This window comes from Nocardiopsis kunsanensis DSM 44524 (assembly GCF_000340965.1).
GTDB lineage: Bacteria > Actinomycetota > Actinomycetes > Streptosporangiales > Streptosporangiaceae > Nocardiopsis > Nocardiopsis kunsanensis.
The window spans coordinates 1-57,671 of sequence record NZ_ANAY01000020.1; the positions used below are offsets into that span (position 1 = coordinate 1).

A 57,671-nucleotide genomic window follows, 5' to 3' on the forward strand; every position below is an offset into this window, starting at 1 on the left:
CCGTCCTACGCTCCCTGACGGCCTATGACCACTGACCCCTTGGAATTACTCATCTAGGGGTCCTCCGGATGGGAGATGTCGTAGACCACGAACCCGTCGTAGTTGCTGCCGATGGCGTAGTCAACGGTGAAAGCGAGGTCGGAGTTGAACTGCGGTTCGCTGTCCAGGTCCGGCTGTTTGGGGACGTTGGCCAGGTGCACCGATGCCATCACCGGCCCATGCACCCGGTGCGGCCCCTGCCACGGCGAACAGGACCAGCACCGACGCGACCTTCGCCCGGTGTACCACGGAGCGTTGTGCGCTCGCTCGGTCCCGGACCCACCCCTGGCAACACAAAAGACACTCTCATGGTTACTTCGTGTTCCACTCATCACGTAGGCGACAGACCAGTCGAAACGCCGAGAACAGGTATCTCATGGCGCGCGCAGACCCGTGGCACAGCCTGCTTCGCGAAGGCGCACCACCGGTTTCCAGGGCTGGACAAAACAGCCACGGACTGAGTAGAAAACCCGGCAGGGTGTCGCACACGGCCGACACCGCGGGCCGTGCGCCCGCGCCCGCCCCCACCCCTGGAGGACACCTCGTGCGTCGCCTCGCACTCGCCACCGGATCGGCCCTCGTCCTGCTCGCCGCAACCGCCTGCACCGACGACGCCGACCAGGAGTCGGCCAACGTCATCGCACCAGGCGCCCCCGGGGAGTCCTCCACACCAGCCACCCAGGAGCAGATCGCCGCCCTCGCCGAGGAGCAGGGCCACAACTCGGCCGACGTCGACTACCTCGTGATGATGATCGAGCACCACGAACAGGCCCTGGAGATGACCGACCTGGCACCGGAGCGGCACGAGCGCGAGGACATCGAGCGCATCGCCGACCGTATCGCCGCCGCTCAGGGGCCGGAGATCACCGCGATGGAGAGCTGGCTGGAGGAGCACGTCTTCGCGCCGGCCCGTGAGAACCCCGCTCACCAGAACTTCTGCGGGCTCGACGGTGGGGACGACCACCACCACGCCGAGGGCGAGGACGTCGCCGAGTGCGTGCTCGACGTCGACCACGACGACATGGAGGGCATGGCATCCGAGGAGGAGCTCGAACGCCTGGAGGGCTCCGAAGGCAACGACTTCGACCAGCTCTTCGTCGAGCTCATGAGCGAGCACCACCGCGGCGCAGTCACCATGGCCGAGGACGTCATGGCCGACGGCAGCGACCGCCAGGTCCTGAAGATGGCCAACGACCTCATTGCCGAGCAGAACACCGAGATCGTCCGCATGGAACGCATCCTCGAGAACGGCTGACCCCGGTTCCCCTCTCGATCCCGTTCAGGGGCGGGTTCCTCCTCGCTCATGGGCTCCGCACCGGGCAGGCCACCGGCGGAGGAGACCATCACACACGTGGGGCGGATCCGGACGTGGTCCGGATCCGCCCCAGTAGGTTCACGCTAGGCCGACTTCTCCTGCTGCCCGTCGTCACCGAGTTGGTTACGGGGCACGATCGTCGGGTTCACGTGCTCCTCGACGGACTCGCGGGTGATGATCACCTGGGCCACGTCCTCGCGGCTGGGCACTTCGTACATCACCGAGAGCAGGACCTCCTCGATGATCGCGCGCAGCCCGCGGGCGCCGGTACCGCGGATGATGCCCTGCTCGGCGATGGCGGAGAGGGCGCCCTCGGTGAACTCCAGCTCCACGTCGTCGAGGTCGAACAGCCGCTGGTACTGCTTGACCAGCGCGTTCTTGGGTTCGGTGAGGATGCGGATGAGCGCGGCGTTGTCGAGGTCGTGCACGCTCGTGATCACCGGCAGGCGGCCGATGAACTCCGGGATCATGCCGAACTTGAGCAGGTCCTCGGGCATCGCCTCGGAGAAGACCTGGCTGCTGTCGTCCTCGTTCTTCGGGCGCAGTTCTGCGTTGAAACCCATGCCCTGCTGGCCGGTGCGCGAGTCGATGATCTGGTCCAGACCCGCGAAAGCTCCACCGCAGATGAAGAGCACGTTGGTGGTGTCGATCTGGATGAACTCCTGGTGCGGGTGCTTGCGCCCGCCCTGAGGGGGCACGCTCGCGGAGGTGCCCTCCAGGATCTTCAACAGCGCCTGCTGCACACCCTCGCCGGAGACGTCCCTGGTGATCGAGGGGTTCTCGCTCTTACGGGCGACCTTGTCGATCTCGTCGATGTAGATGATTCCGGTCTCGGCCTTCTTGACGTCGTAGTCGGCGGCCTGGACCAGCTTCAGGAGAATGTTCTCGACGTCCTCGCCCACGTAGCCGGCCTCGGTCAGGACCGTGGCGTCGGCGATGGCGAAGGGCACGTTGAGGATCTTGGCGAGGGTCTGCGCGAGCAGCGTCTTGCCCGAACCCGTGGAGCCCAGCAGGAGGATGTTGGACTTGGCGATCTCGACGTCCTCGTCGCCGGGCCGCTCACCCTCCGAACGCACACGCTTGTAGTGGTTGTAGACGGCCACCGAGAGCGCCTTCTTCGCGCGCTCCTGGCCGATCACGTAGGAGTCGAGGAATTCGTAGATCTCGCGGGGCTTGGGCAGCGAATCCCAGGTGAGGTCGGTGGCGTCCGCGAGCTCTTCTTCGATGATCTCGTTGCACAGCTCGATGCACTCATCGCAGATGTACACACCGGGGCCAGCGATGAGCTTCTTCACCTGCTTCTGGCTCTTGCCACAGAACGAGCACTTCAGCAGGTCCCCGCCGTCACCGATGCGTGCCACCCAGCCACTCCTCAAAACTAAGGCCACCCCGCCCGGCGGGCGAGGCGATCTGTGTGTCGCTCTTCGCCAGACTAAGCGACGAACCGGACCGGCTTCACCACCCGGACTGGTCCAGGCGGGTCAGGAATCCGGCCCGGTCCGACACTCGCGTCGCGTGCAGCCTACTTCAGGGAAGCCTTGCGGTAGGGAAGCACGAAATCGATGAGACCGTAGTCGACGGCCTCCTCCGAGGTCAGGATCTTGTCCCGCTCGATGTCCTCGGAGACCTGCTCGGCCGAACGCCCGGTGTGCTCGGCCAGCGTCTGCTCCAGCTGCTGCCGGATCCGGGTGATCTCGTTGGCCTGGATCTCGATGTCACTGGCCTGGCCGTGCATGCCCTCGGTGGCGGGCTGGTGGATCATCATGCGGGCGTTGGGCAGCGCACCGCGCTTGCCCTTCGTGCCGCCGGCGAGCAGGATCGCCGCGGCCGAGGCCGCCTGGCCGATGCACACCGTCTGGATGTCGGGGCGGACGAACTGCATGGTGTCGTAGATCGCCATCAGCGACGTGAACGAGCCGCCCGGAGAGTTGATGTACATCTGGATGTCGCGCTCGGAGTCGAGCTGCTCCAGCGTGATCAGCTGGGCCATCAGGTCGTTGGCCGAGACGTCGTCGATCTGGACGCCGACGAAGATGATCCGCTCCTCGAAGAGCTTGTTGTACGGATTCATCTCCTTGACGCCGTAGGACGTCCGCTCGGTGAAGGACGGCAGGACGTAGCGGCTCTGCGGAGCCGAGGGGGCCATGCCGCCGATGAGACTGCTCGGGTTGAACTCGGTCATTTCACGCCTTCCACGCACTACGCCGTTCCTGGAACAAGGTACGACGGGCTCAACTCTGGTTCGGGTCCGCGCTCACGCCGAGGCTCCCCTCCAGGACCTCGTCGATGAAGCCGTACTCCAGGGCCTGCTGGGCCGTGAACCAACGGTCCCGGTCGGCGTCCTTCTCGATCTGCTCGAGCGGCTGACCGGTGTGGATGGAGACCCGCTCCAGGAACATCTTCTTCACGTAGAGAAGCTGGTCGGCGAGGATACGGATGTCGGAGGCCGTACCCCCGATGCCGCCGGAGGGCTGGTGCATCATGACGCGAGTGTGCGGCAGAGCGTAACGCTTGCCCTGGGCACCCGCGCACAACAGCATCTGGCCCATGGACGCGGCCAGACCGATACCGACGGTACGGACATCGTTGGGGATGTACTGCATGACGTCGTAGATCGCCATCCCGGCGGTCACCGAACCACCGGGCGAGTTGATGTACATCGTGATGTCCTGCTGGCGGTCCTCCGCGGACAGCAGCAGGAGTTCACCCACGAGGCGGTTGGCGATCTCGTCGTCGACCTGCTGCCCGAGGAAAACGATTCGCTGGCGCAGCAGGCGCTGAGGCGTCTGCTCCATAAAAGGGGAAAGCTGCGGGTCCGACATACGAGGGTCGAACGTGGACTCATCAATCGGCGGCACTCTCGTCACCTGCTCCGGAATCGAAGGCTGCGATACACCAGACACTAACGCTGCCGAGTCCCGTGGACGCACGGATCCCGAGGCTGTTCGCTTTGAGCGCAGGGATGCTCGCAGCTCTGCTCTGGGTGTTCTCCCACCGGCGAACGCGGCGGGCCCCGCCGGTGACCTCAGGGTCGATGGCGGGGCCCGATACACACGTCCGGACGGGGCGGACTACTTGGACTCGGCTTCGTCCTTGCTCTCCTCGGTGTCCTCCTGAGCGGCCTCGGCCGACTCGTCGGAGGCCTCGGCAGCGGAGACAGCAGCGGTCTTGGCGGCCTCCTCGGCCTCGGAAGCGGTCTCCTGCTCGACGACGTTGCCGTCCTCGTCGGTGATCTTGGCGTTGGCCAGGACCAGGTCCATCGCCTTGCCGCGCACGACCTCGGTGAAGGCGACGCGGATCTGGTCGGACTCGACGAGGTGCTGAGCGAGCTGGTCCGGGCTGACGCCCATGCGCTGGGCCTGCTCGAACACGTACTGGCTGAGCTCGCTCTGGTCGGCGCTCAGGTCCTCCTGCAGGGCCAGCTGGTCGAGGATGAAACCGGCCTTGACCGCGGAAGCGGCCCCGGTCTTGATCTCCTCCTCGAACTCCTCCTCGGTCTTCTCCTGCGACTCGAGGTAGGCCTCCTTGCTCAGACCGCTCTGGCCGAGCTGCTGCTCCAGGCTCTGGCGGCGGCGGTCGATCTCCTCGTCGACCACGGCGTCGGGCAGCGGCAGGTCGATCTGCTCGATGAGCTTCTCGAGGGCCTTGTCGCGGGCGGAGGAGAGCTGCTGCATGCGACGGACCTCGGACATGCGGTTGCGCACGTCGTCACGGAGCTCGTCGATGGTGTCGAACTCACTGGCGAGCTGAGCGAACTCGTCGTCCAGCTCCGGGAGCTCCTTGGCCTTCACGCTGTGCACGGTGACGGTGACGTCCGCCTCCTTGCCCTCGTGCTCACCACCGACCAGGGTCGTGCTGAAGGTCTCCTCGCCACCGGACTCCATGCCGCGCAGGGTCTCGTCGAGGCCCTCGAGCATGTTGTTGGTGCCCACCTCGTACGAGTAGCCGCTGACGGCGACGTCGTCGAGCTTCTCGCCGTCCACGGAAGCGGACAGGTCGATGGACAGGTGGTCGCCGTCCTCGATGGGACGGTCCACACCGACGAGGGTGGAGAAACGTTCGCGCAGGGCGCTGACCTGCTCGTCGACCTGCTCGTCGGTGACCTCGGTGCTGTCGACGGTCACCTCGATGCCCTTGTGGTCCTCCACCTCGAACTTGGGCCGGACGTCGACCTCAGCGGTGAAAGCGAGCTCTTCGTTGTCCTCGAGCTTGGTGACCTCGACGTCGGGCTGGCCGAGCGCGAAGATCTCCTCGTTCTGGACGGCCTCGTTGTAGAGCTCGGGAACAGCGTGGTTGACCGCTTCGCTGATCACAGCGCCACGGCCGACGTAGCGGTCGATCAGCCGCGCCGGCGCCTTGCCCGGGCGGAAGCCCTTGATCCGAACCTGCTTCGCGAGCGACTTGTAGGTCACGTCGAAAGCGTGCTCGAGCTCCTCGAAGGGCACCTCGACGGTCAGCTTGACCCGAGTGGGGCTGAGCTCCTCGACATCGGTCTTCACGGGGCGGTACTCCTAGGTTTGCCGGCTGGATGTCCGCATCGGCCCGCAGGCGCACCATTCGAACGGAGAATGCACGCGCGCACCCCGGAGCCAGTCTGACGACTGCGCGCTGAAGGGGTGCCCTGCGACGGGCTGGGACTTACAGTTTCCTGCTGATCGCACCAAGTCTAGGGCAGACAAACAGGGGGCCACGGCGCACAACTTCCAGAAAGCTGTGTCACCGAGATCGGTTCCGTCGGGGTGGCGGGATTCGAACCCGCGGCCTCATGCTCCCAAAGCATGCGCGCTAACCAAGCTGCGCTACACCCCGCTACGACGGCCCCAAGGATGGCATCCCCGGAGCGAGTGTGCGAACACTGCCCCAAGACTGTACTCTGGTCTCCGTCGGCTCAACGAGTCTAGAGGAAACTCGAAGGCTCCGACGCCACGCGGGCGTAGTTCAATGGTAGAACCCCAGCCTTCCAAGCTGGTCATGCGAGTTCGATTCTCGTCGCCCGCTCCAAAGACCGAGTGCTGCTCGGCGGATTCGGTCCGCCGAGCCACCCTCGGCCCTCCTCCCGGGGGACGATCCCCGAACCCACGGTGTGCACTCGCCAACACTCGTGCGCGCCGTGGCTGCCACCGCAGGGCCACCCCACGCGCCACAGACCGCACCCGCCGACGAGCGCCCCGAGCGAACACCCGGAAGACCGCTCGACGGCCCGGGGCCCGTGCACGCCACCGGATGGACCGGCACCTACACGGGGTGCCCGGTGCCCGGTTCGATGCCTTCGGCCACAGTGCCCCGGAAGTGGAAGTCGGTCGTGGCACCGATCACACGGACGATGTACTCACTGGGCGAGACCCGGTACGCGCTGCGGTCCCGCTCCGACCAGGGGTGTTACGGCCGGTAATCGTGCGTCAGGCGCAACGCGGTGTCGGCGGCGCCGTCGAAGTCGGCGAACGGCCCCGCCCTGAAAGGGGTCATCGCCCAACGCCACCGGTCCCGTCCCAAACCTTCGGACTCCTCGACCAACACGACCCAGGCCATGGGCACTTCCTCTCCGAAGACGCTCCGTGTTCCGGTGGTGGGACGTACCCCTCGGCCGCGCGGGTTCCGGCGGGATCGCTCCGAAGTACGGGAATTCTGTGATCCCGGACACTTCCGGGACGGTTTCGTGCGGCCCGTGCACCGGAATACCCACTTCAAAGAGGTACGTTGACCTCTCGGGTGGGCCCGTGAGCGCGAATCCGGCACGGGCACCCTCGGGCACATCGAGAACAGGTGGCGGCATGACGGAGACGGACGCGCAGCACGAGGCGGTCAGCCCCCTGCGCGCGCACTGGTTCGACCGGCCGGACCCCCTGGAGCGACCGGTTGTGGTCACCGGGGTCTTCGACGTCCTGCACGTGGGACACGTACGTTTCCTGCGGTCCATCGCCGAGCGCGGGCTCCCCCTGGTCGTGGGTATCGAGTCCGACCAGCGGGTCCGTGCCTGGAAGGGCCCGGGACGCCCGGTCAACCCGGCCGATGAGCGTGCCGAGACCATCGCCGCCCTGGCCTGCGTGAGCGGTTCGTTCGTCATCGAGGGCTCTCCCGAGGTCGCCGACTGGACGGCCTACTCCGACGTCCTGCGTCCGATCGCCCCTGCGGCTCTGGCCTTCACCGAGGGCGACCGCTACACCCACGCCAAGATCCGGGGGGCCGAGGCCCTGGGGGCGCAGGCGTGGGAGCTGCCCTTCACCCCCGGCCGGTCGACCACAGCGGCCCTGGGGCGCCTGGCCCACTCCCTCTGACGGGCCCGGTCCGCGGCCGAGTCGGGAAGAGGCACCCCTCCCCCGGTGTTGATGCTCGGCGAACCCGCGAACACGAAGAGGCTGTCCATGATGTCAGGCAGGCCCTCCTACAGGGCCTTGGTCAATGACGGGAGCGCACAAGGGCAGGCACTACCGCCCGGTCTCACACGGCGCATCCTGTCCTACGCCACCCCGCACTGGCGTTCCATCACGCTGTTCTTGTTGGTGACGGCGCTCGGTGCGGGCATCGTCGTGGCCAACCCGCTGCTGCTGCGCGCCATCATCGACGAGGGCATCATCCCCGGCCGCGCCTCGATCGTGGTGTGGTTGGCGGTCGCAGCGGGTGTACTGGCGGTCCTGGAGGGTCTGATCACCCTGACCGGCCGCTGGTTGTCCTCCCGGATCGGCGAGGGCATCATCTACCTGCTGCGCACCCAGGTCTTCACCCACGTACAGCGCATGCCGATCGCGTTCTTCACCCGTACTCAGACCGGGTCGCTGATCAGCCGCCTCAACACCGACGTGGTGGGGGCCCAGCGCGCGATCACCTCGGTACTGCAGTCGGTGGTGACCAACCTGGTGAGCCTGGTGGCGGTGCTCATCACGATGTTTGCGCTGTCGTGGCAGGTCACCCTGGCAGCACTGGCGATGGTCCCGCTGTTCATCGTTCCGGCGAAGATCCTGGGCCGCAAGCTCGCCGTGATCTCCCGCGACGCGATGGACAACAACGCCCAGATGAGCTCGCTGATGACCGAACGCTTCAACGTCGGCGGGGCGATGCTCGTCAAGCTCTACGGACGTCCTTCCGAGGAGTCGGCGGGGTTCTCGGACCGGGCTGCGCGCGTGCGCGATCTCGGGGTACGCCAGGCGGTCTACGGCGGGCTGCTGTTCACGATGTTGTCCACCATCACGGCCCTGGCCACGGCGATGGTCTACGGCGTGGGCGGTGTGCTGGCCGTGAGCGAGGTCTTCGAGGTCGGTACTCTGGTCGCGCTGACAACGCTCCTGGCCCGGCTCTACGGGCCGATCACCACGTTGTCCAACGTTCACGTGGAGATCATGACGGCGCTGGTCTCCTTCGACCGGGTCTTCGAGGTCCTGGACCTGGAGCCGGCGATCAAGGAGCACCCGGACGCACGCCCGGTGCCCGAGGGCCCGTTGTCGGTGGAGTTCGACGGGGTCTCCTTCCGTTACCCGAGCGCCGCGGAGAGTTCGGTCGCCTCCCTGGAGTTGACCCCTCAGACGCAGAACAGCGACGACACCCAGGTGCTGAGCGGGATCTCCTTCCGCGCCGAGCCCGGCCGCATGGTGGCGCTCGTGGGCCCGTCGGGGGCCGGCAAGACCACCCTCACCCACCTGGTCTCGCGCCTGTACGACCCGACGGAGGGGACGGTGCGTGTGGGCGGGCTCGACCTGCGTGAGGCCGCGGGCGACTCGGTGCGCGAATCGGTGGGTGTGGTCACCCAGGACGCCCAGCTCTTCCACGACACCGTGGGTGCCAACCTGCGTTACGCCAAGCCCGGGGCCACCGACGCGGAACTGGCGGAGGCCCTGCGGATGGCACGTCTGGGTGCGTTGTTGGACCAGCTGCCCGACGGTCTGGAGACCATGGTCGGCGATCGCGGCTACCGGCTCTCGGGTGGGGAGAAACAGCGTCTGGCCATCGCACGGCTGCTGTTGAAGGCCCCCTCGGTGGTGGTTCTGGACGAGGCGACCGCGCACCTGGACTCGGAATCGGAGGCGGCCGTGCAGGAAGCTCTGGCGGAGGCGCTCGTGGGCCGGACCTCGTTGGTGATCGCGCACAGGCTGGCGACGGTGCGCGAGGCCGATCAGATCCTGGTGCTGGAGGACGGTCGGATCCTGGAGCGGGGTACCCACGACGAGCTGCTGGACGCAGGAGGGCTGTACACGGCTCTGTACCGAACACAGTTCGCTTCGCAGGACCGCTGAGGGCCGGGGGTCGGGCCGGGAGGCTCCGGCCCCTCAGGCGGCGCTCGGGGCGGCGCCGTCTCCCCGTTCGGCCCGGCGTGCGGCCTCGGCAGCCTTCTCGCGCTTCTTCCTGGCCTTCTTCTCGGCCTTCTCGCACTTCTTCCTGTGTTTGTCGGCCTTCTCGCGCTTCTTGCGCTTCTCGGTCCGGGTGCCCTTGCCGTCCTTCTCCTGGACCGGATCGGTCCTGAGCGCACCGTCCTTCTTCACCTTCCCGCCCTTGCCGGGTTTCTCGGCGCCCTTGGAGATCACGTGGGCCCGCAAGGCCTCGGGCAACGGGGTGAGGCCGGGTCCGCCCTCGAAGATCCAGTCGTCGAGCGCCTCGACGAGGTGGTCGTCGGTGACACGCCCGAGCCACACCGGACGTCCGCCGGCCGCGCGGCCCCGGGCCGAGGGCTGCACGACCACGACGTTGGCCTCGGAACAGCGGTCCAGACAGTCGGAACGACGCACGGGCACGGTGCGTCCGGTGTGGTCCTCGATGGTGCTGAGGCGGGCGAGCTGGGCTTCGTGGTCGACGCCGGGAACCTTCTTGCGGGTACCGCAGCAGCATCCCCGGCAGACCGTGAGACGACAGGGAGCGTCACCGGAGCAGTTCACACGCACCCCCTGGGACGAGTTCCGGTCAGGTTTGCCTTACCTGGTCGGAGGATACGTCCCGTACGCGGCCGCTCCGTGTACCGCTCCTCCCTGCCGGAGCCTCACTTCCGGTCGTCCTTGCCTTCCTGACTGCCCCCGCCCTCTTCGCCGGAGCCCTCCTGCTCGTCCGATCGCTTGTTCAGGTAGTCCTCTGCGGCCTGTGCGCCCTTGTCGATCTTGTCGTCATGGGCACCGCCCGTGGCCTTCTTCGCCGCATCGGCGGCCTTGCCGACCATCCCCTGGACCTTGTCCGCGTTGTTGTCGACCGCCTTGCGCAGCTTGTTGAACGCGTTCGAAGCACCGGACATGATGCCTCCCCCTTTCGATCGGTGGCCCTGTCGGGGCGATACCCGCTCGAAGGGGTGGCCTATCGTCAACTCAGATACCGAGGATCATCCGGGCGATGGAGAAGTAGATGATCAGGCCGGTGGCGTCGACGAGCGTGGCGACCATGGGCGAGGAGACCACCGCCGGGTCCACCCCGACCTTGTTGGCCAGCAGGGGCATGGCCGAGCCGATGACGGCGGCCCAGGTACAGATCGCGATGACGGTGCACGCCACGACCGAGGCGATGGTCGTGCCCACCAGGAACGAACCGATGCCCAGGGCCAGCACGGCCAGGGTCAGCCCGAGCATGAAGCCGACCCGGCTCTCCTTCCACAGCACCCGTGGCAGGTCGCGCACCCGGACCTCGCCCACGGCCAGAGCGCGCACGATCGCCGTCGCCGACTGGGCACCGACGTTGCCGCCGGTGCCGATGAGCATGGGCACGAACAACGCCAGTGCCGTGACCTGTTCGAGTGTGGCCTCGTAGGCCTGCATGACGTTGACGGTGAGCGTTGCCGCCACCAACAGCACCATCAGCCACACCGCCCGCGCACCGACCAGGCGCAGCACGCTCACGGAGACGTAGTGGTCACTGACCGGGCTGGCACCGGACTGGCGGGCCATGTCCTCGGTATCGGCCGCTTCGATGACTTCGAGGGCGTCGTCGAAGGTCAGCATGCCGACGAAACGTTCCTCGGAGTCGACCACCGACAGGGCGACCAGGTTGGCTTCCTGCATGAGCCGGGCTGCGCTCTCGACGGACTCGTAGGCACGCACTCGGGGAGCGAACACGTCGACGACGTCCTTGAGCAGACGGTCGGCCTCGGAAATGACCAGGTCGCCGAGGGCGACGGTGCCGACCATGCGACGGCCGTCGCTGACCACGGGGAGCGTGTAGATGTTCTCGACGTCGGCGCCTTTGGCGCGCACGACCTCCAGGGCGCGGCTCACGGTGAGGTCGCGGTGGAGGATGACCGTCTCGGGGGTCATGTAGCGGCCGACGGAGTTCTCGGGGTAGCCGAGCAGCGCAGCGGTCATCCGGCGCTCGGAGGGGCTGAGCCCGGCCAGGGCGCGGGTCGCGATCTTGGCGGGTACTTCCCCGAGGAGGCGGGCCCTGTCGTCGGGGTCCATCTCCTCCAGGAGTTCCTGGAAGGCGTGGTCCCGCAGGCCCAGGAGGATGCTCTGCTGCTGGGCGGGGTCGAGTTCCTCGAAGACCTCGAGTTCCCGGTCCTTGTCCAGCAACCGGAACGGGATGGTCGCCTGGCCTTCGGCCATCCGCGAGAGTTCGTCGGCGATCTCGTAGGGCCTGTGTTCGGCCAACCAGAGCCGAATCCCCGTCAGGTCGTTGGTCTCGACCAGATCGAGCAGTTCCTCAGCGCGCTCGCCTTCTGCCATGCGAAGCACCCCCTCGCATCTTCTACGCCCACCGGGCACGGGGCGCCGGGGACGACCGATCCTCTGAATGGCCCGGGCCTGTGGTGAGGGCCCCGCTCCGTGTCCCGGTGTCGTGGTGGGGTCGTGCTGAGTTGGTGCCCGGGGGCGGAAAGGGCGGGCACGACGTGCCGGGGGCGGTGCACGGCCGATCGCCGCACGTGGGACGGGGAGCACAACGACCCTACCGCCATCGGCGGGCGGTGGAACTCCTCCACCGCGGTGTGGAAGGGGCCGGGAAGGTCAGTCGCGCCAGAGGACCACGAGGGCGCAGTCGTCGTTCTTGTCCTTGCTGAGGATGTCGACGACGTCGTCGGCCCCGTTGGAGAAACCTTGGGTCACGAGGGTCTGGGCAGCGCCCAGGAGCCGGTCGATACCGGCGTCGAGGTCCTCGCCGGGGGTCTCCACGAGCCCGTCGGTGCAGAGCATCAGCCCGTCACCGGGGCGCAGGTGCCCGTCGACAGGGGTGTAGGTCATCTCCGGAATCACCCCGAGAACGACCCCCTTGGCCTCGTTGGCGGACCACAGGCCCTTGCCGGCGTCGTACTGCACGGCGGGCGGGTGGCCTGCGGAGAAGACCTGGTACGCACCGCTGGAGAGGTCGACGCTCAGGTGCACGGCCGTGACGAAGCCCTCACCTTCGCTGTGGCGCATGAGGTAGTCGTTGCAGTGGGCGAGGAAGTCCCGGGTGGGCACCGCGCCGATGAGTCCGCTGAAGGCCCCGGAGAGCAACAGGGCACGGGTCCCGGCATCCACCCCCTTGCCGGAGACGTCGACGACCGCGATGTCGAGCTGGTCGCCCTCGCGGTGCGAGACCACGAAGTCGCCGCCGAAGGAGGAGCCCCCGGCCTGACGCAGGACGGCGGTGCGCCCCCACCCTCGGGGGACCTCGGGGAGTTTGCCCTGGTGGCGCAGGCGGTCGCGCAGGTCGAGCAGCATCATCTCGCCGCCCAGGCCCTGCACACCCAAGCGTTCACGTACCCCGGACAGCAGGTAGGAGAGCACCCCGGTGACACCGATGGTCACCAGCAGACCGGGGCCCACCTCTCCGAAGTCCAGCATGTAACCGACGAAGAGCAGGACGGCGGCGACCACGGCGAGCAGGAAGGCCAGGCTCTTGCGCTTGAGCAGGAGCCCGCCGGCGAGAACGGTCAGGATCGTGGAGCTGGGCGGGAACCACTGAGTGGGCCCCCAGACCGCGCCGACCCCGATCCCGACCGCGATCACGACCAAGGTGATCAGTACCAGCCGATAGCGGAACAGCACCTTGCGCCGGAGCACAGCGACGAGCCGTTGCGCGGTCGAGCGCAGCAGCCGGGTCACCTTGGCGGTCGGTGTGGCGTTCATGGTTCCTCAGCTCGGCCCACCCTCGGACGGGGCGGTCGGTTCGGTAGGGGCTGCCGCGGCACCGGGGGACGGACGCGGACGGGCGCTCCGGGCCGGCGTGTCAGGGGCCCTGGGAAGGCCCCGGTCGTGGTGGCTCTGCAGCCGGTGCCCGCGGTCTTCGCCGCGTCGCGGCCATGAGGGGGCCGCGGTCGTGCACGAACTGTAGCGCGGAGGATGCCGACCAAGCACGCGCGGTGGGCAGGGTCGACCCCCGATACCCAGGTTAACGGTTCGGCCTAAACCCGGGTGTTTCCGAGGAGGGGCGGGAGCAGGGACGGTCGCCCCCGGACCAGAGTCTCACAGGCGCCCGGCTCGGCCCGGAGCGGGCGGTGGTTCGGCGGGGCGAACGGGGTCCACGGCCGGTACAGGTCGCGCCCCGTACCGGCAGCACGAGGCGCGGGTCGTCCGGCGGGGTCAGGGAAGGGGCGGGAGCTCGCCGTTCTCCTCGTAGCGGGAGAGCATCGCGATCCGGCGGGTGTGGCGCTCCTCGTCGCTGTAGGGCGTGGAGAGGAAGACCTCGACGAAGCGTGTGGCCTCGTCCAGGGAGTGCATCCGCCCGCCGATACCGAGCACGTTGGCGTCGTTGTGCTCCCGCGCCAGCTTCGCGGTCTCCTCGCTCCAGGCCAGGGCGGCGCGGACACCCGCGACCTTGTTCGCGGCGATCTGCTCACCGTTGCCGGAGCCGCCGATGACCAGGCCCAGGGACCCGGGGTCCCCGGCCACGCCCTCGGCGGCGCGGAGGACGAAGGGCGGATAGTCGTCCACGGCGTCGAAGGCCGCCGGTCCGGCGTCCACGACGTCGTGGCCCTGCCCCTTCAGCCAGGAGACGAGGTGTTCTTTGAGCTCGAAGCCCGCATGATCTGATCCAAGGTAAACACGCACGGCCCCAGTCTGGCAGGTCATGGGCGCACAAGGAGCCGCGCCCCGCCTCAGTGGGACGGGGCGCGGCGTTCCGGTCCTACCTGGCTCAAGCGGCCGCTGCGGCGGCGACGCTCAGACCGAGGGCGGCGAAGCAAGCCAGGGAGACCACGGAGATCATGTTGTAGAGCACGACGGACTTGACGTCCTTGCTGAGAGGGCCGGCCTTGGAGACCTTGGGCTTGTTACTCAACTCACACCTCGATTGGGTTCGACCGGGAAGGACCAGTCGGGATTTTTCCATACTCATGAACGCGGCTTGAACCGGGTCCGATTCCCCGACCGCCTCCCGACCAGGCGTGACAACGAGCACACACCGGGTCCGGGGCCTACATCTGCACGGCCTTGGTCTCGCAGAACTCCTCCAGGCCCGGCAGTCCCCACTCACGGCCGTTACCGGAACGTTTGTAACCACCGAAGGGTGCCTTGGGGTTCATGGCACCGCCGTTGAGCTCGATCTGGCCGGCCCGCAGGCGCCGGGCCACCGCCAGCCCCTGCTCGGGGTCGCCGGACCAGACCGCGGCGTTGAGGCCGTAGACGGTGTCGTTGGCGGTCTCAACGGCCTCCTCGACGGTGTCGTAGGGGATCAGGGCCAGAACAGGACCGAAGATCTCCTCCTGGGCCACACGCATGTCGTTGCGCACATCGGCCAGGACCGTGGGGCTCACGTAGTACCCCTGCTCCAGGCCCTCGACCGGCTCGGCGCCGCCGGTCACGACACGGGCGCCCTCAGCACCGGCGAGTTCGATGTAGGAACGCACCTTCTCCAACTGGGCCGCGGAGACGAGCGGCCCCATGCGGGTGGAGCCGTCGGTGGGGTCGCCGGGTGCGTACTTGGCGGCGGAGGAGGTGGCCAGTTCCACGGCCTCCTCGTAGACGTCGCGGTGGACGAGCATGCGGGTGAGGGCGTTGCAGCTCTGCCCCGTGTTGCGCATGACGTCGGCGACCCCGCGCTTGACGGCCTGGGCGAGGTCGGCATCGGGCAGGATCACGTTCGGGGACTTGCCGCCGAGCTCCAGAGCCACGCGTTTGACGGTCTCGGCCGCGACCTGTGAGACACGGGTGCCGGCCCGGGTGGATCCGGTGAAGGAGACCATGTCCACCTCGGGGTGGGCGGCGATGGCCTCGCCCACGACCGGACCGGTGCCCGAGACGAGGTTGAACACCCCTTCGGGCAGCCCGGCCTCGTCGAAGATCTCGGCGAGCGCGTAGGCGCTGAGCGGGGCGACCTCGCTGGGTTTGAGGACGACGGTGTTGCCGGCGAGCAGGGCCGGGACGACCTTGAGCACGATCTGGTGCAGCGGGTAGTTCCACGGGGTGATCGCACCGACCACACCGACGGGCTCGTGCACCACGAGGGAGTTGTCGACGCGCTCGCCGGCGAAGTAGCGCTCGCCGTGCTCCTCCACCAGGTCGATGTAGGTCCGGAACATCATCTGGGGCAGTCCGGCCTGCACCTTGCGGGCGAAACCGGCGGGGGCGCCCATGTCCCGGGTGAGCAGCGCGGCGATCTCCTCCGCGCGCTCGTCGAAGAGTTCCAGGGCCTTGGCCAGATGGGTGACGCGTTGTCCGTGGGGGCGCCGGGACCAGGCGGGGAAGGCGGCAACTGCGGCCCCGACCGCGTTGTCGACGTCCTTGGCCGTTCCGGCGGGGACGGTGTCGATGACCTGTTCAGTGGCCGGGTCGAGGACTTCGAGAGCCTCGTCGGAGGCGGAGCCCGTCCAGGCGCCGTCGATGTAGAGGGAACGCATGGTCCCACTGTCCCAGAGCTTCTGGAACTTTGGCCAGGTTCGCGGAGGCGTACAGGTGCTCCTACCGATGGCCGGGCCGCAGGCACGCCGTTCCCGTACCACCGGGTCCGGGCGTACCGCGGCCCGGGCCCGGCGGCGCGACTCAGCCCCAGTGGGGAGGGCGATCCTCGAGCAGCCGGGCGGTGTTGTCGTCGTCGGCGTCGCCCCAACCCGTCCCGTGCTCGTCGCTGGTGGTGTCGGGCAGGATGTCGAGGTCGTCGATGAGATCGACGACACGGTCCTCATCGGGTCCGGACACGGCGGATCGTCCCTTCGGGTGGGTCAGCGGTTCGGTCAGTCGAAGACGGGCTCGCGGGTGCGGGTGCGCTTGAGCTCGAAGAAGCCGTCGGTCCCGGCCACGAGACGGACCCCGTCCCAGAGCTTGCCGGCCTCTTCCCCCCGGGGGATCGGGCTGACGACGGGGCCGAAGAAGGACACGTCCTCCACCCGCACGACCGGGGTGCCCACGTCCTCCCCGACCAGCTTCATCGCCTCGGCGTGCGAGGCGCGCAGGGTTTCATCGTATTCGCTGCTCCGCCCCGCTTCCACGAGGTCCTCGGGCAACCCCGCCTCGGCCACGGCGGCCTTCAACGTGGCGGTGTCCTTGGCCTCACCGCGGTTGTGGAAGCGTGTGCCGATCGCCGTGTAGAGAGGGCCCAGCACGTCGGGGCCGAAGCGCTGCTCGGCGGCCGTGCACACGCGCACCGCCTCCCAGGAGCGCTCCATGAGCTCCTGGTACTCGGCGGGCAGGTCGCGGCCGTCGTTGAGCACCGCCAGGCTCATCACACGCCAGCGCACCTTCACCGGGCGTACCTGCTCGACCTCGACCAGCCAACGCGACGTGATCCATGCCCAGGGGCACAGGGGGTCGAACCACATGTCGGCGACGGTGGTCCGCTGCTCGGCGGCCTCGCTCATCACTCACTCCTCGATTCAGACACGCAACAGGGGTTTCTCCTCGGTGGCAACCCGACCGATCGGTTGCGCATTCCTCACCTGCGCGTGGCAGGATCGATCCGTTACCGACAACGAGATCTCCGGCCGGCGAGGACGGCGGCCGTGGAAGGAGCGTGGCGTGGCGGGCAACCTCAAGCGGGACGAGGCTCGGGAGCGAGCGCGCATCCTCAGTGTGGACTCCTACACCGTGGAGCTGGACCTGACCACCGGGGAAGAGACCTTCCGGTCCACCACGGTCGTGCGCTTCTCCAGCACCGAACCGGGTGCGCGGACCTTCATCGAGCTGGCAGCTCCGCGGGTCCTCTCGGCGACACTGAACGGCCGGGAACTGGACCCGGCCGAACTGTTCGACGGGGAGCGGCTGGCCCTGCCCGGGGTCGCGGCCGAGAACGAGCTCACGGTCGTGGCCGACGCCGCCTACATGCGTACCGGTGAGGGCCTGCACCGTTTCGTCGACCCGGTCGACGACGCCGTGTACCTGTACTCCCAGTTCGAGACGGCCGACGCACACCGCATGTACGCGTGCTTCGACCAGCCCGACCTGAAGGCGACCTTCGAACTGACGGTGTTCACCCCGCCGGAATGGGAGGTCATCTCCAACAGCGCCCCCGACGCGGCACGCGAGGAGACCGGCACCGAGGGGCGTGTGCGCTGGCACTTCCCCCCGACAGAGCCGATGTCGACCTACATCACCGGGCTCATCGCCGGGGCCTACCACGTGGTGCGCGACGAGCACGACGGCATCGACCTGGGCCTGTACTGCCGTGCGTCCCTGGCCGAGCACCTGGACTCCGAGGAACTGTTCGACGTCACCAAGCGCGGTTTCGACTTCTACCACCAGCTCTTCGGGGTGCGGTACGCGTTCGGCAAGTACGACCAGCTGTTCGTGCCCGAGTTCAACGCCGGCGCGATGGAGAATGCGGGCGCCGTCACGTTCCTGGAGGACTACGTCTTCCGCTCCCGGGTCACCGACGCCCGCTACGAGCGCCGTGCCGAGACCCTGCTCCACGAGATGGCGCACATGTGGTTCGGCAACCTGGTGACGATGCGCTGGTGGGACGACCTGTGGCTCAACGAGTCCTTCGCCACCTACGCGAGCGTGTACGCGCAGGTCAACGCCACCCGGTGGACGGAGGCGTGGACAACCTTCGCCAACGTCGAGAAGGCCTGGGCGCTGCGCCAGGACCAGCTGCCCTCGACCCACCCCATCGCCGCGGACATGACCGACATCCAGACGGTCGAGGTCAACTTCGACGGCATCACCTACGCCAAGGGCGCCTCGGTCCTGAAGCAGTTGGCGGCCTACGTGGGTGTGGACTCCTTCTTCGCGGGCGTGCGCGCCTACTTCCGGGAGTTCGCTTTCGGCAACACCGAGCTCAAGGACCTCTTCAAGCACCTGGAGGAGGCCTCGGGCCGCGACCTGTCGGGCTGGTCGCGCGAGTGGCTGGAGACATCCGGTGTCAACACGATGCGCCCCGACTTCGAGGTCGCCGACGACGGCACGTTCTCCTCGTTCGCCGTGCTGCAGGAGGCCGACCCCGAGTACCCGACGCTGCGTTCGCACCGCCTGGCCGTGGGCCTGTACGACCGCACCGACGAGGGCATCGTGCGCCGTGAGCGCGTGGAGCTCGACGTCAGCGGCGCTCGGACCGAGGTGCCCGAGCTGGTCGGCCTGGAACGCCCCGACCTGGTTCTGGTCAACGACGACGACCTGACCTTCACCAAGATCCGCCTGGACGAGCGTTCCTTGGCCACCGTCGTCGAGAGCGCCGGACGGATCCGCCGGTCCCTGCCGCGGGCTCTGGTCTTCGGTGCCGCCTGGGACATGACCCGCGACGGGGAGATGGCCGCCCGCGACTACGTGCGCCTGGTCATCTCCGGTATCGACGGGGTCGATGACGTCATGGTCGCCCAGACCCTGCTGCGCCAGGCGCACGGTGCTCTGGTCAACTACGCCGACCGGGACTGGCGTCCGGTCGGCCAGAAGCAGCTCGCCGACCGTCTGCAGCAGCTCGTGAACGAGGCCGAGCCCGGCAGCGATCTGCAGCTGGCGTACGTGAACGCACTGGCGGCGACCGCGGTGAGCGAGACGCATCTGTCGCTGCTGCGCGGTCTGCTGGACGGTGCGCTGGCGGTGGAGGGCCTGACCGTGGACACCGACCTGCGGTGGACCCTGCTGCGCCGTCTGGTCACCAGCGGCAAGGCCGGCGAGGACGAGATCGCAGCTGAACTGCAGAAGGACCCGACGGCGACCGGCGCCCGCCACGCCGCCGGTGCACGGGCGGCGATCCCCACACCGGAGGCCAAGGCGGCCGCATGGGAACGCATCGTGGGTTCGGAGCTGGCCAACGCCGAGTTCCGCGCCACCTTGCTGGGCTTCACCGAGCCGGACCAGGGGGAGCTGCTGCGCCCGTACGTGGAGAAGTACTTCGCGCAGCTGCAGCCGGCCTGGGAGAGCTGGACGGGTGAGTTCGCGCAGAGCTTCGCGGAGATGATGTACCCGAGCGCTCTGGTGGAGGAGTCCACCGTGGAGCGCACGGACGCCTACCTCGAGAAGGAGGACCCGGCCCCGGCGCTGCGGCGCCTGCTGGTCGAGGGGCGCGCCGGCGTGGTCCGCGCCCTGCGGGCCCGTGCGGCCGACACCGCGGCCGGTCTCGACCGCGCCTGAGGACCGGCCGGCCGGGCTCTGCCCTCCCCACCGGGGCAGAGCCCGGCCGGCCGCCCTGTTCCCGGGTCTCGTCGGCGACCAGTGGTCAGGGCGAGGAGACCTCGTCCCGGTAGAACGTGGCGAGTTCGGCAGCGAAGTCCGCGGGTTTGTGGACGTTGAGCTCGTGCCCGCCGCTCTCCACGATCCGCAACCGTGCGTTCGGCAGTCCCGCCGCAGTGGCCCTGGCCGCGGGCAGGTTCACCAGGTCCCACGACCCGCACAGCACCAGGGCGGGGACCTCGACCCCCGGCAGTTGCGCTCGGAGGTCGACACGGGAGACCTCCTCCAGGGCCGCGAGCGCACGCCGCCTGCTCATCCCGTTGGGAGCGATGACCCGGGCCGGGAGGACGCGGGTCAGGACCGACTGCAGGTGCAGGACCACCTGCGGTGGGTTGACCTGACCGCCCGAGAGCACCAGTGAGGCGACCCGGTCCGGGTGGTCGACGGCGGTCCGCAGCGCGAGCATCGCCCCGATCGAGAGGCCGCACACGTGCGCCCGTTCGATACCGCGCCGGTCGAGTCCACGCACGATCTCCGCCGCGGCCCCGGAGAAGGAGAACTCGGCTCCGCCGTTGTCGGAGAGTCCGCTGATACGCGGGGCCGTCCCCGAGAACCCCTTCGGCAGGGTGGCGATCTGGGCCTCCCACGAGTCGGGCCCCGCGCCGAGTCCGTGGAGGAAGACCACTTGTTCGGTGCTCATCCCCCAAAACTACAGCGCGTGGTGACTCAGGTCACGGTGTGCGCGTGGCCGGGGCCGGACCGATCACAGGATCTGGCCGTCCCCGCCGACCGGGCCCACCGTGCGACGGATACGGGAGACCATGCGCGGGTCGGCGAGCAGTTCGTCCACGAGCACGGGTTCGCCCTCGACGCTGGTGAGCGGGATACGCCAGTTCGGGTATTCCGTGGTGGTGCCGGGCTGGTTCTGCATCCGGCGCTCCCCCACCACGTCGGTCAGTGCCACCCCGACCATGCGTGCCGGGGTCCGGGCGAGATAGGCGTGCATGGCCGCCACGACGGCGGCCGGGTCGGCGACGGGGTCGACGTCCGCCTCCAGGAGCCCGAGTTCCACGAGCACGGAACGCCAGCGCTCGACCTGTTCCTCGGCATCGGCGCGTTCCTCCGCGGCGGGGCGTTCCAGCAGGCCGAGGCGGTCGCGCAGTTCGACGTGTTCGGTGGACAGGTACGAGGCCACCGGCGGCAGGTCCTGGGTGGCCACGGTGGCCAGGCAGTCGGTGCGCCACCGGCCCGGGGACGGGGGCCGGCCCTCGGGGTCCTGCTCGAACCACATCACCGAGGTGCCCAGGACCCCGCGGTCGGCGAGGTGTTCCCGGATCCGCGGCTCGACAGAACCCAGGTCCTCACCGACGACGACGGCGTCGGCGCGGTGCGCGGCCAACAGGAGTGAACCGACCGTGCCCTCGTGGTCGTAGTGGATGTAGGTGCCCTGGTCGGGCGGGGCGCCCTCGGGTACACACCAGACCCGGAACAGCCCCGTGACGTGGTCCGTGCGTATCCCGCCGGAATGGCGCAGAGCCTGGCCCAGTATCTGGCGCAGGGGTGCGTAGCCGAGTTCGGCCAGGCGGCGCGGGTGCCAGACCGGTCGGCCCCAGTCCTGCCCGCGCCGGTCGGGCCCGTCCGGGGGAGCACCCATGTGCAGTCCGGGTACGAGCGCGTCGCCGTACATCCACGCGTCGGCGCCGCCGGGTTGTACACCGGATGCGAGGTCGTGGACCACGCCCACTGCCATACCGGCGTCGACGGCGGCGTGGTGGGCATGTGCGAGCTGTTGGTCCAGCAGCCACTGCAGCCACCGGTGGAACTCCACGGTGGGCCAGAGGCGCAGTGCCTCCTGTCCGACGGCGTGGCTGCTCACGTCCCGCAGGTGTTCGGGCCAGGCCCGGAAGTCGGTTCCGTACTCCTCGGCCAGGGCGTTCCAGGTCGCGAACTCCACGAGGGAGCGTCCTTCGCGTTCCAGGTAGGTGCGCAGGGAGGCTTCGCGTCCGGGGGCGCGCTGGACCTGGAAGAGCACCTCCAGAGCCTGGCGTTTGGCCTCCCACACGGCGTCGCGGTCGAGCAGGTCGGCGGTGCGTCCCCTCTCGCGCAACGGTCGGGCCAGACGTTGGATGCCCTCGCGTTGGGCCGGGTCCAGGCGGGCGTACTCCGGTACGTCCTCGATGCGGAGGTAGATCGGGCTGGCGTACCGGCGGCTGACCGGCAGGTACGGGGAGGGCTCCACCGGCGGCAGGGGTTCGGTGGCGTGCACCGGGTTGACCAGGGTGAAGTCGGCTCCGAGGTCGCGTGCGCTCCAGTCGGTGAGTTCAGCGAGGTCGCGCAGATCCCCGGTACCCCAGGAAGCACGGGAGCGCACGCTGTAGATCTGGGTCGTCAGGCCCCACAGGCGCCTCTTCCGGCGCAGTGCCGTGGGTTCGAGCCGGTCGGGCACAACGAGCAGGGGTGCCTGGTGTTCGCCGTCGGCGGCGGTCACCCGCAGGGTGTGCGCGCCCAGGGGCAGGCCGGGGCCCAGGGGCAGCAGTGCACCGTCGACGGTCTCCACGGTGCCGTGGGCGCCGTCGGGCAGTGCCAGTTCGGGCGCCTTGCCCTCGCGCACGACCACGGCCGGGGGCAACAGCCGTGCACGGGCACGGGCGGCGGCCTCCGGGTCGGTGGTGTCCGCTCCCAGAGCGGTGAGCACGGCGCGGACGGTCTCCGAGCTCACGGCGACCCGTCGCCCGCGCCAGTCCTCGTACTCGGTCGCGACTCCGTACTGCTCGGCCAGGTGGGCCAGCTGAACGTCCCTCACAGCAACCGATCATGCCCCACCGGGCCCCGATCACACGGGAGGTGACACCGGCGTGGGCCCAAACGCGGTTCCGGGTCCGTCCGGATCCCCGGGCCGGCGCCGTTCTGGGCCGGCCGTGCGTGGAGGGGAGGTCGGGATGTGCTTCCCGCAAAACGCATTGGCCGATTCTGTGGCCGCTCTGCATAGTGGGAGGGTGCTGACCAACTACCGCCGTCTCTTCGGTGTTCCCCACGTCCTGTCCCTGCTGGTCTGGTCGCTGGCCGCACGTTTCTACATGCCCGGGCAGATGATCGCGGTGACCTTCCTCGTGGAGGACTGGACCGGCACCTACAGCTACGCGGGTCTGGTGGCGGGCGCCTTCACGCTCGGGATGGCCCTGGTGGGCCCCTTGCGGGGACGGATGGCCGACCGGGGCGGGAGCGATCGCCTGGTCATGGTGTGCGGTGTGGTGTTCGCGGCCGGGATGGTCACATTGGCGCTCCTTCCGGCGTTCCTGTGGTGGATGGCGGTGCCGTTGGCTCTGGTGACGGGTGTTTTCGGTAGTCCGGCCAACCAGATCGTGCGCGGGCTGTGGCCGCGTCTGACCCGTGGCCCGGAGCGGCAGGCCATCTACGCCGCCGAGGCCACCACCCAGGAGCTGTTGTTCGTCTTCTCCCCCATCGTCACCGCAGCCGTGGTGACCTGGGCCGGGCCCCGCGCGGCGATGCTGATGCTGGCGGTGTTGGCTCTGGCCGGTGCTGTCGGTTTCTTCCTGGCCCTGCGCCGTGCCCGGGTGACGGGCCCGGCGCCGGTGGAGGAGGGTGCCGAGGAGCCCGGAGGCCGGCGCCGTAGTCTGATCCGGGTCCCTGCGCTGGCTCTGCTGTTCACCATGGCCCTGCTGGCCGTGGGCGGGGTCATCGGTATGGACCTGACCATCGTGGCCTGGGCCAACGAACTGAACACACCGCAGTACGTCATGGTCCTTGCCTCGGTCTGGGCCCTGGGTTCGCTCGTGGGTGGGGCGATCGCCGGTGCCCTGCCCGGAAGTCCCCGTCTGGTGCGGCGCAGTCTCGCGGCGACCGCGGGGCTCATGCTGCTGGTGCCGTTCATGCCTCCGGTGCTGCACCTGCCGACCCCGCTGCTGGTCCTGCCTCTGCTGTTCCTGTCCGGGATGACCCTGGCCCCGTTGCTGGCCGCGGTCATGGGCCGCATCGGGGACCTGGCCCCTTCGGACCGGCGTTCGGAGGCTTTCGGGTGGATGGCGACCGCGCTGGGCACCGGCGGTGCGCTGGCGAGTCCGGCTGTGGGTGCGATGATCGATGCCCTGGGGGTCGCCGGCGGTGTGGCGGGGGCCGGTCTGGGTCTGCTGGCCGCGTCGGGGCTGAGCCTGTTCGTGCGCCCGCCGAGCGAGGCCCGGCCAGGCGTGGCCGAGGACACCGGTGGGCACGGCGGGAGCGGCTCTGCCGACGGGGCCCTCAGAGGCCCGGCGGAACCCGGTCGGTCCACGGGCGGGCCCGCTCCAGCTGGGCCGACAGCGCCAGCAGTGTCCCCTCACCCCCCGCAGGGGCGCTGAACATCGACCCGATGGGCAGACCGGCCGGACTCCAGTTCAGGGGCACGGTGACCGAGGGCTGTCCGGAGACGTTGTACAGCGAGGTGAACGGGGCGAACTCCGTCATGAGCGCGAAGGTCTGTTCCGGGCCCTCCTGCGTGAAGTGCCCGATCGGTACCGGTGGCCGGGTCAGGACGGGGGTGAGCAGGACGTCCAGGTGCGCGGTGGCTGCCGTGAACGAGTGCACACCCCGCTGCAGGCGGCCCAGCGCCCGGACGAGCCGGGGCATCGGGGTCTCGCGCGCCCGTGCACGCAGCCACCGGTTGAGGGCGGTCAGTTCGTGTTCGTGCTCGGGCGCTACCGGGGCGGCCGAGGCCATGGCGGACCACAGGGTCCCGAAGTCCTCGGCGAAGTGGCCGCCGAAATGCACGTCGTGGGGGACGGGGATCTCTTCCACCTCGTGCCCCAGTCCGGTGAGCACGGCGACGGTCTCCTCGTGCGCGGCACGGACGTCGGGGTGGATCTGTGCGCCCTCGGCTCCGGTGCCCGAGTAGGTCCCCACTCGCAGTGTGCCGGGTCCGTCCCGGACGTGGTCGAGGAAGCTGCCCTCGTGTTCCGGTGCACGGAACGGGTCACCGGGTGCGGTGAAGGCCATGGTGTCCAGCAGCAGGGCGGCGTCGGCGACGGTGCGTGTCAGGGGGCCGGAAGTGGACAGCCCGAGCAGGTCGGCCCGGTTCGGGGCCCCGGAGATCCGGCCGCGGGTGGGTTTGAGGCCGAAGACGCCGCATGCGCTCCCGGGGATGCGGATGGATCCGCCGCCGTCGCTGCCGTGTGCGACCGGGGCCAGGCGTGCGGCGACCGCGGCGGCCGCTCCGCCGCTGGATCCGCCGGGTGTGCGGGTGGGGTCCCACGGGTTGCGGGTGGGTGGGGCCAGATCGTTCTCGGTGTGGCAGCTCGAGCCGAACTCGGGGGTGTTGGTCTTACCGGTCAGGACCGCCCCGGCCCGGCGCAGCCGGGTGGCGAGTCCGCTGTCGTCGGGGGCGACGGTGTCGCGGCAGGGGTAGGACCCGAGTGTCAGGGGTGCACCGGCGACCGGCTCGAGGTCCTTGACCGGAACCGGGACCCCGAGAAGCGGTGGTAGCGGCTCCGGCGTGTCGTCCATGACCCGTTTCTCCGCATTCAGGGCTTGCTCCATGGCCATTTCTGGCATGCCCGAAATAAAACAACCCAGGGCCGGATCGTGCTGCTCGGTGCGCCGCAGAAAGTGCTCAGTCACCTCAACAGGCGACAACTCACGACTACGGACCAATGCAGCCAACCGGTGTGCCGGAAGATCGTGGATCTGGGTCATGGGGTCTCAGGTTAGCGGGCACCAGAGGGGGCACCACCGGAGATGGCGCCCAACTTCTCCGGAGAGACCGACGAAGACATGACCTTTCCCCGCTTCCCCGCTCACACACGCATCCGCCCGGAAGAGCGAGGAAACAACCGTGTGAGAAGTCATGCGCTAGGACTCGAACATGGATGGAACTAATCTGTCCGACGTGGAATCGGCAACACGATCGGACGACCCGGAACAGTCGTCGGAGAACCAGGAACCAGATGACCCCGGAACCCTCTTCTTCCCCAACCAACGCAAGAGCCAGGGCAATTCGAGCGCACCGGTGTACGGCGCGCTCCTGGCGAACATGTCCGCCCGCAAGTGGGGCGTACGCATCGGCACGGCAGTGGCGATCACCGTCGTGTTCGGCTTCCTCACTTCCGAGTGGGCGGTGAGCGCGACCCTGGGCATCGGCGCCATGGTCGTCTGGACCCTCCACAGTTCCCGGAGGGAGTCGGAGATCCCCCGCTGGCGCAAGCCCTCCTCGGCGCAACGGCGCACCGAAGTCCAGTTGAAGGTGATGAAGCAGCTCGGCTACCGGGTGCTGCACGCCCGGTCCGTCCCCGGCGGCAACGGCCAGATCGACCACTTCATCGTGGGCCGACGGGGTGCCTTCGCCATCGACTCCGAGTCGTGGGACAAGCGCCTGCCTCTGCGCAACAAGCTGGAGAAGCTCTACCACGGGCGTTTCTCCAAGAACGAGCGCATCGACGAGGCCCTGGAGGAGGCCAAGCGCGCGGAGGAGCTGATCAGCGCCGAGCTGGGCCGCGACATCAAGGTCCGGGCTTCCCTGGCCATCTACGGGCCCGGCATGTCCTGGGACAGCCACCGGCTGCGGGGCGTGGACATCATCAGCGGGACCAAGGTGCGCAAGTGGCTGCGCACCGGCCGGGACCGGCTGACCGAGACCGAGATCGAGGAGATCCATCAGGCCGCGAAGAAGGCTCTGCCGGCCCGTCACTGAGGGCCGCACACGAGTACGTGGGACCCGGGCCCGGGACCGACCGCGATGACGTGGTCCCGGGCCCTCAGTACGTCCTGGGCCATCGCTCTCGCCCCGGACCGCCCGGGCTCCCCAGCCCGTTCCGGCCCCCGCCCGAGAGCCGGACGCCGGGAGACCACCGGTGACGGAATGCGTGCTCCCGGAGATGGCATCTCATGATGCGGACTCCCTGTCTCCGGACCTGAGACCAAAGTACACCCCTCGGGGGACTACCATCGAGAAACGATCACCCCTGACGATGGGAGCCTCCCCGATGCCGCCCCTACGCTCACGCACGGTCACCCACGGTAGGAACATGGCCGGCGCGCGTGCCCTCATGCGCGCCACCGGTGTGGAGCGCGAGGACTTCGGCAAGCCCATCGTGGCCGTGGCCAACAGCTTCACCGAATTCGTCCCCGGGCACGTCCACCTGCGCGAGGTCGCCGAGGTCGTGGCGAACGCGATCCGCGAGGCCGGGGGTGTTCCCCGCGAGTTCAACTCCATCGCCGTGGACGACGGCATCGCCATGGGCCACGGCGGCATGCTCTACTCGCTGCCCAGCCGTGAGCTCATCGCCGACTCCCTCGAGTACATGGTCAACGCCCACTGCGCCGACGCCCTGGTGTGCGTGTCCAACTGCGACAAGATCACCCCCGGGATGCTGCTGGCCGCCATGCGCCTCAACGTCCCCACCGTGTTCGTTTCCGGTGGTCCCATGGAGGCCGGAAAGGTCACCGTCGTGGACGGCACCGCGACCAAGGTCAAGAAACTCGACCTCATCAACCCGATGATCGCCTCCGCCGACGAGAGCGTCTCCCAGGAGGAGCTCGACGAGATGGAGGAGAACGCCTGCCCCACCTGCGGTTCCTGCTCGGGCATGTTCACCGCCAACTCGATGAACTGCCTGACCGAGGCCATGGGGCTGGCGCTGCCCGGCAACGGCACCGTCCTGGCCACCCACACCGCACGCCGTGCCCTCTACGAGCAGGCCGGCCACCGCGTCGTGGAGGCTGCCCGCCGCTACTACCAGGACGAGGACGACTCGGTCCTGCCGCTCTCCATCGCCTCCCCTGCGGCCTTCGGCAACGCCATGGCCCTGGACGTGGCCATGGGTGGCTCCACCAACACGATCCTGCACCTGTTGGCCACCGCCACCGAGGCCGGTGTCGACTACGGACTGCCGGAGATCGACGAGGTCTCGCGCCGGGTCCCGTGCCTGTGCAAGGTCGCACCGAACACGGACAAGTACCACATCGAGGACGTGCACCGGGCCGGGGGCATCCCCGCCATCCTCGGCGAACTCGCCCGCGGGGGCCTGCTCGACACCAGCCTGCCGACGGTGCACGGAAAGACCATCGGTGAGTTCATCGACGAGTGGGACATCGCCTCCGGGTCGCCGCTGCCCGAGGCGGTCGAGCTCTTCCACGCAGCGCCCGGCGGCAAGCGCACCACCAAGGCCTACTCCCAGAGCACCCGCTGGGACAGCCTCGACACCGACCGGGAGCAGGGATGCATCCGCTCCTACGAGCACGCCTACACCAAGGACGGCGGGCTCGCGGTGCTCTTCGGCAACCTCGCCCCGCAGGGCGCGATCGTCAAGACCGCCGGCGTGGAGGAGGAACTGTGGACCTTCTCCGGCCCCGCGAAGGTCTTCGAGTCGCAGGAGGAGGCCGTCGAGGGCATCCTGAACAAGCAGATCGACCCCGGTGACGTGGTGGTCATCCGCTACGAGGGCCCCAAGGGCGGGCCCGGCATGCAGGAGATGCTCTACCCCACGAGCTTCCTCAAGGGCCGCGGCCTGGGCAAGGCGTGCGCGCTCGTCACCGACGGGCGTTTCTCCGGGGGGACCTCCGGACTCTCCATCGGCCACGCCTCCCCCGAGGCGGCAGCGGGCGGCGACATCGCCCTGGTGGAGAACGGGGACACCGTCTCCATCGACATCCCCGGCCGCGGGATCCGCCTGGAGGTTCCCGAGGACGAGCTCGACACCCGCCGCGAGCGGCTGCTCAAGGAACTGGGCCGGTTCCGCCCGAAGGACCGCGAACGCCCGGTCACCGCGGCGCTGCGGGCCTACGCCGCGATGGCCACCTCGGCCCACACCGGCGCCGCACGTGACGTGACCCAGATCGAGAAGTGACGGCGCCCGGCCCCTGTACAGGGTTTCCCGGGTCCGTCCTGGACCGGCCCCACCCCGGGCAGGGACCCGTCCGCTGAACGCGGAGCCGTCAGGAACAGCACCCGCCCCCGCAGCACCCACCGCCACCGGAGGGCGCGGGGGCGGCTGCGCGTCCGCCCACGGCGACCGTGGACAGCAGACGTACGGTGTCACCATGGCCCGACGGGCAGGACGCGGGGTCGTCCGACCCGGACATCGGTCGGCTCAGTTCGAAGGTGTCGCCGCATTCGCGGCAACGGAACTCGTATCTCGGCATGGGCAGAGCATAGATCGTTGACGGGGCCTGCGGACAGGGGCCCGGGCAGCACTCCGTAGGACGGGGCCGCCGTGCGGGACCGGCCGGGACGCGGACGTGGCCGGCCCCGCACGTCTCAGGCCACCAGATGTCCGGTGTAGGGCTCCCACTGGGGATCGCCGTGGATGTCACCGTTGATCAAGCGCCAGTGCGGGCCCTTGGGCACCTTCGGGGTGACGTTGAGTTGCCAGCCGATCTGGTCCAAGAACTTGTCGGCCTTTCGGTGATTACAAGGTTTGCAAGCAGCCACCACGTTCTCCCAAACATGAGCACCACCGCGGCTGCGTGGAATGACGTGGTCGATGGTCTCCGCACGTTTACCGCAATAACCGCACATGTGCCGGTCCCTCCGCATGAGTGCCACTCGGGTCAGCGGCACTCTCCGAGCGCGGGGAACGTTGATGTAGCGCCGCAACCGGATCACCGAAGGTACTTCGTAGGTCCTCGTCGCCGAGTGGAGCAGCGCCCCGGCCTCGTCCCGGTGCACGATCTCCGCCTTCTCCCGCAGGACGAGCAGGACGGCCCTGCGCATCGGGAGGGTCGTGAGCGGTTCGAAGCTGGCGTTGAGCAGAAGCACGTGCCTTCTCCCGGGCGCCGTGCCGATCGGCCCGCCGTTCCGGGCGCTCATCGTCTCACCCTGGCCGCCGGACCCGGCGGCCATGTCTCAGCCCCGGCCGGCCGGTCGGCCGACCAGGAGATCTCCTCGTGTACCGGCCCGAGGGCCGGTAGTTCTGTTCGCCTTGCCACACGGACCTCCCGGTGGTTTCCGCCGAGTTGCGTCCCGCATTCAGTCTGCTGCTTCGGACCACCCCCGCGCCACCCCAATTTACTCCGGACATGGTCGAAACCGCGTGTTCTCCGTTTTCGGCGGCCATTCCGTGTCGCCCGAACACTTTCCGGAGCGCCCCGAAGGACTGGATAAGCTGCGGAGCATGCACGAACTCCGCTACCCCTCCGCCGAACGGCTGGACCTCATCGAGACCCTGCACGGCCACACCGTCCCCGACCCCTACCGGTGGTTGGAGGAGGCCGACTCCTCCGCGACCAAGGAGTGGTCCGAGGCCCAGGACGCCCTCTACGCGCGCGCGAGCGCCGAGTACGGGGGCCGGGAGCGGTTCGCCCGCCACCTGCGTGCCCTCATGAGCTCGGGCGCGGTCGGAGCACCCGCCCACGTCAGCGGGCGGTGCTTCTTCATGCGCCGCGGCCCTGAACAGGAGCACGCCGTACTGCTCATGGTCGAGGAGGACGGACGCGAACGCGTACTCATCGATCCCGGCGCGCTCGATCCCGAAGGCCTGACCACACTCGACTCCTGGAAGGTCGACCCGAGCGGACGCCTGCTCGCCCACCAGCTCTCCGAGGGCGGGGACGAGGAGTCGGTGCTGCGCGTGACCGACATCGACACCGGGCAGGTCGTGGACGGCCCCATCGACCGCGGCCGCTACAGCCCCGTGGCCTGGCTCCCGGACTCCTCGGCCTTCTACTACGTGCGCCGGCTGCCCTCGGACCAGGTACCCGAGGGCGAGGAGCACTACCACCGGCGGGTCTACCTGCACCGCCTGGGCACCCCGGCCGAGCAGGACGTGCTGATCTTCGGCCAGGACCGGGACATGACCGAGTTCCACCTGCCCGCGCTCAGCCACGACGGACGCTGGCTGACGGTCACCACCTCCCTGGGGACCTCCGCCGCCACCGAAGTGCGCCTGGCCGACCTGGCGGCCTCCTCCCCCGAGACCCCCGAGTTCGTGACCCTGCAGAAGGACGACGACTCCGCGCTCAGCCCGTACGTGGGCCGGGACGGGCGGCTGTACCTGTTCACCGACCACGGTGCCCCGCGCGGGCGCCTCTGTGCGGCCGACCCCGCCTCCCCCGGCAGCTGGACCGAACTGGTCCCGGAGGACGCCGAGGCGGTCATGGAGGACTACGCGATCCTGGACGGGCCCGACCTGGCCCGGCCCGAGCTGCTGGTGGCCTGGGCCCGGCACGCGGTCAGTGAGATCACCCGGCACGACCTGGCCACGGGTGAGTTCCTGGGCGCGCTGGAGATGCCGGGACTGGGGACCATCGGCGGGATCGTGGAGCGCCGCGACGGCGGGCACGAGGCCTGGTTCGGGTACACCGACACCACGCACCCCTCGTCGGTGTACCGCTACGACGCCCTGGCCGGCGAGGTCACCGCATGGGCGCACGCCCCCGGTGAGATCGAGGTCCCGGAGGTGAAGGTCGAACAGGTGGCCTACACGTCCGCGGACGGTACACCGGTACGGATGCTCGTGGTGGCGCCCGCGGGTGGGGACGAGGGGCCGCGCCCCACGATCCTGTACGGCTACGGCGGGTTCCGGATCTCCCAGCCGCCGGCGTTCTCCCCGACAGCGCTGGCCTGGGTCAGGTCGGGTGGTGTCCATGTGGTCGCGAACCTGCGCGGCGGCCTGGAAGAGGGCGAGGAGTGGCACCGGGACGGCATGCTCGAGCGCAAGCAGAACGTCTTCGACGACTGCATCGCCGCCGGTGAGCACCTGGTCGCCACCGGGGTGACCACACCGGAGCAGCTGTCGGTGCTGGGCGGCAGCAACGGCGGTCTGCTGGTCGGGGCGGTGGTCACCCAGCGGCCGGACCTGTTCGCAGCCGCAGTGTGCTCTGCCCCGCTGCTGGACATGGTGCGCTACGAGCGCTTCGGTCTGGGGCAGCTGTGGAACGTGGAGTACGGGACCGCGGACGATCCCGAGCAGTTGGGGTGGCTGCTGGGTTACTCGCCGTACCACAACGTGCGTGAGGGCACCAGGTATCCGGCGACGCTGTTCACGGTCTTCGACAACGACACCCGTGTGGATCCGCTGCACGCGCGCAAGCTGTGCGCGCAGATGCAGTGGGCGACTGCGGCCGAGCCTCAGGAGCGTCCCGTGCTGCTGCGGCGCGAGTCGGAGGTCGGCCACAGCGCACGCTCGGTGACCCGCCGGGTCTCGCTCAACGCCGAGCAGCTCGCGTTCCTGGCCCACCACCTGGGCTGATGCGCGTTCGGAGCGGGGCCCCGCACACAGGCGGCCGGCACCCGTCCGGGGGAAGCGCTGCTTCTCCCGGGAGAGGAAGAACACAACGTTTTCCTACTCGGGAGTAACTCACTTTCCCGGGGGTGTTGGGACAATCGGAGTCGTCCGACACCCCCAGGAGAGAGCCGTACGAGAGGATCGACGACGTGACACAGACCGAGGCCGGGCCGACGGCGACCGGGACGCCCCAGCGCCACGTGCACATGCAACAGGTCCGTTACGCCGACCTCGACCCGCAGTTCCACGTCAACAACGTGCGCATGCTCACCTACCTGGAGGACGCCCGCATCTCGTTCCTGCACTTCGGTCCGGCCAACCAGGAGAGCCAGCTCTTCGGCGCGGTGGTCGTCGCACGCCAGGAGGCCGACTACCTCGCTCCGTTGTTGCCCCGCACAGAACCCGTCCGGGTCGAACTGTGGGTCACCGAGGTGCGTAACTCCAGCTTCACCCTGGCCTACGAGATCCGCGACGAGGACGCCGTCTACATGCGCGCCCGCACCGTACTCGTCGGTTTCGACGTGGAAACGCAGCGCGCCCGGCGGCTGGACGCCACCGAGCGCGCTTTCCTCGCCGACTACGCCTGAGTCCCGGCCCGGGGCCGGTCACCTCAGGGAGATCGTGACGGCCTCACCGTCGTCATCGTCGTTGCGCCCGCCGGAGGAGACCGACACCGAGGTCGGGTTCGACACCCGGGGCTCCGCCGTCTCCCCCGGCACGTTCACCATGCTGTGCGCGGCCATGACCATGTACTCCCACAGCTGGCGTTCCAGCGGTTCGGGCAACTCCACGGAGTCCACGGCCGTGCGCATGTGCTTGAGCCACAGGTCGCGCTCGTGCGTACCGATACGGAAAGGTACGTGGCGCATACGCAGGCGCGGGTGGCCGCGCTGTTCGTTGTAGGTACGCGGCCCGCCCCAGTACTGGATGAGGAACAGGCGCAACCGCTCCTCGGCCGGCCCCAGGTCCTCCTCCGGGTACATGGCCCGCAACTCCTCGTCCTGGGCCACACCCTCGTAGAAACGGCCCACCAGGCGGGTGAAGAACTCTTCCCCGCCCACGGCCTCGTAGAACGTCATGCGTACCGGCTCGTCTCCCTGGCTCTGGTGGTCATCACGCGCGGCAGTCATCGCCCCCAGGCTATGCGACACCCTCCCGGTACAGGAGGGACGGTGGCCGCGCACCGGCCGCGGCCCCGCACACACGTCGGGGGCCCGGCCGGTTCGGCCGGACCCCCGTACGTTCAGCCGGAGACCCGCTGGTCGTTCGGGACGGGCTCAGCCGCGCGTGAGCTTGCGGTGGGTGACCGCGTGCGGACGCGCGGCCTCCGGGCCCAGACGCTCGACCTTGTTCTTCTCGTAGGACTCGAAGTTCCCCTCGAACCAGAACCAGTTCGCGTCGCCCTCCCAGGCCAGGATGTGGGTGGCCACGCGGTCCAGGAACCAGCGGTCGTGGGAGGTGATCACGGCGCAACCCGGGAAGTCCAGGAGCGCGTTCTCCAGCGAACCCAGGGTCTCGACGTCCAGGTCGTTGGTGGGCTCGTCCAGCAGCAGCAGGTTGCCGCCCTGCTTGAGGGTCAGCGCCAGGTTCACGCGGTTGCGCTCACCTCCGGAGAGGACCCCGGACGACTTCTGCTGGTCCGACCCCTTGAACCCGAACGCGGCCACGTAGGCGCGGCTGGGGATCTCGACGTTGCCGACCTGGATGAAGCTCTCGCCGTCGGAGACCGTCTCCCAGACGTTCTTGGAGTCGTCGATACGGCCCCGGTACTGGTCGACGTAGGAGATCTCCACCGAGTTGCCGATGTTGATCTTGCCCTCGTCGGGCGTCTCCTCGCCCATGATCATCCGGAACAGCGTCGTCTTACCGACACCGTTGGGCCCGATCACACCGACGATGCCGTTGGGCGGCAGGGAGAAGCTGAGGTCCTCGATGAGCACACGGTCACCGAAACCCTTGGTGAGGTTGTTGACCTCGACGACGCTGTCGCCCAGGCGCGGGCCCGGCGGGATCTGGATCTCCTCGAAGTCCAGCTTCCGGGTCTTGTCGGCCTCGGCCGCCATTTCCTCGTACCGCTGGAGACGGGCCTTGGACTTGCTCTGGCGCGCCTTGGGGTTGGAGCGGACCCACTCCAGCTCCTCCTTGATGCGGCGCTGGCGCTTGGCGTCCTTCTGGCCCTCGACCTTGAGGCGGGACTCCTTGGTCTCCAGGTACGTGGTGTAGTTGCCCTCGTAGGGGTAGAACTGGCCGCGGTCCAGTTCCAGGATCCAGGTGGCCACGTGGTCCAGGAAGTACCTGTCGTGGGTGATGGCCACGATGGTGCCCGGGTAGCTGGCCAGGTGCGACTCCAGCCAGTTCACGCTCTCGGCGTCCAGGTGGTTGGTGGGCTCGTCCAGCAGCAGCAGGTCGGGCTGCTCGAGCAGCAGGCGGCACAGGGCCACGCGGCGCTTCTCACCACCGGAGAGGCTGTCCACCGACGCGTCCCCGGGCGGGCAGCGCAGGGCGTCCATGGCCTGGGCGAGCTGGCTGTCGAGGTCCCAGGCGTCCCGGTGGTCGAGCTGCTCCTGCAGCTTGCCCATCTCCTCCATGAGATCGTCGGAGTAGTCCGTCGCCATCTTCTCGGCGATCTCGTTGAAGCGGGCCATCATGTCCTTGGTCTCGCGAACGCCGTCCTCGACGTTCTCCAGGACGGTCTTGTCCTCGTCGAGGTGGGGTTCCTGCGCGAGCAGCCCGACGGTGAACCCCGGCATCAGCCGTGCTTCTCCGTTGGACGGCTGCTCGATGCCGGCCATGATCTTCAGCAGCGTCGACTTACCTGCCCCGTTGGGGCCCACGACGCCGATCTTGGCTCCGGGCAGGAACGACCCCGAAACGTTGTCCAGGACGACTTTGTCGCCGTGCGCCTTGCGCACGTTGTTCATGGTGTAGATGTACTCCGGCATGTCTCCCAGCCTAGGGCGTTGGGGGGCTTGTCAGGACCACGAGCACAGGCGGAGCGGCGGCGCTCCGTGACCGCTGTGGAAGGCTCGTGCGTGCGCGTGATCGAGCCGCGCGGTGGGCGGGGGTTCGTACGTGTCCTACAGCGGCCGTCGGGTCGCCCCGCCTCTCCAACCAGGACGTTTTTCGGACCGGTTTTCTTCCAACCCCGGCCCGGAGGTCGCTCGAGCACGGCTTCTCGGGGACCGGCCTCCCCCACCACGGCCCGCAGCTCGGTGGCCCCGGCACCTGCTGCCGGTTCGGTCCTCGGTATGCGTTCCGCCCCCGGCTCCGCCCCCTTACCCGTGAAGCACGGGCGCACCGCCCGTGAGGGGCCGCTCGTGCAGCACTGCGGCCACAGACCGGACCCTCGGTCCCCGCAGGCCCGGATCCGTGCGCGGCCGCGTGGAATCGGACGGGCGATCTCGCGTCATATTGCCTAGATGTCCCCGTTCGGTGATTGAAGCACTTTTTGCCCGAATGGTTCCGGGTGCCGTCGCAACCCCTGCGGCGGCGCCCGGACGCCGGTTCGGGAACGCTCCCCGCCCGGACCAACGTCCGGGGCGACCACTCACCGAGGAAGGACAGACCCCCGTGCGTGACCACTTCACGGAACCCGACGACACTCCCGGACCGGCACCCGCACCTGCGCAGCACGCCGGCCGCCCCGCCGGCGCCGTGGCCGAGAACCTGCGCGACCACCCCGGGCCCGGACGACGGGTGTCCCCTCCGGGCCGGACGACCGGGGTCGAACTCTGGGAGTTCGCGGATCGGTCCGCTTACGCCTACCACTGCTTCAGGACGGACCTCGTCGCAGCGGACGCGGAGCTCGACCGGATCCACGAATGGGTCATGTCCGGTCGGTCCCTGCCCGGCCCGTGGCGTGAGCACTGCCTCCCGCGAGGCAACGACCAGGACGGGTAGCCCCGGAACCGGAGCGGGAACGGCCGGGCGGTGTCGACACACCCCCGGCCCGGACCGGGGAACACCGGAGACGTTCTCATCCGGGGCGCCCCTTGAGGTGGTCGATCCACCGCTGCACCGGCAACCCCACGTTCAGCGCCTGCCGCATCAGCAACGCCATGGAGTAGTGCTGATCAGCGTCCAGGGCCGTCTCCAGCGCGGCCTGGGCCAGGACCAGTTCGTCGAGCTGCCAGGCGGCGACGGCGGCCAAGGAAGCCGGAGCGGCACGGTCGCTCCCCTCGGCCGCGCGGGTGACACGCGACCACAGGTCCAGATGGGTACGGGCGGTCTCGGGGGTGATGGCTGCCCACACGGTGTCGCGCACCGGGCGCTCCCGCAGGAACACGGACAACCGCACCAGTTCGTCGACCCCGTGTGGTCCGGTACCGGTGCGCTCGGCCTCCACCGCCCCGCGCACCACCGCCGCACCGCAACGGCGCAGGGCCCTGGGGCCGGAGCTGCGGATCCCGTCGGCCTCGGCCTCGGAGTCGGCCAGGGCCGCACGTACCGTCTCGGGCCGCAGCGACCCGGGCGGCTCCAGCCCCCGGCGTGCCTGGGCGACCTCCTCCAGCACGGTACGCAGGGGCGGCCTCGGGACCAGACCGCGCAACACCGCATCGGCAGGTCCGGTGGACCGGTCGGGGTCGAGCGCTCTTCCCTCGGGCGGACAGCAGCCGGGACGCGAACACATCTGGGACCAGTACCGGCCCGCATGGACCCGGAAGGCTTCCAGGACATCCAACCCCCGTCGTCCGGCCGCAGTGACCAGACCGCTCACGTGGCCCGCGACCTGGTCGAAGGTGCCGTACCCGACCACGATGAGGGCGTCGGCCCCTTCGGCCACGGCGCTGTCCACCGGCGGTCCGGCGCAGGAGAGGGGATCGCGTTCACGGGGAGCATTGGGGCCGAGGTCGCGGCACAGGACCGAGTGCACTGCGGTACCGCGCAGGGTAAGGACCACCAGACCGGGTTCGGGCGGCTGCCCGACCAGGTAGGGCATGGTCGCCACGACGTCGTTGGGTGAGGACAGGCTGATGCGCCGACCGTCGTCCTGGGCGCCGCCGGCAACGGTGCTGTAGGGGTCGCTGCCGGCGCCGCCGGGGTTCTGGCCGGCGCCGCCGGGGTTGTCATCGGGGTCGGAGGGATCGGACGGGGAACGGGCGTGGTGTGAGGCCATGACCTCACGGTGGGCGCCCCCGCCCCGCTCTGCAACGGCTCCCTCACAGTCTGTGGAAAACTCTGGTCGGGGGTCGGTCAGGAGACCTCTCCGGAGGAACGCGGCGCCGGCGTGGAACCGGGCAGGTGGCCCTCGGAGGTGTCGGGCAGGTGGCCTTCCCTCGGCCCGGGGATCTGCCCGCCCAGGCCGGGGCGCCCGGCGGGGAGGCACACCCGGTTGCGTCCGGTCTCCTTGGCCCGGTACAGGGCCAGGTCGGCGGCGGTGAGCAGTTCGACGAGGTCGTTCCCGTGGTCACCGACGACGGCCACGCCGACCGAGACGGTGATCGCCACGGGCACACCGTCCACGGCGATCTCCATACCGCCGACCCGGGCCCGCAACCGTTCGGCGGCCCGGCCTGCCTCCTCGGTGTCGGCGCCGGGCAGGAGCACCACGAACTCCTCCCCGCCGAACCGTCCGAGCAGATCGGCCTGGCGCAGCTCCTGGGCGATGGTGGTGGCGACCCCGAGCAGCACCTGGTCGCCGAAGAGGTGGCCGTGGCTGTCGTTGACGCGCTTGAAGTGGTCGATGTCGATGATGAGCACGGCCGTACGCCCCTGGGTGCTGCGGGCCCGCGAGATCTCGTTCACGGCGGCCTGCTCCCACGTGGGGGCGTTGAGCAGGCCGGTCTTGGGATCGGTACGCGCCGCGGTCTGCAGCTGTTGGTAGAGCAGGCTGCGCTGCAGGAGCAGGATCGGGGGCACCGCGATGGCCAGCAGCAGGAGGGAGAGCTGGGCCAGGATCGCGACGGTGATCCCGACACATAATTCGACGGTGTCCACCATGACCGCCTCACGGTCCAGGGCAGAGCTCCGGCCCCGCTCCGGACCGCCGCTGACTCGTGCGGCGAAGGCGATCATGGCGGTGTTGAATCCGGTGAAGGCCGTGCAGCACAGCACGGCCAGCACCACCCCGCCGACCGAGAGGAGCGAGGAGGAGGACCCCGGGGCACCACCCAACCCGGCGATCGGGTCGCCGGCGTGCGCCCCGTGCCAGAGCACCGACGCCAGGAAGCCGCAGAGGGCGACCGAGCAGGCGTTGAACACCCGTCGGTGCACCCACGCCCACCGCACCCGCGTCTGGAGCACCACGAAGACCGGGATCGGTGCCAGGAGCGCGTAGACCGGCGGGAGGAGCATCACCACGGGGAACCACCAGGCCCCCAGTAGATCGTGCGAGATCCCGCGCGGCTGGCCCAGACGGCGCACACCCTCCACCGAAACGGCCGCGCACAGCATGAGCGCGGCGAAGGTGGCCACGTCCGAAATGGTGGGTGTGGTCAGGGCGGCACTGGCGCCGACGAGGAACAGCACGGCCAGCACCAGTAGCCCCAGGTAAACCACGAACCCCCGGGGTTGCTGAAGGATCGGCCAACCGGGACGTTCACCGGACACCTGCTCGGCCGCCGGTTGCTCCGAGATGCTCACCTCTCCCGCCTCCCTCCCGGATTCACTCCGTGTCGACTGCCCCATACACGTCTGTGATGGGTCCACCCTCTCCAGAGGTTCTCCTTCAGACGGAACGTGATGTCTCCGAGTTCCTCTTCAGTGCCGAACTGTCACCCCGGCGGCGACCGCAGTGCACTAGGGCATCATGAGCACCCCTGTCGATCACACACGACCTACTTTACATTACGTTGAGTAATTTATTTATTGCTCATTGTACGACCGACGCAGGCAGAGACCAAGGTTGCGACCCGGCCTCCTCCCGAAGGGGGCTTGGGATCCCCCGGAAATTGGTACATCCTTCCTTGGGCGGCGGTCCGGAGGATCGGGTGGCCCCCACCCTCTTCGGCCGTCCGTCCGCACGTGGAAACCACCGACCAGACAAGGAGCGTGCTCCATGAGCAAGGGCGTGAGCTGGGCCTGAAAGCCCTGAGGAACGAGCCGGGGGCGGGCGGCAGTTACTGGTGCCGCCCGCCCCCGGGCCGGTGCGGGCCCCGGGCCCGCTCGTGTCCGTCTCAGTCCTCGCCGGGACCCCGAGCCGCTCCGTAGGCACGTCGGAAGGAGCGGAAGCGCTCCAGCTCTGCTTCCAGGGGCCGGACCACCCGTTCACCGACGATCTCGCGCACACTCGCGTCGGCGGTGCGTTCGATCTCCTCCCGGCGTTGGACCGCGGCGACCTCCACGAGGTTTCCGCATCCCACCCCGGTGAGCCAACCGACCAGCAACGAGGCGCCCACGACCGCACCCGCGTAGACGATGAAGATCGGGTCGTCGAAGATCCGGGTCCCGGTGATACCGCCGCTCACCCAGCTCAGCGCAGCCACCAGCGCCCAGACCGCGCCGACGCCGGCGACACCCAGCAGCACGTGCTGCAGGATCCGCGCGAAAGCCCACCAGGAGGGGGTCCGCTCCGTTCCGCGCACCGCGCCGTCGACGGCCTCTCCCAGCTCGGAGGGCAACTCCTCCACACCCGAACGGGCCGCCGCGCGCATACGCCGCCGCCACATCGGCGGCATCCCCTCGGAAACGCTGTCGGCCGCCTCGACCAGAGACTTCTCCATCTCCGCCCCGTGTGCGTCCACACGTCCGGAGACCCCGTTCTCGGTGTCGCGGCGCACGAAATCCAGCTGCACGGCCGCCAGCGGGTCCTTGCGCAACTTGGTCAGCCTGCGCACCACCGGCCAGCCGACCCGGCGCCGCCCGCGCCGCACGTCGTTGGCCTCGGTGACGTCGGCGACCGCGCTGACCCCCGCCGCGTTCGACAGCCCCTTCTGCAGGAAGGACCGTACTTCGGTGGAGACCGTCGTGGGGACCTCGCCCTCCCCCTGGAACGGTTCGAAGTCGCGCACGATGACGTCGAGGTCGGCGTCCAGCCGGTCGACCAGTGCACGGCGTTCCCTCACCGTTTCGGACAGGAAGCCGCGCAGGTCGTCCACACCGTGATCGGTGGCGGTCGAGGTGGTGATGATGCGCGGATGGACCCCCGACTCGGTCTCCAGCAGGCGCCGAAGGTCGGTGAGCAGTTCCTCGAGCTCCTCCGACTCGACCTTGTCGATCTGGTTGAGCACGGCCACGGTCACCGCGCCGTGCCCGGCCATGTTGGCCAGATAGCGGTGGTGGAGAGAGGCGTCGGCGTACTTCTGCGGGTCCACGACCCACAGGAGCAGGTCCACGGAGCCGATGAGCCGGTCGGCCTCGGCCGTGTGCATGCTGCGCACCGAGTCGTGGTCGGGCAGGTCGAGCAGGACCAGGCCGTGGAGCTCGGAGTTGCCCGAGTCCAACACCCCGGTGCGGGAGTGGCGGTAGCGGGGCGGCACCCCCAGCCAGCCGAGCAGGTCGTCGGCGCCCTCGTTCCCCCACACGCACGCGTGTGCCTTGGAGGTGGTGGGCCGGGTGATGCCGGTCTGCGACAGTTCCAGCCCGCACAAGGCGTTGAACAGGGACGACTTTCCGCTGCCGGTTCCTCCGGCCAGGGCGACGACGGTGTGCTCACCCGACAGGCGCAGGCGGGCCCCGGCGTGTTGCAGAAGCTGGGAGGAACGTTCGGTCACCGAGGAAGGCAGTTCGTCCCCGCCGATCTCCAGCAGGGTCTCGAGCGAGTCCAGACGTTCGACGAGCTCGTCCCGGGTGGAGGTACGGGCCGGGCGCCAGGTGTCCTGGTCGGCGGGACGGTACTCCTTCCCCTCGGAAGCCTCGCTCCCCGCACCGCTCCCGTCCGTGTGTCCGGCGGAGGCCGCCTTGCCGGTGCCGTCCTCCTCGGTGGCGGTGTCGGGTCCGAGGGCGCGGAAGGCCCCCGACACGGGTGAGGACCCGGGCACACGGCGCGGCAGCGGTGGTGGGTCGTCCGGTCCGGGGGCGTCCCCTTCCTGCCCTTCCTGCGCGTGCCCGGTGTTCGCTTCCGGATCAACGTTTCCGGCGTGCTCGAAGGCCCCGTAGCTCTGCTCGGGCCCGGCGGTCTCCCCCTGCGGCCCCGGGGCCCCGAGGTCCTGGGCACCGGCATGTTCGGCCTCGGGACGGGCCGGGACGGGCGGACCGACCGGGTCGGCCGGGTCGGCCGGACCTGCGGCTTCGGGGAGCTCGTCACCGATGTCCTCGGCCCCGGGGCCGGGATCGGGTCGCTCGGGCACGGGCACGGCCGGGAAGGCCCCGGTCACACGGCCCGCGATCCGGGTGTCGTCGGCCGCCTCCGTGAGGCTGCCGACCCACCCGGCCAGGCCGTCCGGATCGTCCTCACCGTGCTCGGGTCCACGGCTGCCGCCCGACGACGGGCGCGCGTGACGGCCCGGGGAGCGCTGCGAGGAGCGTTCCCCCGCCGCGGTCGCGCCGGCCGGGCCCGAGGGGGCCGGGTAGCCCGTGACCCCGTCGTAGCCGACTCCCTCTGCCGACGGACTGGTCCCAGCCGCGTGCTCGGGATGCTCGGGCACCGGCATCGTGTAGATACGCCAGGGCCCGGGGTCGGGCTCGGTCCCTTCCGGGGCCCGGTGCTGCTCCTCGGAGGCCTGCTCGGCCCCGTGCTGTCTGCCCGTGTGCCCCTCCTGGGTCCCGTCGGTGCCGGAACCGGAGTCCCCCTGGTTCTCCGCGGGGTTCCACTGAGTCGTCATCGTGAAATCTCAAGGTTGTATTTGGCCTGGTAGAGCTGGACCGCGGCGTCCTCCGACGGGACCCCCGCCGAGGCGAGCACGGCGTCGAAGGGCACACGTTCCCGCTGGAGCAGGCCTTCGATACGTGCACGGAGGTTGTCGCGTGCGGTCGCGCCCATGCTGCGCAGGGACGGTGCGCCGAACAGCCCTTTGAGCAAGCGCTGCGGCGAGGGGCCGGTGGGCTCGGCCGCATGGGCCCCGCCACCGGACTGGCTGCGTTCGTAGCCGAGCAGGTCGATGATCAGGACCAGGGCCACGACATCGTGGTCGAAGGTGACGAACCGGGCCACGGAGCGCTTGGTGGCCCCCCCGTTCCGCAGTCATCTCCGCGATCTCACGCTGCCACTCGGCGATCTCCTGACGAACCTGCTGGGCGAGCATGCCGCTGCCGGGCTTGTCCAACGCCTCGGCCACGAGGTCCCCGCCACCGGAGACCGTGCGCCACCGGTCCTCGATGTCGTCGGAGGCGCGTTCGCTCGCCGCGACCACGAGGGCCTCCAGGGAGTCGCGCACCGCACCTTCCAGGGAACCGACACGCTGACCGCTCTCGGCCTGCTGCGCCTTGGCCTTGCGGGAGCGCTTGCTGCGCATCTTCAGGCTCTTGGCGAGCTCACCGCTGGCGGCGACCTCGTGCCAGCGCGCCAGCAGTGTTCCGCGCAGCAGGGAGCCGTCGCCCAGGGCCGAGTCGATACGCCGGGCAGCGCCCGCGTAGGCCTCGTCGACGGCTGTCCCCAGCTCCCGGGAGAGCTCGATCTGGCCCTCCACACAGCGGATGAGCTCGGGGACCCGCTCGGCGAAGCTGTCGATGACCCCGATGAAGGTACGCCGGGAGACACGGTCGCGCTGCTCGTCCTCGCCGGCCACGTCCGCCAGGTAGTCCCGGACGGGGTCGGCGACGTTGGAGGTGAAGTGCTCCCCCGAGATCTGGTCGGTCTCGGAGATGGCGAAGCGGGTGGCGTTGCCCAGACCGTTGGCCTCCAGCATCGCGCCGAAGTGGTCGAGCAACTGCTGGTGGCCCTTGCGCGGCACCCGGGAGAGCACCACCGCCAGGGAGGTGTCGCGGTCCCTGGCCACCTGGAGGAACTCCCACACACGGGCGTCGGCGTAGCGGGTGCTGGTGGTGACGAAGACCCACAGGTCGGCAGCGTCCAGGAACTTCGACGCGAACTCGTGGTGAGCGGCCACGGCGGAGTCGACGTCCGGGGTGTCGAGCAGCGCGACCCCGGGCGGCATGGCGTCGCTCGCGGCGAGCACGAGCATGCCGTCCTTACCGGGCATGGCCAGACCCTGCTGGCGCACACGCGGCAGGCTCGGGATGAAGTGCGATTCGCTGAACCAGTCGACGTCGGCTGGGTTGCACGCCAGTACGGGGCTGTTGGTGATGGGACGGCGCACGCCCGTGGTCGTGACCTGCTCGCCCACCAGGCTGTTGACCAGGGTGGACTTGCCGGCACCGGTGGACCCCGCCACGGCGATCAACAGGGGGATGTCGGGGCGACGCACACGGGGCAGCACGTAGTCGGAGAGCTGCGCCAGCAGGTCGCTCTGCAACGCCTCGCCCTCGTCGGCGCCGGGTAGCCCCTGGGCGAAGCGCAGATCCCGGATCTGGGTGCGTAGCGACTCCAGGACCTGCTCGAAACGGCCGTCGTCGGAGGCCGGAGCGCGGTGTTTGGCGCGTCCGGCCGAGATGGGGACGGTCGGGCCCCGGCGCCCGTCGGCGTCCGGGGAGCCCGCCTCGGGCACGCCCTGGTGCCCTTCGTTGGTCTGGTCGGAGGTGGCGGCCGGTCCTGGGTCGAACCGGTCCGAAGCACCGGAGCCGGTGGCGTTCGGTGCAGCCGACGGCCGGGTCATGATCGGTATGCCCTCCTCATCGGTACTGATCTGTCCCCACCGGCTCGGACGGCGGACGCCGCCGGAGGGGGTTACTGGAGATCGCGCCCGGTCGCCAGTCGACGGGTCTCGAGCTGGGCTCCCGTGTGCAGTATGTCAAGTTCCCGCGCGGTTTTGACCACTTCCCCGATGATCACCACCGCCGGGGGCCGTACGTCGGCCGAGCGGGCCTCGTCGGCAATGGTCGACAGGGTACCCGTCACGATTCGCTGTCCAGGCAGTGTCGCTTCCTGCACGACCGCCACGGAGGTTTCGGCGTCACGGCCGTGCGCGACCATGGCCTCGGCGACCTGTTCCAGGCGCGCCACTCCCATGAGTACGACGACAGTATCCCCCGACATGGCAAGTGCGGCCCAGTCGATGGTCGAACGCGGGTCGTCGGGCCCCACGTGGGCCGAGACCACGTGCGCGCCCTGGGAGACACCGCGGTGGGTCGTGGGGACACCGGCGGCGGCCGGGGCGGCGAGTGCACTGCTCACACCGGGCACGGCCATGACCGGTACGCCCGCTTCGGCGCAGGCGGCGGCCTCCTCACCGCCGCGGCCGAACAGGAAGGAGTCCCCGCCCTTGAGCCGGACGACGAACTTCCCGTTCCGGGCACGGTCGATGAGTACCTCGTTGATGGCCTCCTGCGCCATCGACCGACCGTAGGGGATCTTGGCGGCGTCGACGATCTCCACGTCGGCCGGGAGGCGGTCGAGCAGAGAGGTGGGAGCGAGGCGGTCCACGACCACGACGTCGGCCTGGGACAGCAGCTGTTGGCCCCGGACCGTGATCAGGCCGGGGTCCCCGGGGCCACCGCCGACCAGGGCCACGCCCGAGAGGCGTTCCCGGCCCCGGCGGGCATCGAGGGTTCCGTCGGCGAGTTGGTCGGTGACGGCGTCGCGGAGCCCTGCCGCGCGGCGGGGGTCTCCGGAAGCGACCACACCCACGGTGACGTCGTCGACCGTGCCGCTGGCCGGGGTCCAGGCCGCGGAGACGTGCCGGTCGTCGGCGCGCACGCACCACAGGCGGGCGTTCTCGGCCTCGTCGGCGACGGCGGCGTTGACGGCGGGGTCGTCGGTGGCGGCGTGGACCAGCCAGTAGGTGGGGGCCTCCGGCCCCGCGACGTCACCTGGTTCGTAACCACGGGCGTGCCACGTCAGGTGTCCTGCGGAGGCCAGGTCCTCCAGGGCGGTGGACACGGACGGGGAGATCAGGTGCACATGCGCGCCCGCGTCGATCAGGACAGGGATTCTGCGCTGGGCGACCTCGCCCCCTCCGACCACGAGCACGTCGCGTCCGGCCATGCGCAAACCAAGGAGGTAGGTCACGGGCATTCCCCTTCAGTCGTCCGGCGCCCCGACGACGTCGACGGGATACGTGTGGGGCGTTGCCCTCACACCGCCGGCGTTGGTACGGCGTTCTCTCCACAGCAGCTTGCCAGAATGCTGTGGAACGAGGACGAATCGGGGTGGCCCCAGCGATACGGCCGTCCCGCACCGACCAGCGGTGTCAGGTGCGGGACGGTCCTGGTGCGAGAGCCGGGCCCCGAGCGCGCGGGGCACGCGGACGGTCAGCTCAGCGAGGTGACCCCGGAGTCCTCGAAGGTCGCCACCGATTCCAGGGCGCGTGCCGAGGCCTGGAGCAACGGCAGGGCGAGCACGGCACCCGAGCCCTCCCCCACACGCATGCCCAGGTCGATCAGGGGAGGCAGACCCAGGTGTTCCAGGGCCAGCGAGTGCCCCGGTTCGGAGGAACGGTGACCGGCGAAACAGGCGGCGGCCGACTCCGGGGAGAGCGCCACCGCCGCGAGCGCGGCCGAACCCGCGATGACCCCGTCGAGGAGGACGGGGACCCGCATCGCAGCGCCACCGAGTACGAACCCGGCCAGAGCAGCGTGTTCCAACCCGCCCAGGGCCGCGAGAGTGCCGACCGGGTCGGCGGGATCCACCGGGTTGGCGGCCAGCATGCGCTGCACGACGTCGACCTTGTGGGTGCGGGTCGCCTCGTCCACGCCTGCGCCCTTGCCCGTGGCGTCATCCGGTGTGGCCCCCGTGTAGGCGCAGATCAGGGCGGCGGACGGGGTCGTGTTGGCGATCCCCATGTCGCCGGTGACCAGGCACCGGTGGCCCGAGGAGACCAGGTCGCGGGCGACCTCGATCCCCGTCTCCAGGGCCTGCAGGGCCTGCGGCCGGGTCATCGCCGGCCCCTGGGTGGCGTCCGCGGTGCCGCGGGCGACCTTGCGGGACAGCAGACCGGAGGCCGAGGGCAGGTCCGCGGCCACACCCACGTCGACGACGGAGACGTCGGCCCCGACCTGCGCGGCGAACGTGTTGACGACCGCGCCGCCGGCCAGGAAGGTGTCCACCATCTGCGCGGTGATCTCCTGCGGCCACGGCGTGACCCCCTGTGCGTGCACCCCGTGGTCGCCCGCGAAGATCGCGACGGCCGCGGGGGCGGGTATCGGGGGCGGGCATTCACCGGAGAGCCCGGCCAGGCGTACGGAGACCTCTTCCAGGACGCCGAGGGCGCCCTGGGGTTTGACCATCCTGCGCTGGCGGTCCCTGGCTTCCTCCATGGCGCGGGCGCTGCCCCCTGTGATGGCGGTGATGGTTTCCTCCAGCAAGCTCGTCGGCTCCTGTCCGGGCAGGCCACGACAGCCGTAGCGGTCGTGGTGGACGGCCCAGGACAGGGGCCTTTCCTTCACCCAGCCTCCGAGGCCGAGTTCGGGTCCGGTGGGAAATTCGTCGACGTGGCCCAGGCACAAGTAGGCGACGACGCCGAGATGAGGGGGTAGGTCGAGAGCACGCGCCACGTCGCGTTCGTCGAGGAACGAGACCCAGCCGACGCCGAGGCCTTCCGCGCGTGCGGCGAGCCAGAGGTTCTCCACAGCCAGCACGGCCGAACGATGGGTGCTGGTCGGGTCGGTGCCGCCTGTGTCCGTGTGGTGGGGACCGCGTGTGGGGTCGACGGTGACGGCGATGTTGAGGGGGGCTTCGAGGACGGCTCCGGCCCCGAGCCCGGAGAACGGTTGAGCACGGGTTCCCGGGTGTGAACGCGCGTACTCCGCACGCTCGTCGAGGGCGAGGTCGTGGACTCGGGTGCGCAACGCGCGGTCGTCGATGACCAGGAAGTCCCACGGTTTGGTGTCGCCGGCGCTGGGGGCCCGGTGTGCGGCCTCCAGGACGCGGGTGAGCAGGTCGTCGGGGACGGCGTCGGGACGGAAGCCGCTGTGGGCCTCGTGGCGTTCGTCGGTGGCTCGGTCGTCGGCCGAACGCTCGGCGCCGTCAGGGGCCTGGTCCTGCTGGGCCGCGGCGCTGCCGGGGAGCTCGTCCGCGGACGCGTGGTCCGCGGACTCTGCGGGCTCCGGGGGCACGTTCCCCCGGGCCGCTCCGGCCGGCGGCCCGGTTGCGGCCCGGGGGCCTTCCGGCGTGGGGTCGCCGTTCCCCGGGGCGTGCGGTCCTTCCGGGGCGGGCCCGTCACCGGCCGGGGCCTGTGTGTCCTCGGGGAGCTGCTCCGCGTGCTCGGGACGCGCGTCGGCCCCGGAGGCACCGGGTGCGGCGCCGTCACCAGGGGCGGGCTCCGCACGGACCTCGGACGTGCCGCGTGTTCCCGTTGAAGGCGTGAGCTCTCCCGTCGGCCCACCGGCCACCGCAGGCTCACCCGCCGAGGGAGGGTGTTCATCCCCACGGCCGGGCTCTTCGCCCCCGCCGGGCCCGGGGTCCGGGTCCGCCCCCGCAGGCGCGTCGGAACCGGTCTCCCCGGAGGCGCCCGGTGCGGCGGTGCCACGGACCCCGTAGGGCTCGGTGTTGTTGTCCGCGCCGGAGGCGTGTCCCCCGGCCACTACGGGCACCGCGTGCCCGCCGGTTCCGCCCACGCCGCCGGTCCCGGCGCCGGCGGACGCATCCGAGGTGCCGGGGGGAACAGGTGAGCCGTACGTGTCCCGGGTCCGGGCCTCAGGGGATACGACTGCAACGTCCTGTGGCACACCGGAGGGTTCCGGTCCGGTGTGCGCACCCGGGACCCGGCCGCCCTCCTGTGCCGCGGGCACGGGACGGGCCACCGGTGCAGAGGGGTCTCCAGGCACGGCGGGGGTACCTGGTTCAGGGGCGGGGCCGGGGGCCACAGCAGGGGCAGGTGCCTCCCGCTCCGTGTGGGGGTCCGGTTCCTCACGGGGGTCGGCGCTGCCTGCACGCTCCTCGTTCCCGTCCGCGCCCTGTGTCTCGTGGGCCTCGTCCCGATCGGGGTCCGGGCCCCCGGACACATGTCCGTCGGCGGGCCCGGGGGCCAGGCCCGAGGGGACCGGGCCGGTAGCGGCCCCGTGTGCTTCCGGCGGAGCAGGCTCGGCTTCGCCCGCCTGCGCGGCCTGTACCTCGTGCGCCCCTCCTACGTCCAGGGCCCTGGACCCCTCCTCACCTGCGACCGTGTTCGGGATGCTGTGACCACCGGGTGCCTCGTTCCCGGCACGGTCACCGGGGGTTCCGGGCACGGACCGGCCGCCGTCCGCCTCCTGGTCCTCTCGTTCCCCGTCCCTGTCGGGGATCGGGGCTCCGGGTCCGTCCCTGACGTCCCCGGCCTCGGTGGCACCGGCGCCCCGGCTCTGCCGAGTGGGGGCCAGAGGTCCGGTGGGGGAGGCCAGTCCCAAAGGGTCGGGGTCGGCGTCCGTACTCACCGGCGGTCCCGCGGGCGGGGGCGCGTCGGTGGGGGGTGAAGGCTCGGGGCCCTGCCGGGGCCGCCCGCCGGGGGACGGATCCCGGAAGGGGTTGACCGGTGCTTCGCCCCCGGAACCGCGACCGTTCTCGGGCAGCCCGCCCAACAGTCCGTCGAGGAACGCCCCGAGTTCGTCCTCGCCCTGTGCGTCACCCCGGCGGGTGTCCTGGCGGTCGTCGTCGGTCATGTTCGCTCCCCGGAGAGGTCCATCGCTGCCCGTCGGTCCCGATCCGGCGCGGGAGATGGAGGGGGAAGGTGCCCGCGCCCGGCAGCGCCACCCGGCGGGTCCGGGTGCCGAAGTCACCCACAACTGTGCCAGAGACCGTCCGCCTCCGCGTCGGGAGACCTCGGAGTACCGGCCCAGGGGGTAGAAAACCGGGTGCGCTGGCTTTTCACTCCTTCTAGGATGAGCCACCTCTATCCCGCCCCGCCGGCACGAAAGGGCCCCCATCATGAGTGAGCACCAGGAGAAGCGGGTGCTGCCGTCGGTCGTGCTCGAGACCGAGCGGCTCCGGCTCCGTGCCTTCCTCGAGGACGACATCGAGGACGTCCTGGCCACTTGCAGCGACCCCGATCTCCAGAGGTGGCTCCCGCTGCCCTCCCCCGACACCCCGTACACCCGCAAGGACGCCGAGGCGTGGTGCCGCGAGGTCGCCCCGGGCATCCGTACGCGTGGCGAGGGCCAGCAGTGGGCGGTGACCGATGCCGGTTCCGGGCGCTTGGTCGCCTCGATCGGCCTGGTGCGGATCGACTGGGCCGCCATGAAGGCCGAGATCGGTTACTGGACCTGCCCGTGGGCACGCAAGCGGGGGTACATGACCGAGGCGACGGTGGCGGTCTCGCGGTGGTCGCTGGACCAGGGGTTCCACCGCATCGAGATCAAGGCGGCCACGGAGAACCTGCCTTCCCGACGGATCCCCGAACGCACGGGCTACACGTTCGAGGGCGTGGAGCGCAGCTCCATGCCCAACCACGGCGGCCACCGTGAGGACATGGCGGTCTACAGCCTGCTGCCGTCCGATCCGCGCCCCTGACGCCGCTCCTCTGCTCAGCCCCACACCCTGGCGAGCGACCACTGCCCGGTGGCGGTGTCCTTGCGGAGTTCGTACACTCCCTGCGCCCGCACGGTTCCGGCCTCCACCCGCCAGTGCCACCGTTCGGATGCACCGCCGCCGGGTGCGGGTGTCCGGTCCGTGCGCAGGCTCACCCAATGGTCGATGATGCGGCGCACCCCGTACAGACGGCCGTCCCAGGTGAACCTGGCCGGTCGGCCCTCGTCCTCCACGACCGTGATCTGGGCCCCGTAGTGACGGACCATGCCTTCCCTCGCCTCTCACTCGGCGGACTCCGGCCCGGGGCGTGCTCGGTACACCCGACGGGCCCGGCCGTGGGGAAGAACGGCCACTCCTTCGAACAGGTGTACCCACACTAGCGAAAGCCGGGCGTCCGGGGAACTGTTTCCGGCTGTTCGGCATCCTCCTGTGTGAACCGAGTTACCCCTGCGGCACCCCGCCGCGCCACCACCAGCACCGATACCGTGCAGCCCTCGCCCCACCCCTTCCGCTCCGGAGACCGCGGCAGCGGCGCCGGACAACTCCGGCTCCCCACCGTCGAACGCCCGCGGCCCACCGGCCCCGGGCCGGGCCCCGCCCCGGACTCCCACACACGGCGCCACGGCGTCCTGGATACGCTGATGGGTGCCGATCCGATGAACCTGCGAGGTATCCCCCACCGTGATGTCCAACGGCCAGAACAGCGGAAAGCCCCTGCGTGCAGGGGACCCGCACCAGCTCAACGGCTACCGCGTGGCGAGCCGCCTGGGCCGCGGCGGCATGGGCACCGTCTACCTCGCCGAGGACGAGTCCGGCCAGCAGGTCGCGCTGAAACTCATCCACCCCGACCTCGCCGACGACGAGGACTTCCGGCGCCGATTCGCGCGTGAGGTCGAGTCGGCCCGCCGGGTGGCGCGGTTCTCCACCGCCGGGGTCATCGACGCCCGGTTGGAGGGCGAGCCGCTCTACATCGCCTCCGAGTACGTGCCGGGCCCGCACCTGGGCGAAGCGGTGAGGGCCGGCGGCCCCATGTCGGGAGGCACCCTGGAGAGCCTGGCCATGGGTGTGGCCGCGGCGTTGACGGCGATCCACGGTTCCGGGGTCGTCCACCGCGACCTCAAGCCCGCGAACGTGCTGCTGTCACCCGTGGGACCCAAGGTCATCGATTTCGGGATCGCCCGCGCCCTGGACGACGTCGGCGGCGGGGTCACCCGGTCCAGCCAACTCATGGGCACCCCCTCGTACATGGCACCGGAGCTGATCCTGGGTGAGCAGCCCACAGCGGCCGCGGACGTCTTTGCGTGGGGTTGCCTGGTGGCCTTCGCCGGGATCGGGGCGGCCCCCTTCGACGCCGCGACGGTACCGGCGGTGCTGCACAACATCTCCACCGCACCGCCGCGCCTGCAGGGCCTGGACCAGGGCCTGGACCAGGGCCTGTCTGAGCTGGTGGTCGCGTCCCTGGACAAGGACCCGCGCAACCGGCCGACCTCCCAGCAGATCCTGGCCCGGCTGACGGGGCAGGAACAGCCGGAAGAGGCCGAGGTCAGCCGGTCCATCTCGACGTCCTGGGCGCCGCCGAGCGGCGTCCCGGTCCCGGGCGCTCCACCACGGGGGACGGCGGCGCACGCCTCCGATGCACCGGACCGGCCGAGCGGCCCCCAGCAGCCGTCCGAGAGCCCCCAGCCACCACCGGGCGGATCCCGGCAAGCGGCCCCGGGGCCCCCTCCGGACGGGCGGCCGGCCGTACCCCACGCGGCACCGCACACGCAGGCCCACGCCGCGCAGCAGGGGTCGGGCCCCTCCGGCCCCCGAGTCCCGTCCGGGGCCCCGCAACAACCACCGAACGCCCCCCGACACCCTCACCCGGGCCAGGTGCCGCCGGGGGCGCAAGCACAGGGGTTCCACCCCTACGCGGGCCCGTATCCCCAGCCGCATCCGTATACACACGCCTCACCCGCGCAGGGGCAACAGGCCTTCAGCGCCTCCGGTGCCCCCGGGTTCCCCAACGGTCCCGGTGGTCCGCACCGGCCCGGGCCGCCACCGTCCGCTCCGGGCGGTCCCTCCGGCGGAAAACGCCGCAGGCGGACGGTCGTCGCGGCGGCCGGCGCTGCGGCGGTCCTGGTCGTCGCGCTCATCGCCGCGGTCACCGTCCTCCGGTCACCGCCCGTTCCCTCCGACACCCTGTCGCTGTACAGCACCGACTTCTCCACGCCCCCGGAATGGCTCCTGAACACGTTCGAGGGCGACCCCGAGGACAGCGACGGTTACTGGGCGGAGGAACAGGCGGTCCTGCTGCACGTGGACCCCTCCACCCAGGACAGCCGCGGCGAGTACCTGGAACGTGAGGAGGTCCTGCCCGACCGCGTGTTGGTCACGGCCACCGCACACGTGCTCGAAGGCCCCGACGAGGCCACGTTCGGCGTGCGCTGTTGGGGCAACGACGGCGAGGACGAGTTCACCAAGTACGAGGCCGTCGTCCGAGCCGACGGCCAACAGGCCGAGATCCGGCGTTCGGCGGAGGAGAGCGGGGACAACGCCCTCGCCACCGCCCCCGAGGTGCCCGGTTTCGAGGAGTTCGAGAACCTCGGCCCCGACCGCGACGCCCGTGCCGGGATCGACGGCTACTCCTCACCGGATGCGGTGACCAACACCCTCTCGCTGTCCTGCGAGTACGACGCGGACAACGGCGTCATGGACCTGTCCCTGTGGGTCAACGACAGCTTCGTGGTCTCGGCCGTGGACGAGAACCCGCTGCCCGACGACGCCGAGGACGAGGAGGACCGCCGCCGACCCGCCGTCATGGCACGTGCGGCGCCCGGCAACGAGTCGACGGTGGATGTGCTCTTCCGGTCCTTCTCGGTGCACGAGCTCACCGACGAGCCCTGAGCATCCGGCGGGTGTCCTTCCGGCCCCGGGAACGGAGCGCAAACCCCGTGCCCGGGGTCCTCATCCCCCGTCCCCGTCCCGGGGCTCCGGTGTGGGCCCGCCCCGCGCGTCACCGGCCCTGCGTACGTCGTCGCGTGCATCGGCCACGGCCTTCTCCGCGGCCTCAGCTGCGTGCATCGCGGCCTGCGCCGACGTCGACCGGCCCGGGTCGGCCGCGGTGATGCTCCGCTGCTCCGTCCCGGTCCTCTCGGGCTGCTCCTTCTCAGTGGAGGGGGTGGCCTGCGCGGCATCGCCCGCGAAGGCGTGGGTGACATTCTTGACGGCCTCGGTGAACTCGCCGGGGATGACCCAGAACGTGTTGCCCTCGCCCTGTGCCAGCGCCGGCAGGGTCTCCAGGTACTTGTAGGCCAGCATCTTGGCGTCGGCGTCGTTCTCGTGCACGGCCTGGAAGACCCGCTCGACCGCCTGGGCCTCGCCGTCGGCGCGCAGGATCGCCGCCTGCTGGTCGCCCTGGGCCTCCAGGATCGCCTGCTGCCGTGCGCCCTCGGCCTTGAGGATGCGTGACTGGCGCTCGCCCTCGGCGTGCAGGATCGCCGCCCGCTTGTCGCGGTCGGCCCGCATCTGCTTCTCCATCGCCTCCTTGATGGTGGGCGGCGGGTCGATCGCCTTGATCTCGACCCGGTTGATGCGGATGCCCCACTTGCCGGTGGTCTCGTCCAGCACCCCGCGCAGGCGGGTGTTGATCTCCTCGCGGGAGGTCAGGGTGCGTTCGAGGTCCATGGAACCGATGACGTTGCGCAACGTGGTGACGGTGAGCTGATCGATGGCCTGGATGTAGTTGGCGACCTCGTAGGCGGCCGCCTTCGGAGCGGTGATCTGGTAGTAGAGCACCGTGTCGATGTTCACCACGAGGTTGTCCTCGGTGATGACGGGTTGGGGACGGGAACTGAAGACCTGTTCCCGCAGGTCGAACTTGCTGTTGACCCGGTCCACGCCCGGGACGATGAAGTTGAGTCCGGGGCTCAGCGTGCGGATGTAGCGCCCGAAACGCTCGATGTTGTAGGCCCGTGCCTGGGGCACGATGCGGATCGCCGAGAGCGCCAATGCGACGAAGAGAACCGCAATGATGATGAAGGGAACGGACGGATCCATCGTGTGATCACCTGGCTTCGTTGGCTCTGGTACCGCCGTCTCTAGTACCGGCCCGATCGGTTGTTGCCGTCGGTCCCCTCGGGGCCGGAACCTCCGGGGAGGGTTTCGCGCGGGTAGACCACGGCGGTGGCTCCGTCGATCTCGACGACGTCCACGCGGGTACCCGCCGGGATGACCAGGTCCTCGTCGATGCAGCGGGCCGACCACTCCTCGCCGGAGAGTTTGACCCGCCCCTGCTCACCGTCGACGGGCTGCAGGACCACGGCCGAACGTCCCACGAGCGCATCCGCGCCCGAGCGCGTGTCCACACCCTTGGCGAGCTGCCGGTTGATGAGGGGCCTGACGAAGACCAGACCGGCGATCGTCGCGGCGGCGAACCCGATGATCTGGACAGCGACGGGCAGGCCGATCACGCCGAGGAGCGCAGCGACCAGTGCCGCGGTGGCCATGAGCCCGAGGACGAAGGTCAGAGTGAGCAACTCGGCCACGCCCAGGCCCGCGGCGATGAGGAACCAGATCAACCAGGCCGGCATCGTCGTCTCGAACCTCCCGCCTTCTTGTCGGGTACTGGTGTGCCTACCCACACGGGTGTGGCCGAGCACCCGATCAAGGGTCTCCGTTGCTTTCCCGGTATTTCCTGTGTGAAAACCGGCCCGCGGCACGTTCCGGTGCCGCGGGCCGGGTCCGGGGTCCGCCCCGGGACCGTCACCGACCCCTAGCGTCCGCCGGAGAACTGGTACACGACCTGGTAGGTGGGCCTGTTCTGCCAGTGCACGGGCCACATGTCGATGCCGCCGACGGACTGGTGGATCACCGTGTCCGCACAGAGCTGGTCCCCGGCGTCGCAGTGTTCGTCACCGGGGTAGACGTCCTCGGCCGGGGTCGCGGCGGCCTCGGCCAGGCTCTCCAGCAGGACCGTCCGGCAGGTGTCGACGTCGCCGTCCCCGCAGTAGGTCTCGGGCAGGGCCCCGTCCACGTCCTGGCCCAGGACCGTACGCAGGTCCTTGTCGACGTAGGACCACCAGCCGTTCTGGAAGGCCGAACCGCGGTGGTCCTGGGCCTGGTTGACGCTGTCCGGCTCACCGCCGCCGATCTGTCCCGAGGGGGACTCGTCGACCTGGGAGACCGCGGTGACCTGTTCGTAGAGCTCCTCGCCCAGGCCCGGTTCGAACTGGGCCCGCACCAGGAGCGGCCACCAGGCGTCCAGGACCCTGATCGCCTCGGAGTGGACGTAGGAGCCGGCGTCGCGTTCGGGTTCCTTGCGCAGGGCGCCGTCCTCGACCCAGGTGCGCAGTTCCTCCACGGTCCCGGCCAGTTCGGGGTCGGAGACCTCGGCGGTGTCGATGACCTCCAACAGCAGCGGAAGCACCTCCTGGGCCCGCAGGTCGCCCACGCCCGCCTCGACGGAGAGCGAGGTGAGAGAAGCCGGGGTGAAGGCGTGGCCCTCCTCGATCGCCGAGTCCACACGGGCTTCCAGCAGGTCGCTGCGGTGCACCGATCCGTGCGACCAGTCCGAGGTGTAGCCGTCGGCGGGTTTGTTGTTCCAGTTGAGCAGGTGGTCGGGGTTGATCTGCTGCGGGTGGTCCTCCGGCGGGTGGTGGTCGGCGAGGTTGGTCTCCGGGTCCCAACCCGACCAGCCCGCCTCGGAGGAGGCGTCGATGGGCATGTTCGGGTTGGTGCCCTCCGTGCGCACCGGGTTGGCCCCGGAGTTGACGAACGCGATGTCCTCACTGTCGACGTAGTGCCAGTTGAACGCGTACTCGATGTCGTAGGCCGCGTCGGTGAAGCTCTCCGCCGAGGTGATGTCGCCGGGGTCGTTGAAGCGCTGGAAACCGATGATGGAGTCGACCTCGCGCATGTAGGTCGAGCGCAGGTTCGTGTGCGCCACCGGAGTACCGTCGACCGTCGCGAAGGACTCCACCAGCCCGTACTCCGAACGCAGGGAGGTCAGGGTGTAGCCGCCCTCGGGGGTCTGGTCGGCGACGGTGGGCGACCACTCGTTGGTGACGCTGAGTTCCTCGAACTCCGTGCACTCGCCGGAGCTGTCGACGTAGGCGCGTGAGTCCGTGGTCGGGTCGGAGCCGTCGGTCTCGCACAGGGGCACCGCGTAGGTGTCGGTGAGATCCTGGTTGGCCGAGGTCGCGCTCCAGGCGTAGTCGGCGCCGCGTCCCATCTGGACGTAGAAACTCACGCCGGCGAAGGAGGCACCGCGGGCGCTGATGCCCGGCCCCTGCAGTTCCTGGAGCATGAGCATCTGCGGCGCGAAGTAGCCGGTCTGCGGCCCCATCACGGCGACGGGGCTGCCGCTCTCGGTGTGCTCGCCCGAGACCAGGAGAGCGTTGGACATGCCGCCGGGGTCGAGGAACTCCGCGGGCAGGACACCGTCGTTGAACAGGCCCTCTGCGGCGGAGAGGTCCTCCTCCTCGACCATGCGGTCGAGTTCCTCGCGCTGCTCCTCGGTCAGGTCCTCGAGCGTGCCCGCGTCGGATCCGGCCGGTTCCTCGGCGGAGGCGACGCGGGGATCCGGTGCTTCGCCGCTCTCCGCGGAGCCGTGTTCGTCGTGGACGATGTCGTACTCCTCGACCGAACCGGGGTCGGGCACGGACTCGCCCACGGGCTCTTCAGGGGTCCGGCTGTAGGGGAACTCCCCGTCCACGGTCACGGGTGCCTCGGGGTCGTTCTCCATGCGCCAGGCGTCGTAGAGCTCCAGGCCTTCCTCGGCGCCGTAGCGGTCCTGGAAGCCGGCCCGGGCCAGGGCCGACCGGACCTCGCCGCCGCCTCCGCCACCGAAGATCCCACCGACCATGGCGGCGATACCGACCACGTCCGTGGGGGTGAAGGGTTCGATCCCGCCCTCGTTCGTGATGGCGTCCTTGTGTCCGGTGAGCACGTACTCGCCCGGGAAGTCGCGGTCGTCGTCGGCCTCCTCGATGTAGGCGTTGATGCCCTCGAGGTAGCTCTCGACGTCATCCAGGGCCTGCTCTCCCCGCTCGCCCTGGGCTGCGACGCGGTCGACCTGGGCCTGCTTGTCCTCCTCGGTGTAGGGGGCGCTACGCCAGAGGTCCTGTTCGAGGCCACGGTTGCCCTCGGCTCCGCCGGCGAAGGAGGTGAGTTCGCCGCGGCCGACCCGGCGCAGCACGTCCATGAGGAAGAGGCGGTCCTCGGCGGCGGCGTACCCGGCGCCGTACATGGTGCCCTCGCGGGTGTCGCCGTGGATGTGGGGGATGCCGTGGGAGGCATCACGCGTGATGGTGACGTCCTCGCGGGGCCGGTACTCCTCACCGATGTCGTCGGGGTCGGCCCCGAACCCCGAGTCGAGGAAGAACTCGTCCAGGCCCTCGTCGGTGAGTCCTTCGTAGTTGTGGACGAGGTCGTCGTACATGTCCAGCTGGCTGGAGGAGTGCTCGGGCCGGGTCCCGAACGCCTGGTGTCCCAGGATCTCCACGAGGGTGGCGTTGCCGTTCTGGCCGGGCGGCAGGATGTCGTGGCAACCGGAGGGGGCGCAGTAGTCCTCGATCTCCTGCATGGACGGGAGCGCGGGTTCCTGCGGGGGTGGAGGCGCCTGTGCGGGGGCCGGGCCGGCCGAGGCGGGAACGGCGCTGACGGTGGCTGCCACCACGGCCAGAGCCACGCTCGAGGCGGCCGCGCCCAGGCGTTGTCTGCGGGAGGGGAGCATGTGCTGTTGTCACCACCTGGGAGTGCGGGCGATGGTCAGCGGCATGTTATGCAGCGACAACCGAATCCCGAAAGAGTTTCACGTTTTCTGGGGGAGCGTGTCGCACGGGGATCACGGACCGTAACGCCGACAGGTTTGGGGTGGCCCACGCCACGCGCAGTGCACTCGCTCGGACGGCCACCTCGGGAACCGACCGGGAACCTGACCACATCCGGCCAGTTGGGTACTCCGTACTGGTCGGGACCGGGGCAAGGACATCCCCTCCGACACGACCCACTGCAGAACCGCTCCTCCGCTGCCACAATCGAGCCATGTACCAGCAACCGGACCCCTACTCTGGTGATCACCATCAGCAGCCCGACCCGAGCGTCGGCGGCTGGGGCCTGCCCCCGAGCCTCGACGGCGGCGAACTCCAGCCCTACGGCGGCCCCGCCGGCTCCGACCCCCAGCTGCTCACCATCGGTGACATCTCCGTCTCCCAGCACACGGTGGTCACTCCGGGCGGCCGCTTCCCCCTCCAGGGCAGCGTCTGGACCGTCACGGACATGAGCCGCACCGATCGTTCCACCCCCGCATGGGCGATCGTCGTCGGTGTCCTGAC

General features: G+C 69.9%; 43 protein-coding genes, 2 tRNA genes and 2 pseudogenes (1 of these 47 running past the window's edge). 14 read left to right on the forward strand and 33 right to left on the reverse strand.

Features of this window, described 5'->3' with window-relative positions; all coding sequences use genetic code 11:
- Window positions 1-56 precede the first annotated feature (56 nt).
- Window positions 57-252, reverse strand: a pseudogene (locus D456_RS26850) (hypothetical protein); the annotation flags it as partial.
- Between the two features lie 331 nt (window positions 253-583).
- Here D456_RS26850 and D456_RS0114215 point away from each other — a divergent pair.
- Entirely contained in the window at window positions 584-1,294 is a 711-nt protein-coding gene (locus D456_RS0114215) for a DUF305 domain-containing protein (RefSeq protein ID WP_017576854.1), read from the forward strand.
- Between the two features lie 143 nt (window positions 1,295-1,437).
- Here the strand turns inward: D456_RS0114215 and clpX are convergent, their stop codons facing one another.
- The 5 genes from clpX to D456_RS0114240 form a co-directional block, all read right to left on the reverse strand.
- Window positions 1,438-2,715 carry an ATP-dependent Clp protease ATP-binding subunit ClpX gene (gene clpX / locus D456_RS0114220; RefSeq protein ID WP_017576855.1) on the reverse strand — a complete coding sequence of 426 codons (1,278 nt, stop codon included), beginning with the start codon at window positions 2,713-2,715 and terminating at the stop codon, window positions 1,438-1,440.
- Window positions 2,716-2,876: 161 nt separating this feature from the next.
- Complete coding sequence (locus D456_RS0114225) at window positions 2,877-3,536, reverse strand: ATP-dependent Clp protease proteolytic subunit (RefSeq protein ID WP_017576856.1); 660 nt, start codon at window positions 3,534-3,536, stop codon at window positions 2,877-2,879.
- Window positions 3,537-3,585: 49 nt separating this feature from the next.
- Window positions 3,586-4,149: a ClpP family protease gene (locus D456_RS0114230; RefSeq protein WP_017576857.1), complete on the reverse strand. Its 564-nt coding sequence runs from the start codon at window positions 4,147-4,149 to the stop codon at window positions 3,586-3,588.
- 276 nt (window positions 4,150-4,425) lie between these two features.
- Complete coding sequence (gene tig, locus D456_RS0114235) at window positions 4,426-5,853, reverse strand: trigger factor (RefSeq protein WP_017576858.1); 1,428 nt, start codon at window positions 5,851-5,853, stop codon at window positions 4,426-4,428.
- Window positions 5,854-6,088: 235 nt separating this feature from the next.
- Window positions 6,089-6,163: transfer RNA gene (locus tag D456_RS0114240), tRNA-Pro, on the reverse strand.
- Between the two features lie 118 nt (window positions 6,164-6,281).
- On the opposite strand from D456_RS0114240, the gene D456_RS0114245 reads away from it, so the two are divergent.
- Window positions 6,282-6,355 (forward strand) — tRNA-Gly (locus tag D456_RS0114245).
- Between the two features lie 378 nt (window positions 6,356-6,733).
- Here D456_RS0114245 and D456_RS27510 read toward each other — a convergent pair.
- Entirely contained in the window at window positions 6,734-6,883 is a 150-nt protein-coding gene (locus tag D456_RS27510) for a hypothetical protein (protein ID WP_017576860.1), read from the reverse strand.
- A gap of 242 nt (window positions 6,884-7,125) precedes the next feature.
- On the opposite strand from D456_RS27510, the gene D456_RS0114255 reads away from it, so the two are divergent.
- Complete coding sequence (locus D456_RS0114255; protein WP_017576861.1) at window positions 7,126-7,629, forward strand: adenylyltransferase/cytidyltransferase family protein; 504 nt, start codon at window positions 7,126-7,128, stop codon at window positions 7,627-7,629.
- Window positions 7,630-7,716: 87 nt separating this feature from the next.
- The gene (locus D456_RS0114260) at window positions 7,717-9,579 is read left to right on the forward strand and encodes an ABC transporter ATP-binding protein (protein WP_026115880.1); all 1,863 of its coding nucleotides are present in this window, start codon (window positions 7,717-7,719) and stop codon (window positions 9,577-9,579) included.
- A gap of 33 nt (window positions 9,580-9,612) precedes the next feature.
- Here D456_RS0114260 and D456_RS0114265 read toward each other — a convergent pair whose 3' ends face one another.
- The 9 genes from D456_RS0114265 to D456_RS0114305 form a co-directional block, all read right to left on the reverse strand.
- Window positions 9,613-10,221, reverse strand: a complete 609-nt coding sequence (locus D456_RS0114265) for a hypothetical protein (protein ID WP_017576863.1) — start codon at window positions 10,219-10,221, stop codon at window positions 9,613-9,615.
- Between the two features lie 95 nt (window positions 10,222-10,316).
- On the reverse strand, window positions 10,317-10,562 hold the full coding sequence (locus D456_RS0114270; protein ID WP_017576864.1) for an Rv0909 family putative TA system antitoxin: 246 nt from the start codon (window positions 10,560-10,562) through the stop codon (window positions 10,317-10,319).
- A gap of 70 nt (window positions 10,563-10,632) precedes the next feature.
- A complete protein-coding gene (gene mgtE, locus D456_RS0114275) occupies window positions 10,633-11,976 on the reverse strand; it encodes a magnesium transporter (RefSeq protein WP_017576865.1) in 1,344 nt (447 codons plus the stop codon).
- Window positions 11,977-12,255: 279 nt separating this feature from the next.
- Entirely contained in the window at window positions 12,256-13,359 is a 1,104-nt protein-coding gene (locus D456_RS0114280; RefSeq protein ID WP_017576866.1) for a PP2C family protein-serine/threonine phosphatase, read from the reverse strand.
- 453 nt (window positions 13,360-13,812) lie between these two features.
- On the reverse strand, window positions 13,813-14,280 hold the full coding sequence (locus tag D456_RS0114285) for a ribose-5-phosphate isomerase (RefSeq protein WP_017576867.1): 468 nt from the start codon (window positions 14,278-14,280) through the stop codon (window positions 13,813-13,815).
- An 85-nt stretch (window positions 14,281-14,365) separates the two neighbouring features.
- The gene (locus D456_RS27095) at window positions 14,366-14,509 is read right to left on the reverse strand and encodes a hypothetical protein (RefSeq protein ID WP_017576868.1); all 144 of its coding nucleotides are present in this window, start codon (window positions 14,507-14,509) and stop codon (window positions 14,366-14,368) included.
- Window positions 14,510-14,645: 136 nt separating this feature from the next.
- Window positions 14,646-16,067 carry an aldehyde dehydrogenase family protein gene (locus D456_RS0114295; protein WP_017576869.1) on the reverse strand — a complete coding sequence of 474 codons (1,422 nt, stop codon included), beginning with the start codon at window positions 16,065-16,067 and terminating at the stop codon, window positions 14,646-14,648.
- 142 nt (window positions 16,068-16,209) lie between these two features.
- Window positions 16,210-16,365 carry a hypothetical protein gene (locus D456_RS27100; protein WP_017576870.1) on the reverse strand — a complete coding sequence of 52 codons (156 nt, stop codon included), beginning with the start codon at window positions 16,363-16,365 and terminating at the stop codon, window positions 16,210-16,212.
- 35 nt (window positions 16,366-16,400) lie between these two features.
- Window positions 16,401-17,024, reverse strand: coding sequence for a mycothiol-dependent nitroreductase Rv2466c family protein (locus tag D456_RS0114305; protein ID WP_017576871.1), 624 nt, complete (start codon window positions 17,022-17,024; stop codon window positions 16,401-16,403).
- Window positions 17,025-17,181: 157 nt separating this feature from the next.
- On the opposite strand from D456_RS0114305, the gene pepN reads away from it, so the two are divergent.
- The gene (gene pepN / locus D456_RS0114310) at window positions 17,182-19,731 is read left to right on the forward strand and encodes an aminopeptidase N (protein ID WP_017576872.1); all 2,550 of its coding nucleotides are present in this window, start codon (window positions 17,182-17,184) and stop codon (window positions 19,729-19,731) included.
- 85 nt (window positions 19,732-19,816) lie between these two features.
- Here pepN and D456_RS0114315 read toward each other — a convergent pair whose 3' ends face one another.
- Complete coding sequence (locus D456_RS0114315) at window positions 19,817-20,470, reverse strand: alpha/beta fold hydrolase (RefSeq protein WP_017576873.1); 654 nt, start codon at window positions 20,468-20,470, stop codon at window positions 19,817-19,819.
- A gap of 63 nt (window positions 20,471-20,533) precedes the next feature.
- Window positions 20,534-22,573, reverse strand: a complete 2,040-nt coding sequence (gene malQ, locus D456_RS0114320; RefSeq protein WP_017576874.1) for a 4-alpha-glucanotransferase — start codon at window positions 22,571-22,573, stop codon at window positions 20,534-20,536.
- Window positions 22,574-22,766: 193 nt separating this feature from the next.
- Here malQ and D456_RS0114325 point away from each other — a divergent pair, with 193 nt between their 5' ends.
- Window positions 22,767-24,125, forward strand: coding sequence for an MFS transporter (locus D456_RS0114325; RefSeq protein WP_017576875.1), 1,359 nt, complete (start codon window positions 22,767-22,769; stop codon window positions 24,123-24,125).
- Here the strand turns inward: D456_RS0114325 and D456_RS0114330 are convergent.
- The gene (locus D456_RS0114330; RefSeq protein ID WP_026115881.1) at window positions 24,028-25,455 is read right to left on the reverse strand and encodes an amidase; all 1,428 of its coding nucleotides are present in this window, start codon (window positions 25,453-25,455) and stop codon (window positions 24,028-24,030) included. The genes D456_RS0114325 and D456_RS0114330 overlap by 98 nt on opposite strands.
- 169 nt (window positions 25,456-25,624) lie before the next feature.
- Between D456_RS0114330 and D456_RS0114335 the strand changes: the two genes are divergently transcribed.
- Together D456_RS0114335 and ilvD are read left to right on the forward strand one after the other, a co-directional pair.
- On the forward strand, window positions 25,625-26,449 hold the full coding sequence (locus D456_RS0114335) for a nuclease-related domain-containing protein (protein WP_051049462.1): 825 nt from the start codon (window positions 25,625-25,627) through the stop codon (window positions 26,447-26,449).
- Window positions 26,450-26,741: 292 nt separating this feature from the next.
- A complete protein-coding gene (ilvD, locus tag D456_RS0114340) occupies window positions 26,742-28,604 on the forward strand; it encodes a dihydroxy-acid dehydratase (protein WP_083904588.1) in 1,863 nt (620 codons plus the stop codon).
- Window positions 28,605-28,692: 88 nt separating this feature from the next.
- On the opposite strand, the gene D456_RS25665 is transcribed toward ilvD, so the two are convergent.
- Complete coding sequence (locus tag D456_RS25665; protein ID WP_026115883.1) at window positions 28,693-28,899, reverse strand: FmdB family zinc ribbon protein; 207 nt, start codon at window positions 28,897-28,899, stop codon at window positions 28,693-28,695.
- A 115-nt stretch (window positions 28,900-29,014) separates the two neighbouring features.
- Window positions 29,015-29,515 (reverse strand): HNH endonuclease, encoded by a 501-nt coding sequence (locus D456_RS0114350; protein WP_026115884.1) that lies wholly within the window; start codon window positions 29,513-29,515, stop codon window positions 29,015-29,017.
- A 355-nt stretch (window positions 29,516-29,870) separates the two neighbouring features.
- Here D456_RS0114350 and D456_RS0114355 point away from each other — a divergent pair, with 355 nt between their 5' ends.
- Window positions 29,871-31,946, forward strand: coding sequence for a prolyl oligopeptidase family serine peptidase (locus tag D456_RS0114355; RefSeq protein ID WP_026115885.1), 2,076 nt, complete (start codon window positions 29,871-29,873; stop codon window positions 31,944-31,946).
- Window positions 31,947-32,131: 185 nt separating this feature from the next.
- Window positions 32,132-32,569 carry an acyl-CoA thioesterase gene (locus D456_RS0114360; RefSeq protein WP_017576881.1) on the forward strand — a complete coding sequence of 146 codons (438 nt, stop codon included), beginning with the start codon at window positions 32,132-32,134 and terminating at the stop codon, window positions 32,567-32,569.
- An 18-nt stretch (window positions 32,570-32,587) separates the two neighbouring features.
- Here D456_RS0114360 and D456_RS0114365 read toward each other — a convergent pair whose 3' ends face one another.
- Both D456_RS0114365 and ettA read right to left on the reverse strand, forming a co-directional pair.
- Window positions 32,588-33,112, reverse strand: a complete 525-nt coding sequence (locus tag D456_RS0114365; protein ID WP_040699338.1) for a globin — start codon at window positions 33,110-33,112, stop codon at window positions 32,588-32,590.
- A gap of 147 nt (window positions 33,113-33,259) precedes the next feature.
- Window positions 33,260-34,924, reverse strand: coding sequence for an energy-dependent translational throttle protein EttA (gene ettA, locus D456_RS0114370; protein WP_017576883.1), 1,665 nt, complete (start codon window positions 34,922-34,924; stop codon window positions 33,260-33,262).
- A 628-nt stretch (window positions 34,925-35,552) separates the two neighbouring features.
- On the opposite strand from ettA, the gene D456_RS0114375 reads away from it, so the two are divergent.
- A complete protein-coding gene (locus tag D456_RS0114375; protein WP_017576884.1) occupies window positions 35,553-35,882 on the forward strand; it encodes a hypothetical protein in 330 nt (109 codons plus the stop codon).
- A 76-nt stretch (window positions 35,883-35,958) separates the two neighbouring features.
- Here the strand turns inward: D456_RS0114375 and D456_RS0114380 are convergent, their stop codons facing one another.
- The 6 genes and pseudogenes from D456_RS0114380 to cobT all read right to left on the reverse strand — a co-directional run bounded on the left by D456_RS0114380 (window position 35,959) and on the right by cobT (window position 48,491).
- Window positions 35,959-37,098, reverse strand: a complete 1,140-nt coding sequence (locus tag D456_RS0114380) for a DUF4192 domain-containing protein (RefSeq protein ID WP_017576885.1) — start codon at window positions 37,096-37,098, stop codon at window positions 35,959-35,961.
- A gap of 77 nt (window positions 37,099-37,175) precedes the next feature.
- Complete coding sequence (locus D456_RS0114385) at window positions 37,176-38,564, reverse strand: sensor domain-containing diguanylate cyclase (RefSeq protein ID WP_017576886.1); 1,389 nt, start codon at window positions 38,562-38,564, stop codon at window positions 37,176-37,178.
- A gap of 533 nt (window positions 38,565-39,097) precedes the next feature.
- A complete protein-coding gene (locus D456_RS0114390) occupies window positions 39,098-41,683 on the reverse strand; it encodes a YfjP family GTPase (protein WP_017576887.1) in 2,586 nt (861 codons plus the stop codon).
- Window positions 41,680-43,573: pseudogene (locus D456_RS24210) on the reverse strand (dynamin family protein). Before D456_RS24210 ends, D456_RS0114390 begins: the two are co-directional and overlap by 4 nt.
- 71 nt (window positions 43,574-43,644) lie before the next feature.
- Window positions 43,645-44,925, reverse strand: a complete 1,281-nt coding sequence (gene cobA, locus D456_RS0114400) for a uroporphyrinogen-III C-methyltransferase (RefSeq protein ID WP_026115886.1) — start codon at window positions 44,923-44,925, stop codon at window positions 43,645-43,647.
- Between the two features lie 242 nt (window positions 44,926-45,167).
- The gene (cobT, locus tag D456_RS0114405) at window positions 45,168-48,491 is read right to left on the reverse strand and encodes a nicotinate-nucleotide--dimethylbenzimidazole phosphoribosyltransferase (RefSeq protein ID WP_017576889.1); all 3,324 of its coding nucleotides are present in this window, start codon (window positions 48,489-48,491) and stop codon (window positions 45,168-45,170) included.
- 265 nt (window positions 48,492-48,756) lie between these two features.
- Between cobT and D456_RS0114410 the strand changes: the two genes are divergently transcribed.
- Window positions 48,757-49,338 (forward strand): GNAT family N-acetyltransferase, encoded by a 582-nt coding sequence (locus D456_RS0114410; protein ID WP_017576890.1) that lies wholly within the window; start codon window positions 48,757-48,759, stop codon window positions 49,336-49,338.
- Window positions 49,339-49,352: 14 nt separating this feature from the next.
- Here D456_RS0114410 and D456_RS0114415 read toward each other — a convergent pair whose 3' ends face one another.
- On the reverse strand, window positions 49,353-49,622 hold the full coding sequence (locus D456_RS0114415; protein WP_017576891.1) for a DUF6504 family protein: 270 nt from the start codon (window positions 49,620-49,622) through the stop codon (window positions 49,353-49,355).
- A gap of 418 nt (window positions 49,623-50,040) precedes the next feature.
- On the opposite strand from D456_RS0114415, the gene D456_RS0114420 reads away from it, so the two are divergent.
- Entirely contained in the window at window positions 50,041-52,242 is a 2,202-nt protein-coding gene (locus D456_RS0114420) for a serine/threonine-protein kinase (RefSeq protein WP_017576892.1), read from the forward strand.
- Between the two features lie 60 nt (window positions 52,243-52,302).
- Here D456_RS0114420 and D456_RS0114425 read toward each other — a convergent pair whose 3' ends face one another.
- The 3 genes from D456_RS0114425 to D456_RS0114435 all read right to left on the reverse strand — a co-directional run bounded on the left by D456_RS0114425 (window position 52,303) and on the right by D456_RS0114435 (window position 57,070).
- Window positions 52,303-53,394 (reverse strand): SPFH domain-containing protein, encoded by a 1,092-nt coding sequence (locus D456_RS0114425; RefSeq protein WP_017576893.1) that lies wholly within the window; start codon window positions 53,392-53,394, stop codon window positions 52,303-52,305.
- Between the two features lie 41 nt (window positions 53,395-53,435).
- On the reverse strand, window positions 53,436-53,927 hold the full coding sequence (locus D456_RS0114430; protein ID WP_017576894.1) for an NfeD family protein: 492 nt from the start codon (window positions 53,925-53,927) through the stop codon (window positions 53,436-53,438).
- Window positions 53,928-54,109: 182 nt separating this feature from the next.
- On the reverse strand, window positions 54,110-57,070 hold the full coding sequence (locus D456_RS0114435; RefSeq protein WP_017576895.1) for a penicillin acylase family protein: 2,961 nt from the start codon (window positions 57,068-57,070) through the stop codon (window positions 54,110-54,112).
- Between the two features lie 311 nt (window positions 57,071-57,381).
- Between D456_RS0114435 and D456_RS0114440 the strand changes: the two genes are divergently transcribed.
- Window positions 57,382-57,671, forward strand: partial view of a hypothetical protein gene (locus D456_RS0114440; RefSeq protein WP_017576896.1) — the 5' portion only. The gene runs 187 nt beyond the window's last position; 290 of the gene's 477 nt are visible here — the first part of the coding sequence; its start codon is at window positions 57,382-57,384; its stop codon lies off the right edge, out of view.

What these genes read in the sequence shown, in the direction of transcription:
- D456_RS0114225 (WP_017576856.1), bottom strand. Translation starts at nt 3,536, where the DNA reads ATGACCGAGTTCAACCCGAGCAGTCTCATCGGCGGCATGGCCCCCTCG.
- D456_RS0114230 (WP_017576857.1), bottom strand. Translation starts at nt 4,149, where the DNA reads ATGGAGCAGACGCCTCAGCGCCTGCTGCGCCAGCGAATCGTTTTCCTC.
- D456_RS27510 (WP_017576860.1), bottom strand. Translation starts at nt 6,883, where the DNA reads ATGGCCTGGGTCGTGTTGGTCGAGGAGTCCGAAGGTTTGGGACGGGAC.
- D456_RS0114255 (WP_017576861.1), top strand. Translation starts at nt 7,126, where the DNA reads ATGACGGAGACGGACGCGCAGCACGAGGCGGTCAGCCCCCTGCGCGCG.
- D456_RS0114260 (WP_026115880.1), top strand. Translation starts at nt 7,717, where the DNA reads ATGATGTCAGGCAGGCCCTCCTACAGGGCCTTGGTCAATGACGGGAGC.
- D456_RS0114270 (WP_017576864.1), bottom strand. Translation starts at nt 10,562, where the DNA reads ATGTCCGGTGCTTCGAACGCGTTCAACAAGCTGCGCAAGGCGGTCGAC.
- mgtE (WP_017576865.1), bottom strand. Translation starts at nt 11,976, where the DNA reads ATGGCAGAAGGCGAGCGCGCTGAGGAACTGCTCGATCTGGTCGAGACC.
- D456_RS0114280 (WP_017576866.1), bottom strand. Translation starts at nt 13,359, where the DNA reads ATGAACGCCACACCGACCGCCAAGGTGACCCGGCTGCTGCGCTCGACC.
- D456_RS0114295 (WP_017576869.1), bottom strand. Translation starts at nt 16,067, where the DNA reads ATGCGTTCCCTCTACATCGACGGCGCCTGGACGGGCTCCGCCTCCGAC.
- D456_RS0114305 (WP_017576871.1), bottom strand. Translation starts at nt 17,024, where the DNA reads ATGAGCGAGGCCGCCGAGCAGCGGACCACCGTCGCCGACATGTGGTTC.
- D456_RS0114315 (WP_017576873.1), bottom strand. Translation starts at nt 20,470, where the DNA reads ATGAGCACCGAACAAGTGGTCTTCCTCCACGGACTCGGCGCGGGGCCC.
- D456_RS0114330 (WP_026115881.1), bottom strand. Translation starts at nt 25,455, where the DNA reads ATGACCCAGATCCACGATCTTCCGGCACACCGGTTGGCTGCATTGGTC.
- D456_RS0114335 (WP_051049462.1), top strand. Translation starts at nt 25,625, where the DNA reads ATGGATGGAACTAATCTGTCCGACGTGGAATCGGCAACACGATCGGAC.
- ilvD (WP_083904588.1), top strand. Translation starts at nt 26,742, where the DNA reads ATGCCGCCCCTACGCTCACGCACGGTCACCCACGGTAGGAACATGGCC.
- D456_RS25665 (WP_026115883.1), bottom strand. Translation starts at nt 28,899, where the DNA reads ATGCCGAGATACGAGTTCCGTTGCCGCGAATGCGGCGACACCTTCGAA.
- D456_RS0114355 (WP_026115885.1), top strand. Translation starts at nt 29,871, where the DNA reads ATGCACGAACTCCGCTACCCCTCCGCCGAACGGCTGGACCTCATCGAG.
- D456_RS0114365 (WP_040699338.1), bottom strand. Translation starts at nt 33,112, where the DNA reads ATGACTGCCGCGCGTGATGACCACCAGAGCCAGGGAGACGAGCCGGTA.
- ettA (WP_017576883.1), bottom strand. Translation starts at nt 34,924, where the DNA reads ATGCCGGAGTACATCTACACCATGAACAACGTGCGCAAGGCGCACGGC.
- D456_RS0114380 (WP_017576885.1), bottom strand. Translation starts at nt 37,098, where the DNA reads ATGGCCTCACACCACGCCCGTTCCCCGTCCGATCCCTCCGACCCCGAT.
- D456_RS0114390 (WP_017576887.1), bottom strand. Translation starts at nt 41,683, where the DNA reads ATGACGACTCAGTGGAACCCCGCGGAGAACCAGGGGGACTCCGGTTCC.
- cobT (WP_017576889.1), bottom strand. Translation starts at nt 48,491, where the DNA reads ATGACCGACGACGACCGCCAGGACACCCGCCGGGGTGACGCACAGGGC.
- D456_RS0114410 (WP_017576890.1), top strand. Translation starts at nt 48,757, where the DNA reads ATGAGTGAGCACCAGGAGAAGCGGGTGCTGCCGTCGGTCGTGCTCGAG.
- D456_RS0114415 (WP_017576891.1), bottom strand. Translation starts at nt 49,622, where the DNA reads ATGGTCCGTCACTACGGGGCCCAGATCACGGTCGTGGAGGACGAGGGC.
- D456_RS0114420 (WP_017576892.1), top strand. Translation starts at nt 50,041, where the DNA reads ATGTCCAACGGCCAGAACAGCGGAAAGCCCCTGCGTGCAGGGGACCCG.
- D456_RS0114425 (WP_017576893.1), bottom strand. Translation starts at nt 53,394, where the DNA reads ATGGATCCGTCCGTTCCCTTCATCATCATTGCGGTTCTCTTCGTCGCA.
- D456_RS0114430 (WP_017576894.1), bottom strand. Translation starts at nt 53,927, where the DNA reads ATGCCGGCCTGGTTGATCTGGTTCCTCATCGCCGCGGGCCTGGGCGTG.
- D456_RS0114435 (WP_017576895.1), bottom strand. Translation starts at nt 57,070, where the DNA reads ATGCTCCCCTCCCGCAGACAACGCCTGGGCGCGGCCGCCTCGAGCGTG.